57 protein-coding genes (2 of these 57 only partly in view) are annotated in these 55,971 nt (G+C 66.7%); 12 read left to right on the top strand and 45 right to left on the bottom strand.

Annotated elements, in window-relative coordinates; all coding sequences use genetic code 11:
- Positions 1-85, bottom strand: the 5' end (the start) of a protein-coding gene (locus tag QM618_RS10665) for a DUF3040 domain-containing protein (RefSeq protein ID WP_428098530.1). 296 nt of this gene lie to the left of the window's left edge; the window shows 85 of its 381 coding nt (coding positions 1-85); the start codon lies at positions 83-85; the stop codon falls past the left edge of the window.
- A gap of 82 nt (positions 86-167) precedes the next feature.
- Here QM618_RS10665 and QM618_RS10670 point away from each other — a divergent pair, with 82 nt between their 5' ends.
- On the top strand, positions 168-959 hold the full coding sequence (locus QM618_RS10670; protein WP_428098533.1) for a spermidine synthase: 792 nt from the start codon (positions 168-170) through the stop codon (positions 957-959).
- A 187-nt stretch (positions 960-1,146) separates the two neighbouring features.
- Here the strand turns inward: QM618_RS10670 and QM618_RS10675 are convergent, their stop codons facing one another.
- Together QM618_RS10675 and QM618_RS10680 are read right to left on the bottom strand one after the other, a co-directional pair.
- Positions 1,147-1,350, bottom strand: a complete 204-nt coding sequence (locus tag QM618_RS10675) for a cold-shock protein (RefSeq protein WP_428098537.1) — start codon at positions 1,348-1,350, stop codon at positions 1,147-1,149.
- A 137-nt stretch (positions 1,351-1,487) separates the two neighbouring features.
- Positions 1,488-2,405, bottom strand: coding sequence for a proteasome assembly chaperone family protein (locus QM618_RS10680; RefSeq protein WP_428098540.1), 918 nt, complete (start codon positions 2,403-2,405; stop codon positions 1,488-1,490).
- A gap of 163 nt (positions 2,406-2,568) precedes the next feature.
- Here QM618_RS10680 and QM618_RS10685 point away from each other — a divergent pair, with 163 nt between their 5' ends.
- The 3 genes from QM618_RS10685 to QM618_RS10695 all read left to right on the top strand — a co-directional run bounded on the left by QM618_RS10685 (position 2,569) and on the right by QM618_RS10695 (position 7,531).
- Positions 2,569-4,758 (top strand): HelD family protein, encoded by a 2,190-nt coding sequence (locus tag QM618_RS10685; protein WP_428098545.1) that lies wholly within the window; start codon positions 2,569-2,571, stop codon positions 4,756-4,758.
- Positions 4,759-4,829: 71 nt separating this feature from the next.
- Entirely contained in the window at positions 4,830-6,026 is a 1,197-nt protein-coding gene (serA, locus tag QM618_RS10690; RefSeq protein WP_428098548.1) for a phosphoglycerate dehydrogenase, read from the top strand.
- An 89-nt stretch (positions 6,027-6,115) separates the two neighbouring features.
- Positions 6,116-7,531 carry a DEAD/DEAH box helicase gene (locus tag QM618_RS10695; protein ID WP_428098744.1) on the top strand — a complete coding sequence of 472 codons (1,416 nt, stop codon included), beginning with the start codon at positions 6,116-6,118 and terminating at the stop codon, positions 7,529-7,531.
- Here QM618_RS10695 and nrdR read toward each other — a convergent pair.
- From nrdR to QM618_RS10725, 6 genes are all read right to left on the bottom strand, one after another.
- Positions 7,497-7,988 (bottom strand): transcriptional regulator NrdR, encoded by a 492-nt coding sequence (nrdR, locus tag QM618_RS10700; protein WP_428098552.1) that lies wholly within the window; start codon positions 7,986-7,988, stop codon positions 7,497-7,499. The two genes, QM618_RS10695 and nrdR, sit on opposite strands and share 35 nt — an antisense overlap.
- 53 nt (positions 7,989-8,041) lie before the next feature.
- Complete coding sequence (locus tag QM618_RS10705) at positions 8,042-9,145, bottom strand: ABC transporter permease (protein WP_428098556.1); 1,104 nt, start codon at positions 9,143-9,145, stop codon at positions 8,042-8,044.
- Positions 9,142-9,822, bottom strand: a complete 681-nt coding sequence (locus tag QM618_RS10710) for an ABC transporter ATP-binding protein (protein WP_428098559.1) — start codon at positions 9,820-9,822, stop codon at positions 9,142-9,144. The genes QM618_RS10705 and QM618_RS10710 overlap by 4 nt, the downstream gene beginning before the upstream one ends.
- Complete coding sequence (locus QM618_RS10715; protein WP_428098562.1) at positions 9,788-10,873, bottom strand: peptidoglycan-binding protein; 1,086 nt, start codon at positions 10,871-10,873, stop codon at positions 9,788-9,790. The genes QM618_RS10710 and QM618_RS10715 overlap by 35 nt, the downstream gene beginning before the upstream one ends.
- A 79-nt stretch (positions 10,874-10,952) precedes the next feature.
- The gene (locus QM618_RS10720; protein WP_428098564.1) at positions 10,953-11,504 is read right to left on the bottom strand and encodes a hypothetical protein; all 552 of its coding nucleotides are present in this window, start codon (positions 11,502-11,504) and stop codon (positions 10,953-10,955) included.
- Positions 11,505-11,992: 488 nt separating this feature from the next.
- Positions 11,993-12,307, bottom strand: coding sequence for a LysM peptidoglycan-binding domain-containing protein (locus tag QM618_RS10725; protein WP_428098567.1), 315 nt, complete (start codon positions 12,305-12,307; stop codon positions 11,993-11,995).
- Positions 12,308-12,506: 199 nt separating this feature from the next.
- Between QM618_RS10725 and lexA the strand changes: the two genes are divergently transcribed.
- Positions 12,507-13,205 (top strand): transcriptional repressor LexA, encoded by a 699-nt coding sequence (gene lexA / locus QM618_RS10730; protein WP_428098572.1) that lies wholly within the window; start codon positions 12,507-12,509, stop codon positions 13,203-13,205.
- A gap of 224 nt (positions 13,206-13,429) precedes the next feature.
- On the opposite strand, the gene QM618_RS10735 is transcribed toward lexA, so the two are convergent.
- From QM618_RS10735 to hflX, 3 genes are read right to left on the bottom strand one after another with little or no spacing between them, the layout of a single operon-like run.
- Positions 13,430-13,648 carry a hypothetical protein gene (locus QM618_RS10735; protein WP_428098575.1) on the bottom strand — a complete coding sequence of 73 codons (219 nt, stop codon included), beginning with the start codon at positions 13,646-13,648 and terminating at the stop codon, positions 13,430-13,432.
- A gap of 36 nt (positions 13,649-13,684) precedes the next feature.
- Positions 13,685-15,634 carry an ATP-dependent DNA helicase gene (locus tag QM618_RS10740; RefSeq protein WP_428098581.1) on the bottom strand — a complete coding sequence of 650 codons (1,950 nt, stop codon included), beginning with the start codon at positions 15,632-15,634 and terminating at the stop codon, positions 13,685-13,687.
- Entirely contained in the window at positions 15,627-17,144 is a 1,518-nt protein-coding gene (hflX, locus tag QM618_RS10745; RefSeq protein ID WP_428098585.1) for a GTPase HflX, read from the bottom strand. Before hflX ends, QM618_RS10740 begins: the two co-directional genes overlap by 8 nt.
- Before the next feature lie 63 nt (positions 17,145-17,207).
- On the opposite strand from hflX, the gene QM618_RS10750 reads away from it, so the two are divergent.
- Positions 17,208-17,810 carry a class I SAM-dependent methyltransferase gene (locus QM618_RS10750; RefSeq protein WP_428098588.1) on the top strand — a complete coding sequence of 201 codons (603 nt, stop codon included), beginning with the start codon at positions 17,208-17,210 and terminating at the stop codon, positions 17,808-17,810.
- 140 nt (positions 17,811-17,950) lie between these two features.
- On the opposite strand, the gene dapF is transcribed toward QM618_RS10750, so the two are convergent.
- From dapF to pgsA, 10 genes are all read right to left on the bottom strand, one after another.
- Positions 17,951-18,820 (bottom strand): diaminopimelate epimerase, encoded by an 870-nt coding sequence (gene dapF, locus QM618_RS10755; protein ID WP_428098592.1) that lies wholly within the window; start codon positions 18,818-18,820, stop codon positions 17,951-17,953.
- Positions 18,821-18,824: 4 nt separating this feature from the next.
- On the bottom strand, positions 18,825-19,760 hold the full coding sequence (gene miaA / locus QM618_RS10760) for a tRNA (adenosine(37)-N6)-dimethylallyltransferase MiaA (protein WP_428098596.1): 936 nt from the start codon (positions 19,758-19,760) through the stop codon (positions 18,825-18,827).
- Positions 19,757-21,286, bottom strand: a complete 1,530-nt coding sequence (miaB, locus tag QM618_RS10765) for a tRNA (N6-isopentenyl adenosine(37)-C2)-methylthiotransferase MiaB (protein WP_428098602.1) — start codon at positions 21,284-21,286, stop codon at positions 19,757-19,759. The genes miaA and miaB overlap by 4 nt, the downstream gene beginning before the upstream one ends.
- Positions 21,287-21,290: 4 nt before the next feature.
- A complete protein-coding gene (gene rny, locus QM618_RS10770; RefSeq protein WP_428098607.1) occupies positions 21,291-22,751 on the bottom strand; it encodes a ribonuclease Y in 1,461 nt (486 codons plus the stop codon).
- 17 nt (positions 22,752-22,768) lie between these two features.
- On the bottom strand, positions 22,769-23,284 hold the full coding sequence (locus QM618_RS10775) for a regulatory protein RecX (RefSeq protein WP_428098749.1): 516 nt from the start codon (positions 23,282-23,284) through the stop codon (positions 22,769-22,771).
- A gap of 14 nt (positions 23,285-23,298) precedes the next feature.
- Positions 23,299-24,396, bottom strand: coding sequence for a recombinase RecA (gene recA, locus QM618_RS10780; protein WP_428098613.1), 1,098 nt, complete (start codon positions 24,394-24,396; stop codon positions 23,299-23,301).
- A gap of 221 nt (positions 24,397-24,617) precedes the next feature.
- Positions 24,618-24,851 (bottom strand): DUF3046 domain-containing protein, encoded by a 234-nt coding sequence (locus tag QM618_RS10785; RefSeq protein WP_428098619.1) that lies wholly within the window; start codon positions 24,849-24,851, stop codon positions 24,618-24,620.
- Entirely contained in the window at positions 24,851-25,162 is a 312-nt protein-coding gene (locus tag QM618_RS10790; protein WP_428098623.1) for a helix-turn-helix domain-containing protein, read from the bottom strand. The genes QM618_RS10785 and QM618_RS10790 overlap by 1 nt, the downstream gene beginning before the upstream one ends.
- 82 nt (positions 25,163-25,244) lie before the next feature.
- The gene (locus QM618_RS10795; RefSeq protein ID WP_428098626.1) at positions 25,245-25,718 is read right to left on the bottom strand and encodes a CinA family protein; all 474 of its coding nucleotides are present in this window, start codon (positions 25,716-25,718) and stop codon (positions 25,245-25,247) included.
- Positions 25,708-26,262, bottom strand: coding sequence for a CDP-diacylglycerol--glycerol-3-phosphate 3-phosphatidyltransferase (pgsA, locus tag QM618_RS10800; protein WP_428098629.1), 555 nt, complete (start codon positions 26,260-26,262; stop codon positions 25,708-25,710). Before pgsA ends, QM618_RS10795 begins: the two co-directional genes overlap by 11 nt.
- A 55-nt stretch (positions 26,263-26,317) precedes the next feature.
- Here pgsA and QM618_RS10805 point away from each other — a divergent pair, with 55 nt between their 5' ends.
- Positions 26,318-27,649 carry a CapA family protein gene (locus QM618_RS10805; protein WP_428098633.1) on the top strand — a complete coding sequence of 444 codons (1,332 nt, stop codon included), beginning with the start codon at positions 26,318-26,320 and terminating at the stop codon, positions 27,647-27,649.
- Between the two features lie 47 nt (positions 27,650-27,696).
- Here QM618_RS10805 and QM618_RS10810 read toward each other — a convergent pair whose 3' ends face one another.
- The 8 genes from QM618_RS10810 to thyX form a co-directional block, all read right to left on the bottom strand.
- Complete coding sequence (locus QM618_RS10810) at positions 27,697-29,970, bottom strand: putative bifunctional diguanylate cyclase/phosphodiesterase (protein ID WP_428098636.1); 2,274 nt, start codon at positions 29,968-29,970, stop codon at positions 27,697-27,699.
- Entirely contained in the window at positions 29,955-32,594 is a 2,640-nt protein-coding gene (locus QM618_RS10815; protein ID WP_428098638.1) for a DNA translocase FtsK 4TM domain-containing protein, read from the bottom strand. Before QM618_RS10815 ends, QM618_RS10810 begins: the two co-directional genes overlap by 16 nt.
- Positions 32,595-32,677: 83 nt before the next feature.
- Positions 32,678-33,064, bottom strand: coding sequence for a hypothetical protein (locus tag QM618_RS10820; protein WP_428098641.1), 387 nt, complete (start codon positions 33,062-33,064; stop codon positions 32,678-32,680).
- A gap of 197 nt (positions 33,065-33,261) precedes the next feature.
- Positions 33,262-33,681 carry a hypothetical protein gene (locus QM618_RS10825; RefSeq protein WP_428098644.1) on the bottom strand — a complete coding sequence of 140 codons (420 nt, stop codon included), beginning with the start codon at positions 33,679-33,681 and terminating at the stop codon, positions 33,262-33,264.
- A 155-nt stretch (positions 33,682-33,836) separates the two neighbouring features.
- Positions 33,837-35,519, bottom strand: coding sequence for a ribonuclease J (locus QM618_RS10830; RefSeq protein ID WP_428098649.1), 1,683 nt, complete (start codon positions 35,517-35,519; stop codon positions 33,837-33,839).
- Between the two features lie 3 nt (positions 35,520-35,522).
- Complete coding sequence (dapA, locus tag QM618_RS10835; RefSeq protein ID WP_428098653.1) at positions 35,523-36,425, bottom strand: 4-hydroxy-tetrahydrodipicolinate synthase; 903 nt, start codon at positions 36,423-36,425, stop codon at positions 35,523-35,525.
- Positions 36,426-36,478: 53 nt separating this feature from the next.
- The gene (locus tag QM618_RS10840; RefSeq protein WP_428098656.1) at positions 36,479-36,967 is read right to left on the bottom strand and encodes a hypothetical protein; all 489 of its coding nucleotides are present in this window, start codon (positions 36,965-36,967) and stop codon (positions 36,479-36,481) included.
- Positions 36,964-37,653, bottom strand: coding sequence for an FAD-dependent thymidylate synthase (gene thyX / locus QM618_RS10845; protein ID WP_428098752.1), 690 nt, complete (start codon positions 37,651-37,653; stop codon positions 36,964-36,966). The genes QM618_RS10840 and thyX overlap by 4 nt, the downstream gene beginning before the upstream one ends.
- Before the next feature lie 267 nt (positions 37,654-37,920).
- Here thyX and QM618_RS10850 point away from each other — a divergent pair, with 267 nt between their 5' ends.
- The 4 genes from QM618_RS10850 (at position 37,921) to QM618_RS10865 (ending at position 40,193) form a co-directional block, all read left to right on the top strand.
- Positions 37,921-38,574: a GNAT family N-acetyltransferase gene (locus tag QM618_RS10850; protein ID WP_428098659.1), complete on the top strand. Its 654-nt coding sequence runs from the start codon at positions 37,921-37,923 to the stop codon at positions 38,572-38,574.
- On the top strand, positions 38,562-39,260 hold the full coding sequence (locus QM618_RS10855) for an AzlC family ABC transporter permease (protein ID WP_428098662.1): 699 nt from the start codon (positions 38,562-38,564) through the stop codon (positions 39,258-39,260). The genes QM618_RS10850 and QM618_RS10855 overlap by 13 nt, the downstream gene beginning before the upstream one ends.
- Positions 39,257-39,580: an AzlD domain-containing protein gene (locus QM618_RS10860; RefSeq protein WP_428098667.1), complete on the top strand. Its 324-nt coding sequence runs from the start codon at positions 39,257-39,259 to the stop codon at positions 39,578-39,580. Before QM618_RS10855 ends, QM618_RS10860 begins: the two co-directional genes overlap by 4 nt.
- Positions 39,581-39,710: 130 nt before the next feature.
- On the top strand, positions 39,711-40,193 hold the full coding sequence (locus QM618_RS10865) for an N-acetyltransferase family protein (protein ID WP_428098670.1): 483 nt from the start codon (positions 39,711-39,713) through the stop codon (positions 40,191-40,193).
- Between the two features lie 7 nt (positions 40,194-40,200).
- On the opposite strand, the gene QM618_RS10870 is transcribed toward QM618_RS10865, so the two are convergent.
- The 9 genes from QM618_RS10870 to QM618_RS10910 all read right to left on the bottom strand — a co-directional run bounded on the left by QM618_RS10870 (position 40,201) and on the right by QM618_RS10910 (position 51,101).
- On the bottom strand, positions 40,201-40,665 hold the full coding sequence (locus tag QM618_RS10870) for a hypothetical protein (protein ID WP_428098673.1): 465 nt from the start codon (positions 40,663-40,665) through the stop codon (positions 40,201-40,203).
- The gene (gene dapB, locus QM618_RS10875; RefSeq protein ID WP_428098677.1) at positions 40,662-41,396 is read right to left on the bottom strand and encodes a 4-hydroxy-tetrahydrodipicolinate reductase; all 735 of its coding nucleotides are present in this window, start codon (positions 41,394-41,396) and stop codon (positions 40,662-40,664) included. Before dapB ends, QM618_RS10870 begins: the two co-directional genes overlap by 4 nt.
- A gap of 48 nt (positions 41,397-41,444) precedes the next feature.
- A complete protein-coding gene (locus tag QM618_RS10880; RefSeq protein WP_428098682.1) occupies positions 41,445-43,220 on the bottom strand; it encodes an efflux RND transporter periplasmic adaptor subunit in 1,776 nt (591 codons plus the stop codon).
- Positions 43,220-44,122 carry a hypothetical protein gene (locus QM618_RS10885; RefSeq protein WP_428098690.1) on the bottom strand — a complete coding sequence of 301 codons (903 nt, stop codon included), beginning with the start codon at positions 44,120-44,122 and terminating at the stop codon, positions 43,220-43,222. Before QM618_RS10885 ends, QM618_RS10880 begins: the two co-directional genes overlap by 1 nt.
- Positions 44,123-44,159: 37 nt before the next feature.
- Positions 44,160-45,335, bottom strand: a complete 1,176-nt coding sequence (locus QM618_RS10890; RefSeq protein WP_428098755.1) for an ABC transporter permease — start codon at positions 45,333-45,335, stop codon at positions 44,160-44,162.
- 50 nt (positions 45,336-45,385) lie between these two features.
- Positions 45,386-46,111 (bottom strand): ABC transporter ATP-binding protein, encoded by a 726-nt coding sequence (locus QM618_RS10895; protein WP_428098694.1) that lies wholly within the window; start codon positions 46,109-46,111, stop codon positions 45,386-45,388.
- The gene (locus QM618_RS10900; RefSeq protein WP_428098697.1) at positions 46,108-47,343 is read right to left on the bottom strand and encodes an efflux RND transporter periplasmic adaptor subunit; all 1,236 of its coding nucleotides are present in this window, start codon (positions 47,341-47,343) and stop codon (positions 46,108-46,110) included. Before QM618_RS10900 ends, QM618_RS10895 begins: the two co-directional genes overlap by 4 nt.
- Positions 47,344-47,436: 93 nt before the next feature.
- Positions 47,437-48,744 carry a M16 family metallopeptidase gene (locus tag QM618_RS10905; RefSeq protein ID WP_428098699.1) on the bottom strand — a complete coding sequence of 436 codons (1,308 nt, stop codon included), beginning with the start codon at positions 48,742-48,744 and terminating at the stop codon, positions 47,437-47,439.
- Positions 48,745-48,893: 149 nt separating this feature from the next.
- Positions 48,894-51,101, bottom strand: a complete 2,208-nt coding sequence (locus QM618_RS10910) for a polyribonucleotide nucleotidyltransferase (protein WP_428098703.1) — start codon at positions 51,099-51,101, stop codon at positions 48,894-48,896.
- A gap of 221 nt (positions 51,102-51,322) precedes the next feature.
- On the opposite strand from QM618_RS10910, the gene QM618_RS10915 reads away from it, so the two are divergent.
- Complete coding sequence (locus QM618_RS10915; protein WP_428098706.1) at positions 51,323-51,631, top strand: hypothetical protein; 309 nt, start codon at positions 51,323-51,325, stop codon at positions 51,629-51,631.
- 301 nt (positions 51,632-51,932) lie between these two features.
- Here the strand turns inward: QM618_RS10915 and rpsO are convergent, their stop codons facing one another.
- From rpsO to infB, 6 genes are all read right to left on the bottom strand, one after another.
- Complete coding sequence (gene rpsO, locus QM618_RS10920; protein ID WP_428098710.1) at positions 51,933-52,202, bottom strand: 30S ribosomal protein S15; 270 nt, start codon at positions 52,200-52,202, stop codon at positions 51,933-51,935.
- Positions 52,203-52,312: 110 nt separating this feature from the next.
- Positions 52,313-53,281: a bifunctional riboflavin kinase/FAD synthetase gene (locus QM618_RS10925; RefSeq protein ID WP_428098714.1), complete on the bottom strand. Its 969-nt coding sequence runs from the start codon at positions 53,279-53,281 to the stop codon at positions 52,313-52,315.
- A gap of 5 nt (positions 53,282-53,286) precedes the next feature.
- Positions 53,287-54,363, bottom strand: coding sequence for an acyltransferase family protein (locus QM618_RS10930; RefSeq protein ID WP_428098717.1), 1,077 nt, complete (start codon positions 54,361-54,363; stop codon positions 53,287-53,289).
- Between the two features lie 8 nt (positions 54,364-54,371).
- Complete coding sequence (gene truB / locus QM618_RS10935) at positions 54,372-55,268, bottom strand: tRNA pseudouridine(55) synthase TruB (protein ID WP_428098721.1); 897 nt, start codon at positions 55,266-55,268, stop codon at positions 54,372-54,374.
- On the bottom strand, positions 55,261-55,689 hold the full coding sequence (gene rbfA / locus QM618_RS10940; RefSeq protein ID WP_428098726.1) for a 30S ribosome-binding factor RbfA: 429 nt from the start codon (positions 55,687-55,689) through the stop codon (positions 55,261-55,263). The genes truB and rbfA overlap by 8 nt, the downstream gene beginning before the upstream one ends.
- On the bottom strand, positions 55,689-55,971 hold part of the coding region annotated (gene infB / locus QM618_RS10945) for a translation initiation factor IF-2 (protein WP_428098730.1) (this coding region is incomplete at its 5' end). 1,797 nt of the annotated region lie beyond the right edge of the window; 283 of 2,080 annotated nt are visible. The genes rbfA and infB, both read right to left, overlap by 1 nt.

Here is a 55,971-nt window from a genome sequence, read left to right on the forward strand (position 1 = left end):
CCATGGCGGAATTGAGCTTGGTGTCAGCGCCGAGGTCGCGCTCCATTTGCTCAAGCACTCGCTGCTCGTACTCGGACAGCGGCATAGCGACCTCCCTTCGCTTCAGGTGGGTCAAGTCTAGTTCGAATGGCGGGTCTCCTGCCACCCCTCGCCGGTATGGTCAACGGGTGGCAGCCCGCAGCCGTTCCCCTCGCGCCAGCGCGCTCGCAGCCGACGTCCCCCGCGGCGTCCAGATCCCCATCTCCACGGGCTTCGCAGAACTGCGCGACGAGGCCGACGGCTCGGTCACCGTCTACGTCAATGGCGTCCCCTCGTCCACCCTGCGCGCGGACCTTCATTTGGACTTTGAGTACATGCGGCACGAGGCCGCCGCCATTGCCGCGTGGGATGCCGATCGCCCGGATCACGCCTGGTTGGCCCTGCATATTGGCGCCGCGGCGTGCACGCTCCCCCGGCACCTCGCCGCCGCTCACCCAGCGTCGCGGCACATCGCCGTTGACATTGACACGACGCTCGCTGAGCTTGCCCGGATCTGGTGGGATCTTCCGCGAGCGCCTCGCCTCCGGGTGCGGGCACAGGATGGCTTGGAGGCGGTCACCGAGCGCCAGGACGCGAGCCTCGATCTGGTGGTTCGAGACGCCTTCTCAGGGGACTCGGTCCCTGCCCACCTGGCCAGCGCGGAGTGGTGGTCGCACGCCGCCCGAGTGGTGCGGGCCGGAGGGCTCGTGGTGGCCAATGTTGCGGTTGCTCCCGGCTCCGGTATCTCGGAGGCGCGCGACGCACGCGACGCATTCGCGCAGGTCGCCGCGATCGGCGAGCACGCGGTGCTCAAGCGCAAGCGGCGCGGGAACGTCGTGCTCGTCGCAAGAACTGAACGAGACGAGAACCTGTCCCAAGCGCTGTCGCGGTACGCAGCGTCGGCCCCGTTGCCCACGGGAGTGGACCCAAACTGGGCCTAGCCGCAGCACTCCTCCACACAATCCGCATGGTCAAGCAAAGGCAAAACCCATCTACCAGGCACGATGTGAAACGCACAGCGGCGCTGGACCCAAATTGTGTGGACGAGCGCCGAAGAGTGCTGCGGCCCAGACACAACAACGGCCGCCCCTCCCGAAGGAGGAACGGCCGTTGCGAAGTCTGTGAGACCTAGAGAACGCGAACCGACTCGGCCTGGGGACCCTTGGGACCCTGCGTCACCTCGAACTCGACGCGCTGCGCCTCTTCGAGGGACTTGTAACCGTCGGACTGAATCGCCGAGTAGTGGACGAAGACGTCGGCGCCGCCGCCGTCCTGAGCAATGAAGCCGTAGCCCTTCTCAGCGTTGAACCACTTCACAGAACCCTGTGCCATGAACTTTCCTTAATCTGTACTGCCCGCGACGGGAAGCGCCCACACTGCGTGAGTGCCCGTTTCAGCAATGCCGCGTCCCAGGTCGCACAGACCGGTTCTTGCACACTACGTTCAACCAGGTACAAGTGTGGCACAAGTTAGGCGTTTGGTGGCTGATCCCACCGTTGCTGTGCAAGGAACTTCTCGAACTCGGCGCCAAGTTCGTCTGCGGAGGGCAGGCCACCCTCCACCGGGATGCCCTCGCCGCGTGACTGCACAAACGCGTCGTATTGCTCCTCGAGCACGCCAACGAGTGCCTGAATCTCCTCGGATTCGCTCATCTGGCGGTCGATCTCTTCTTGAGCGCGCGCGGCTGCTTCATCCAGCTCCGCCGGCTTGAGCTCCAGGCCGGAGATGTCCTCGAGCCCCTTGATGGCGCGCTGCGCGGCCTGCGGGTACGCGGACTGCGCAAGGTAATGCGGAACGTGCACCGCCACGTTGATGGCGGCGAGGCCCCACTGCCCAAAGCGGTACTCCATGAGGTTCTGCGCGGACGCGGGCACGGTAACGGTGCCAAACAGGCTGGGAGCATCGGGCATGAGATCCTGCCGCGTGCCGTGCACGGTGGTGGAAATGGGGCGCGTGTGCGGTGACGCCATGGGGATGCCGTGGGTGCCGAGCGTGAGGCCAACCCCAAGGCGGTCCACGATCTCGCGGACGGCGCGAATGTAGCGCTCCCACTTCACGTCGGGCTCAAAGCCGTGCAGCAGCAAGAACGGCGTGCCGGAGCCGTCGCGCACCATGTCGAGGTCCAAATACGGCTCGTCATAGCCCGTCCACTCGTTCACAGAGAACGTCATCTCCGGACGGCGGCTGCGGTAGTCCAGCAGCGCGTCGATGTCGAAGGTGGCGAGGTTGATCGTCTCGAACGTGCGCAGGTGCTCGGCGACGATCGCGCCGGCCTTCCCCGCGTCAAGAAAGCCGCGCAGCGAGTGCACCAAAACGGCGCCCTCGGTAGGTGCCTCAGCCGCCCACTGAGCCACGCCGTCGGGATTCCACGTCACAAGCTTGGCCATGCCGTCCAGTCTGTCACGCCGGCCCGACGCTGCCGTAAGTTCTCGCGCGCCGCGAACATGGGCGGTTGGCCAGGTGGTGTACGCGGGGCCTCGGGTACTGCGATAATGGATGACTGTCTTTTCGGCGCGGGGAGTGCCGGGGCAGCGCAGTAGGGATGGGTACATGCAGGACGATCGCGGCGCCACGGCGCAGCACACGGGGCTCGAGGCAGAGCAGGCCGTTGTCGACGTGCTCTACGCACGCCTCGACACGCTCCGGGATGAGGCGGGCGGCCGGCTCGCGGAGATCCGCCGCGAGGGCCCTTCCGGCTCACCCCAGAACCGCTCCGAGCGCGATGCGTTCGCCACGCTGTATGAGGACCGCATCGCCCAGCTCGACGCCGTGGAAGACCGGTTGTGCTTTGGCCGCCTCGACCTCGTGGCGGGCGACACCCTTTATGTAGGCCGAATCGGCCTGTCCGATGCCGACCACGCTCCCCTGCTCACGGACTGGCGCGCCCCCGCCGCGCGGGCGTTCTACTCGGCCACCGCCGCCAACCCCTCTGGCGTGATCAAGCGCCGCCACCTCACTACGCAGGGCCGCGTTGTAACGGCCGTTGAAGATGACGTGCTGGACGTTGAGGCGCTGGAAGCCTCTGGTCTTGGCGAGACGCTCGCGGGCGAAGGCGCGCTGCTCGCCGCGCTTGGCGCCCGCCGCACGGGCCGCATGGGTGACATCGTCGCCACCATTCAGGCCGAGCAGGATGCTGTCATTCGCGCACCCATGACGGGCGCCTTGGTGGTTCAGGGCGGCCCGGGGACGGGCAAGACCGCGGTGGCCCTCCACCGCGCGGCGTTCCTCCTCTACCACCACCGGGATCTGCTGGAGAGCCGCGGCGTGCTGCTGATTGGCCCCTCGCAGTCCTTCTTGAGGTACATCGACCACGTGCTGCCGTCGCTCGGCGAGACGGGCGCGGTGTCCACCACGCTTGGCGGGCTCGTCAAGGGCGTGGACACGTCCGCACTCGAGCGCGATGATGTTGCCGAGCTCAAGGGGCGCCTTGCGATGGCCGACGTTGTGCGCGCCGCCGTGCGCGAGCGCCAGCGGGTGCCGCGCGCGGATCAAGAATTCAGGATCGACGGCCGGGTTGTGGTGCTGCGTCGCCATGACGTTCGCGAGGCCCAGGCACGTGCCCGACGGGATGGTCGCCCTCACAACGAGGCTCGCCAGGTCTTCGCGAAGGAGATGATTTCTCGCCTCACCGCGCAGTTGGCGGAGCAGCTTGGCGAGAGCATCGACGCTGACGATCGCCGCGAGCTGGAGAGGGACATCCGCGAGGAGCGGAACATCCGCATCGCGATCAACCTGTGCTGGCTGCCCGTGACCGCAGAGACCCTGTTGCGGGATCTGTTCTCGAAGCCGCACCTGCTGGGGAACGCTACCAAGGCGCTGTCTGTTGAGGAGCGTCGGCTGCTGCTACGGCCCGCTGACGCGCCGTTCACCGATGCGGATGTGCCGCTGTTGGACGAGGCCGCAGAGCTGTTGGGCGACATGCCAGGCGGCGGCCCCGCCCGCCCGGCCAAGCCCACCAAGGAAGAGCTGGACTACGCCAAGCAGGTCATCGACAGCTTTGGCGCGCACACCATGATCAAGGTGGACGCCGAGACTCTTGCCCGGCGCATGCAGGGAGGCGTGTCCCGACTGTCCGTGGCCGAGCGCGCATGGGCGGACCGCACGTGGACCTACGGTCACGTGGTGGTAGACGAGGCCCAAGAGCTCTCCCCCATGGCGTGGCGCATGCTGCTGCGTAGGTGCCCTACCAGGTCATTCACCATCGTTGGTGATGTGGCTCAGGTGGCCGCCCCCGCAGGCACGCGCTGGTGGCCGGAGACGATGGACCCGCTGTTTGGGCAGTCGTGGAACCTGCGCGAGCTCACGATCTCTTACCGCATCCCCGCCGCAGTGGCGCGAGCGGCGCAGTCGTTCGCGGCCGCGCACGGGCTACCGGTCTCGGATCTGAGCGCGGCGCGCGAGGTGGACGACGCCGTTGTGGTGGTGCGCGATGCCAACCCTGCCGCTCGCGCGGGCGAGATGGCGCGGGCAGAGGCATCCAAGCTCGCCTCGACGGGCGGCGGCCTCGTGGCCGTCATCGCGGATGCGGCGTTGCACCCCGCTATTGCCGAGGCCCTGGGCGGCGCGGATGTGACCGTGATCGATGCCCGCGAGTCCAAGGGACTCGAGTTTGACCGCGTGTTCGTGGTGGAGCCGGCGCAGATCGCTACGCGCCCCGGGGATCTGTACGTCGCGATGACGCGGCCCACGTATCGGTTGGTATTGGTGCACTCGCAAGAACTGCCTGCGGGCATCGCCTAGCTGGGCCACCCAACCCAGCCCCAGCGTCGGGCCATTTGGGAAACCGCTACGGGTGCGGAACAATAACGCCCGTGCGAGCACTCCTTCTTGAGAACCTGTCCCCACGCGCCACCGAGATCCTCGAGGACGCCGGCATCGAGGTTGAAAACCACGTTGGCGCCATGGACGAGGACGAGCTCATTGCCGCCCTCGAGGGCGTTGAGCTGCTGGGCATCCGCTCCAAGACGCAGGTCACCGAGCATGTCCTGACCAACTCCCCCTCCCTCATCGCCGTTGGCGCGTTCTCGATCGGCACCAACCAGATTGACCTGGCCGCCGCCGCGCGCCTTGGCGTGGCCGCGTTCAACGCGCCGTTCTCCAACACGCGCTCGGTCGTGGAGATGGCGGTCTCCGAGATGATCTCCCTGACCCGCCGCCTGCCGGACGCGAACAAGTCGATGCACCAGGGAATCTGGAACAAGTCGGCGGAGGGCGCGCACGAGATTCGCGGCCGCACGCTCGGCATCGTGGGCTACGGCAACATCGGCTCGCAGCTGTCCGTTATCGCCGAGGCGCTGGGCATGAACGTCATCTTCTATGACGCCGCAGAGAAGCTCGCGCTGGGCAACGCCACCAAGAAGAACACGCTCGACGAGCTGCTCGCCGAAGCCGACATCGTGACCCTTCACGTGGATGGACGCCCTGGTAACTCGGGCTTCTTTGGCGAGCACCAGTTCAAGTCGATGAAGCCTGGCGCGCTGTTCCTCAACCTTTCGCGCGGGTTCATCGTGGACGTGGACTCGCTACGCGAGGGGCTGCTCTCCGGCGCGATCGGCGGCTGCGCCATCGACGTCTTCCCCGAGGAGCCAAAGAAGAAGGGTGACCCCTTCGTCTCGGCGCTGCAGAACCTGCCCAACACGATCCTCACGCCCCACATCGGCGGCTCCACCGAAGAGGCGCAGCGCGACATCGGCATCTTCGTGGCCACGCGTCTTCGCGACTACGTCAACAACGGCTCCACGGGCCTGTCCGTGAACCTGCCGAACCTCGCGGCCGACGCTGCCTCCGGATCGCACCGCGTGGCGCACCTGCACACCAACGTGCCCGGCGTGCTCGCGACCGTGAACCGCGTCTTCGCCGAGCACGGCGTCAACATCGATGGCCAGCAGCTCGCCACTCGCGGCGAGTTGGGCTACGTGGTCTCCGACATTGCGTCTGGGCTGACGCGCGACGCCGTCGAGGCGCTGCGCGACATGCCGGAGACCGTGCGCTTGCGAGTGCTGTCATAGGCGATTCGCCCGCCCGCTTCGACGAGCTGGGGTTACCCACGCCGCTCGTCGCGGCGCTCACCCGCTTTGGGCTCGTTGACGCCTTCCCCATTCAGGCCGCGACCATCGCCGACGCCCTGGCTGGGCTTGATGTCTTGGGCAAGGCCCGCACGGGCTCGGGAAAGACGCTCGCCTTTGGGCTTCCTACTCTTGCGCGCCTGGCCGACGCTGGGGAGGCTTCCCCCCGGCGTCCCCTTGCCATAGCCCTAGTTCCCACGCGGGAGCTCGCGATGCAGGTCAACGACGCGCTGGAACCGTACGCGCACGCGCTTGGCGTGTCGCTGCGGCTGGTTGCGGGTGGGCTGTCGATGTCCAAGCAGATTCAGGCGCTTGAGCGTGGTGTGCACCTGGTGGTGGCGACCCCCGGGCGCTTGGCCGATCTAGCGCGGCGAGGGCACGCCAACCTGGGCTCCGTGAAGATCACGGTGCTGGACGAGGCAGACCACATGGCCCAAATGGGCTTCATGGATGAGATCACCGAGCTGTTGCGCGCCACCCCGCGCGATGGGCAGCGGCTGCTGTTCTCCGCGACGCTTGATGGTGACGTGGAGACGCTCATCTCTGCTTGGATGCGCTCGCCTGTGTTGCACGATGTGACCGCTGGCGAGGCGCCGGCGCATATGGAGCACGTGGGACTGAACGTGCCGCCACACCTGAAGTATCAGCTGGCTACGCGCATCGCGAACCGGCCGGGGCGGACGATCGCCTTTGTGCGGACCAAGCTTGCATGCGAGCGCATCGCCGAGCAGATGCGCGCTGCCGGGGTGCTCGCCGTGGCGCTCCATGGCGACAAGCCGCAGGCAGAGCGCACCGCCGCGATCACGGGCTTCCGGGCCGGACAGATTCCCGTGCTCGTCGCCACCGACGTGGCCGCTCGCGGCATCCACGTGGATCACGTGGACCTGGTGCTGCAGATCGATCCGCCCGTAGACCCCAAGGACTACACGCACCGCGCGGGCCGCACGGCCCGCGCTGGCGAGTCGGGGCTAATCGTGACGATGGTGCTTCCGCATCAGCGCAAGCAGACGGACCGGATGTTTGAAGGAGCCGGCATCGAACCGAAGTTCCGCAAGATCCACGGTGATGATGCTGAGTCGTTGGCGCTGGTAGATCGCCTGACCGGCGCCTCGGAGCCGTCCGGCGTGCCCGTTTCCGCGCCCCGGCCACCGAGGTCTGCTCGCGAGGACCGGTGGGAACCGCGCGGGCGACGGCAGCAAGGCGGGCGGAAGCAGGCTGGGCGACCACAGCGTCGGGCCGACGACGATGCCGACGACCTCATGCATCAACTCTCCAAGCGAGAGCGCGAGATCGTGGCCCGCGAGCAGGCGTTGGCCGAGCGCGAGCGTCAACTAGAGCAGCGCGAGTCCAAGGGTTCCGAGCAGAGGGCCAGGAGCGGGCAGGGACAGCCGCGCGGCAAGAAACCTGCGCGCCCTAACTCGAGGAAGCCGAAGCCTCGCCAGCGCTGACGCCGTTCGCGGCGTCCTCTTCGCGCAGTCGCGTGATCTCGGACTCGAAGTCCTCGAGAGAATCGAACGCCCGGTAGACGGACGCGAACCGCAAGTAGGCGATCTCATCGAGCTCGCGCAGAGGCGCGAGGATCGCGAGGCCGATGTCGAGCGCATTGATCTCCGCTTGACCGTTGGCGCGAACGGTCTCCTCGACCTTCTGCGCAAGGACCGCGAGATCATCATCAGAGACGGGCCGTCCCTGGCAGGCCTTCTTCACGCCGGATACGACCTTCTCGCGGCTGAATGGCTCGGACACGCCTGAACGCTTGAGCACCGTGAGGCTCGCCGTCTCCACGGTGGTGAAGCGGCGGCCGCACTCCGGGCACTCGCGGCGACGACGGATCGATGAACCGTCGTCCGCGGTGCGCGAATCCACTACGCGCGTGTCAGCGTGCCTGCAGAAAGGACAATGCATGCCCCTACTCTGGCACGCCCAGGACCAGGCGTGTTAGTTGGAGGATTCCAACATCAGGGCACCCTGAGAACCTTCACTGGATCGAGCCTCGCTGCGCGAATCGCCGGAGGCACTGCGCCTGCCAACGCGGCGATGAACATCAACGTCACAACCGCGAGAGCGAACTCCCAACTTGGGAGGGCGCCAGCCGCAACGGCGGTCACGACCACGCCTGCGGCCAGCCCGATGACAACCCCCGCGACCGCGCTGAGCCCCGCAGCCGATATGACCTGAAGCACGATCACGCTCCGGGTGGCTCCGAGCGCGCGCCGCCTGCCGATGTCACGCGTCGAACCGCTTACGCGCGCGTACTCCACCGCCCCCACGAGCACAAACACCGTCGCGAGCAACGCGGAGACGGTCAACACGGCACTGCGGGCAAGGCCGGCCGAAATGTCCGAGGAGAGCTCCGCAAGTTCGCTGTTGGTCTTTACGCTGAGCGCTCCTGGGTTGTGCGCAATGACGGCCGCACGGACGGCGTCGGTCACCGCGGGAAGTTGCGCGACGTCGTCCACTTCGACCCAAAGAGTGAGGACCCTTCCGGCTTTGATCGGTTCTATCAGCACGTTGTAGTTGAGGTCGCCCAGCGGCGCGCTAGCCTCGTACTGCCCCACAACGGTCCCTGAGCGGCCTGCGGTGGAGACAGTCCCGACCCCGTCGGTCAGTCCCAGCTTTGTCGCGACGCCAGGACCGGCCAGCGCCATGCCAGGAGCCAGCGACTCTGTCGCAGTTGTGTCCATCAACACGGGCGGCAAGGAGCCATACGCATAGCGAGCCGCTGCGGTTGCCCCCCCGGGAATGGCTGCGGCCCTCACGTCGAGCGCGGGCCCCACAGCAAATGTCCACTCGACGCCGCTGATGCTGGCAATGACCGGGATGGATTCTGAAGAGAGGCCCGCCTTTCCCTCAACGTCGGACACGGTGATGAGGCGCCCTTCGGGCGAGTTGATACGTTCGATCGTCGCCTGCTGGCTTGCCAGCGCGATACCCGTGGTGGCGAACACCGCGATGGTCGCCCCAGCGAGGATGAGGATGGACACCAGCGTGGGCGTGAGCGGAGACCGGAGCCGATGCGCGGCGTCGATGAGGAGAAACCGGGCAGGCAGTCGCTTGGTCATGGTTCGAGCCTCAGGCGCGCACCGGCGGTGGCGGCTCGCGCATCGTCGTGGGTCGCGACTATGACCGTGGCGCCCGACGCGGCGGCCTCCGCGAGCGCATCCCACACGACGTCTGCAGACACGGCGTCGAGGTTTCCACTTGGCTCATCGGCGAAGACGATTGATGGCGCCTTGACGAGTGCTCGGCACAGTGCGATGCGCTGAGCTTGTCCTCCCGACACCTCGCCCGGCCGGTGATCGGCGCGGTCACCCACGCCGAACCTCTCCATGAGCTCACGCGCGCTGGAGCGCGCTTCGTCGGGATCGATCCCCGCAAACCACGCCGCCTCGAGCACATTGTCCTCAGCAGTCCGCGACAGATCCAGTACCGCGTCTTGGAACACGAAGCCCACGTGTCCCGCACGCAGGCGTGCTCTGTCTGCGTCGGCAAGGGCATGAACATCGACACCATCCCACCTCACCGAGCCGGCTGAGGGAGCGAGCATGAGTGCCAGCACGTAGAGAAGAGTTGACTTGCCGCAACCAGACGGACCGGTAACGGCGGTCAGCGTGCCTGGCTCGAACGACTGCTCGAGACCCGCGAACACCGGCTCTGGGGCGCCCTTGTAGCGGTGCTCGAGGTCGGTGACCGTGAGCAGCATGTCAGTTCCCGGACGCGGCCACGGTGACCAGGACACGGTCGCCCACCTCGACACCCGTAACAATGCTCGCGCCGTCTGAGGAGGCTTCAATTGCCACGGGCTGACGCATGCCGCTTTCGAGAATAACGAAGGTCGCTCCTGCAGAGTCCGCACCGATCGCGGTGGTCGGCACCTGAGACCCAGACGTCTCCGGCGTAATGATGAGCGTGCCTGGCAGAACTGTCTTTCCACCCACAGCAACGGCCGTGGCACAGTCATCTCCGCAGATCGATTCGGCTCCGTTCGCCGGCCGCAGGAGCGCGATCGTGGTGCCGGTGTCGGGGTCCGCGGCAAGGCTTGAGACCTCTGCCTCCCACGTGCTCGAACCTGCAGTGACGGTGACCCGCATGCCCTCGGTGGTCCGGGCCACGTCCTCTGGCAGGACGCGGAAGCTGAACTGCGGCTCACCGCTTGGACCCACGAGGAGCTCGGCCCCTGGCTCCACTCGGAGGCCCACCCGGACGTCGGTTGCGGGCGCCAACTGCGAGGGTAAGGACGGCACAAAAACCAAGCGACCAAGGGGGACGGTACCGTTCTTAGGTTCACCCAGCGTCGCCGACCACCTATTGACTGCGTCGGCGGTCGCCTTCCCGAAAGAACTGTTAACGCTGCCGGGATCAAAACCCTCGTCCTTGAGGAACTGTTGGAGCTGCTTGACGTCTGCGCCCTTGTCGCCCGTGCTCATTGAGCGAAATGCGGGAGTGGATCCGACGGCGACGACCGCCGGGTGAAGGTCGACCGAGTAGGCGACGTCCCCGGCGGCGAGCGTGGAACCACCGGCGTCGACGCCCAACTCCGTGAGTGTGCCCGAGTAGCCGTTGACACCGAGTGGCGCGGCTGGCCACGAAACGTCAATGCCGTATTCCTGGACCACCTCAACCGTTCCTGACACCACCTCCACCGTTGTCGTGGTTGTCTCTGGAGTAGTTACTGCAGGTGGCCGTGTGGCGACGGTTGCGGCCCACCAGCCCGCTCCCGCAGCGACAATGACGGCGAGGGACCAGGCTGCAACGGGAATCCACTTCCGACGCGGTTGCTCTAGTTCCATCGGAACCTCACCTCCCTGGACCTAACTTATCGGTGATCTAGCCCTCTACGTGGTGCTTCACTCCCACAGCAGAGCTTCGCTAGGGCTGCGAGTATCCGATTCGCCACGCCAACGCTCGATCTGGCTGCGGGCACTTGGCGTCGGCAGCGCTCACGTCTAGCCCAGCGTGGTCAACGTCTACTAAGGGGTCCCATGAAGCCGCCCCGTAGTTCTCAACCCAGTCCTCCTGCGACGGAGCTTCAGAGATCGTGTACCCATGCTCGCGCAAACACTTTGCTTCTTCTACGAACAACACATACAAGCCGCTGAGAAACTCCGGGGTTAGGCCAGGCGCCTCGGGGGGTGAACCAACCTCAGCGATGCAGTCAGCGTCAAGCAATTCCTTGGTGGGCCTACCTTCCGCCACAGCATCAGTGATCGTCCCGTCTGGATGAAGGATCGCTGCCGCACCGAACTCTCGAGCGCACACCACATACTTCGCGGCCCAATCCGCGTAACTCTCCTGATAGTTGTCGTAACTGTCAGGGCCCCAGTTCTGGGACGGGGACGCGCTCCCGCTCACCCCGCTTTGACATCCGGCAATCATGGTGACGGTCGCCAAGACGGCGACGAACCAGCGCCGCGCGAGCACTAGCCGTAATTCACGCAGGTTGCAGTCGCGCTGGTGTAATTGTCACCGGCGTTTGAAACAACTCGCCATTGGCCGCCACCACTGTAGGTAGCGTTGTCATACACCATGTGGTAGCCCGCTATATCGGGGTTGTACTGCCGATAAGAAGAATAGTCACCCGGCGCGAAAGTAGCGCTTGCCCCAGTTTGACGCACCGTCAACTTTCCCCAGTAGCCAGATGCGCAACTCTTTGTCTGTACGCCGCTATCTGTCGCCGCGTAAGCAGCAACTGCTGTGCCGAACGCAAGCGCGAGAGTAGTAACTCCCACCAGAATAGTGCGAAACCCACCTCGAGAATCCTTCAATCGAACCACCCCTATCTCCGAGTTACGTACAGTTCGGACATTAACACCACTTACACCGCGTCGCAATAAACCGTCGACGATCAGCCAGAGCCCCCGCGCCCCGCCCGCACAGGCTCTGACGCGGTAGTTGACAATCCGCGACGCCTACGACTGCGGGATCAGGATCTGCTCGCCCGCCTGCAACTGGCCACCGGACATCGCGTTGACGGCCTTGATGTCCGCCATGGTGTCGCGTACGTCCCTGCCCTCTGGTGTCAGGTCCGCGGCGATCGACCACAGCGTTTCTCCGGAGCCAACCGTGTAGGTGTCGAGTTGCACGGGGGCGGCACTCGCGTCGGTGGCGAAGGCCTTGGGCCCAAACACCGCCGCGGCGGTGATGAACATGATGAAGAGCACAACCTTGCGGGTACGAGCGCGACGGGCCACAAAGACCGGGGCGCTAGGTGCGTAGATCGCCATGATTCACCACTCCGTTCTGTTCGAACACTTGTTCGTTCGAACATCTGTTCTATTTCTAGCATGTGGGTGCGACACGCGCAAGGAAAAATCGAACACATGTTTGATTTGGCCTCGCGTTTGCCCTACCGTCATGTCGTAAGGACACCAGAGGGGTCTGACATGGCCCCCGTCGGTGAGAACGAAAGTTGAGGAGTCCGAGATGAGCGACACCGGTGGCACGATCCACGAGTTCCCCGACGTCGATAGCGGCGAAGCGCTCACCGAGCGCCAGCGCCTCATCCTGGAGACCATCCGCGCCTCGGTGACCGATCGCGGCTACCCGCCGTCGATGCGCGAAATCGGCGAGAAGGTGGGTCTCACCTCCACCTCCTCCGTCACTCACCAGCTCTCTGCGCTCGAGTCGAAGGGCTACCTGCGCCGCGACCCCCACCGCCCACGCGCCATCGAGGTGGTGCTGCCGGGCGAGACACCCGCCCAGCCGGCCGTGCAGGAGATCCCAGCCGCAGCGTCGGGCCGTTCAGAGGCAAGTGTGGATGTGCCGCTCGTTGGGCGCATCGCCGCCGGTGGCCCCATCCTGGCCGAGCAGTCCGTGGAGGACGTGGTCACGCTCCCCCGCCAGCTCACGGGCCAGGGCGAACTATTCATGCTCACCGTTTCCGGCGACTCGATGATCGACGCCGCCATCTGCGACGGCGACTTTGTGGTGGTGCGGCGCCAGAACACCGCCGAGAGCGGCGACATCGTGGCCGCGCTGCTCGACGATGAGGCGACCGTCAAGACCTTCCGCAACAAGGACGGTCAGGTGTGGCTCATGCCGCACAACCCTGCGTACACCCCCATCGACGGTACGCACGCCCGCATCATGGGCAAGGTCGTGTCCGTGCTGCGGAAGATCTAGGCGCTCAGGCGCCAGCTCGCTGTGTGACTGGGCGCCCTATAGGGCGCTGAGGTTCGCTCGCCGACGTTAAGGTAGTTCCAGACGTGAGGCACCCGCAGGGATCACGAACCTCTAGCAGCCGGACCTCATGCACCCATAGGACGCTCGGTGCTGCGATCCGCTTCGCGGCGGCAGGATGACGACCCATGTGGCCGCAGGATGACGGGCCCACACGCAGGCAGGCCCTACTTGCGCCAGCCGTCCTGCCAGTGGAAGCCGCCCGTGATCGCCTGGCGCATCGCCTGCATCGCATTGGCAATCGTGGTCTGGTAGACCCGCGACTCGTCCGAGTCCGCCTTCTCGGCGAGATCTCGCGAGCCCTTCTCAAAGTGCTCGAGGTACTCGGCGAAGCGCTCACGCTCCGCCTGCTGGCCGCGCGCAAACTCGTCGGACACCTCGGTCATCTTGGGCCTCCTCAGGCGAAACATAGTGGGCCTAGCCTATGCGGCGGACGACGCTTCGGCGTCCAGGCGGCGCAGCGCCGCAAGCACGACCTCGCGGTCGGTAGTGGGCCACAGCGGCGGCATCGATCGCGCCAGGAAGCCACCATACCGGGCGGTCGCGAGCCGCGGGTCAAGAACCGCGACCACCCCGCGGTCGTTCACCGAACGAATCAGTCGCCCAGCACCCTGTGCCAGCAGCAACGCCGCATGCGTGGCACTGATCGCCATGAAGCCATTGCCGCCGTGCTCCTCGATCGCCTCGGTGCGGGCCTGCGTGATGGGATCGTCTGGCCGGGGGAACGGGATGCGATCAATGACCACGAGCGAGCTCGTTGCCCCTGGTACATCGATGCCTTGCCACAACGCGGTGGAGCCAAAGAGGCATGCGCGCGGATCCGCCGCGAACTCCTTCATGAGCGTGGGCAGTTGGTCATCCAGTTGGTACAGCACCGGCACATCTAGCCGTTCGCGGATCGCCTCGGCCGCGGTGACCGCGGCCTTGTGAGAGGAGAACAATCCCAGCGTTCGCCCGCCGGCCGCCTCGATGAGCGCCGCCAGTTCATCCAGCGCCTCGTCACCAATCCCGCCCGTTCCGGGGCGCGGCAGGTGCGAGGCCACGTAGAGCATCCCCTGGCGTTCGTACGCGAAGGGGCTTCCGGCATCGAGGGTGACGGGATCCTCGACTCCCAAGTGGCGCGCGATCGCGTCAAACGTTCCGCCAAGGGCCAGCGTCGCGGACGTCATCACCGACGCCCTGTCCGCGAGCAGCTTGTCGTGAATGGTCGCGGCCACGTTCAGCGGCGCAGCGACGATGCGCTCGGCCACGTTGGAGCCGTAGTCGCCGTCGCGCGGCGCAAACCAGATCACGTAACGACCGGACGTACCCAGCAGCTCCTCGCACACGTCGAACACCTCGGTGAGCGAGGCCGTCGCGAGCTTCTGCGGACCCTGCATGTCCTTGTCGGCGCCGATCTTGCCCACGCCCGTCAAAATCTCGCGCGTCGCAGAACGGACCGTTTCCAGCGCATCTGCCACAGCGTCGGGCAGTTCACCACGCACGCGCCCAACCCGAGCCTCCCCCAGCGCCGAATCAAGCGAGCGAGCCGCCCTGTCCAACTTGTCCGTGGCGATGCCAACCCGGCGGGCGTTGCGCGCGGCCCTATCCACACCCAGCACGGTGAGCTCGTGCGTCGCGGAGGACGTGATGCGCTGCACCAGCTCATGCGCCTCATCCACGATCAGCACCTGGTGCTCGCCGATCATGTCGTGGCTGGTGGCTTGCACGCCGAGCACCGCGTGGTTGGTGACCACGATGTTGGCGACTGCGGCCTCGTCGCGCGCGCGCTGGGCGAAGCACCGCTCGAGCGCCGGGCAGCGGCTCTCGAGGCACTCGCGGCCGCTCACCGAGACCTGCGCCCACGCGCGGCCCGGCACGCCCGGAATGAGGTCATCGCGGTCGCCGCTCTCGGTTTCTGCCGCCCATTCGTGCAGCCGCGCCACCTGCTTGCCCAGTTCGCTCGTCGGGCCCAGGTTGAGAGGCAGGGTGTCGTCCTCTGGCGGGTAGCCGCCGTCCATCTTGTGCACGCACAGGTAGTTGGAACGGCCCTTGAACAGCCCGACGGCGGGGCGGGCTCCAATCTCGGCCTGAAGAGCGTCAAGCACCAAAGGCAGATCCTTGGTGTAGATCTGGCGCTGAAGGGCGAGGGTGGCCGTGGAGATGACGATGCGCTCGTCGGTGGCGGCCGCGTGGGCCACGGCGGGGACCAGGTAGCCCAGGGACTTTCCCGTGCCCGTGCCTGCCTGGATCAGCGCGTGCTCTCCGTCGTTGAGGGCGTTGGCCACCGCGGCGGCCATGTGCTGCTGGCCCTCGCGGGTCTCGCCGCCAAGGCTCTCTACGGCTGTGCGCAGGAGCTCCTCGACGCGCTGCGGCGTGAGGTCGTCAGTCACGGCGGGGTGAGTGCTCGTCTTTGAGAGAGCGCTGGGCGGCCTCGTTCATGCGCGCGGCGAGTGCCTCGCTGACCAGGGCCGCGAGTTCGTAGCCCTCTGGCCCGTGCTTTTCTGAGAGCACTTCGCCCTTGGAGTGGGCCTCCGCCACGAGGTCGCCCCGCGTGTACGGAAGGGTGAGGTCAACGCGCACCTCTGGTCGCGGCAGCTTCTGCGCCACGAGGTCCATGAGCTCGCTCATGCCCTCGCCCGTGAGCGCGGAGACCTCGATGGTGGGCTCCGGGCGGCCGCGCAGGCGCAGCAAGACGTCGTGTTCAGCGATGTCTGCCTTGTTGAGCACGAGCACCTCGGGAACTTGCGACGCCCCTGGTACATCGGCCAGAACCTCGCGCACGGCGCGGATCTGGCCCTCCGGATCGGGGTGGCTAGCGTCGACCACGTGGAGCACGAGGTCGGCGTTGGCCACTTCCTCGAGCGTGGACGCGAAGGCCGCAACTAACTGATGCGGGAGGTCCTTGACGAACCCCACGGTGTCGCTAACGGTGAACTCGCGACCGTCTGGCGTTTGCGAGCGCCGCACGGTGGGATCCAGGGTGGCGAACAGCGCGTTCTCTACCAGCACGCCCGCGCCAGTAATGCGGTTCAGCAGCGAGGACTTGCCGGCGTTGGTGTAGCCGACGATCGCGACATTGGGCATGCCAAGACGCTTGTCGCGGCGCACCGCACGGGCGGGCGCCATGCCTCTGATCTCGCGGCGCAGCTGCGCCATGCGGTTGCGGATGCGACGGCGGTCAAGCTCGATCTTGGTCTCGCCGGGGCCGCGCGATCCCATACCTGCGGCGGCGCCACCCACCTGGCCACCGGCCTGGCGGGACATCGACTCACCCCAACCGCGAAGACGCGGGAGCAGGTACTCGAGTTGGGCCAGTTCCACTTGCGCCTTGCCCTCTTTGGACTTGGCGTGCTGGGCGAAGATATCCAGGATGAGCGCCGTGCGGTCGATGACCTTGACCTTGACCACGTCCTCGAGCGCGCGGCGCTGGCTTGGTGCGAGGTCGTCATTGACGATGACCGTGTCCGCGCCAACCGCGGCGACGATCTCTTTGACCTCTCCAGCTTTGCCCTTGCCGATGTAGGTGGCGGGGTCCGGGTGCGGGCGGCGCTGCAACACGCCGTCAAGAACCTCGGAGCCGGCCGTCTCCGCGAGGGCGGCAAGCTCGCGCAGAGAAATCTCCGCGTCCTCCGCTTTGCCGTGCGAGTACTGACCAACCAGCACCACCTTTTCGAGGCGCAGCTGGCGGTACTCGACCTCTGAGACGTCCTCGAGCTCGGTGGAGAGCCCGCGGACGCGTCGCAGAGCGGCGCGTTCCTCGCGCTCCAACTGGTCGCCGTCATACTCGGTGCGCTGGGTTGCCCCCTCAGCCACCGCCGTACCGGCGCGCGAAAGCACCCGCTCAAGCACAGCGTCGGCCCTGCTTGGCGAGTTCTCGTCGTCGAGTAGTGGTTCTGACATGACCCTCCATTGTCTCACCCGGGTGAGACAGGCATCCCCACTGTCCACAGCTACGCTCGTGGCGTGAGCGACGATCACTACTTCAGCGCCAAGCCCGCCTCCGCGGATGAGGGGCGGCGCATCGCGGTGCGCCTGGCGGGCCACGACCTCTCGCTCGAGGTGGCCCCAGGCATCTTCTCCCCCGACCACGTGGACCTCGGTACACAGGTGCTGCTTCGCACCGTGCCGGAGCCGCGCGGCGCCGTGTTGGACATCGGGTGCGGGTGGGGGCCCATCTCGATCGCTGCCGCGCTGGCCTCGCCGTCCGTGACAGTCACCGCCATCGACGTGAATGAGCGCGCCCTTGACCTGGCCCGCCGCAATGCGGCGACCGCAGGCGTTGGTGACAGAGTGAACGTAAGCCTGCCCAGCGTCGTCCCTGCTAACGCAACGTTTGACACCATCTGGTCCAATCCCCCCATCCGTATCGGCAAGGCGGCACTGCACTCGCTCTTGGGAGAGTGGCTTCCCCGGCTGAACCCCGGCGGCGAGGCGTGGCTCGTGGTGCAGCGCAACCTAGGCGCCGACTCGCTTGCCGCATGGATCGCGCAGCAGGGCTGGGGCCAGATTGAGAAGGTTGCAAGCGCTAAGGGCTTCAGGGTGCTGCGGCTCACGGCCCCGTCCTGATCACCTGTCTACACATCGCGAATGCCTCTCCACACAAGACGCGCGCCTGAATGGGATTAGTAGGACAAATCACCCCCGAATCACGCTCCAACACCTCCACGTGTGTGGAGAGGCATTCGCGCTGTGTGGAGAGGCGTTTGCTACGGCAGCGTGACCGTGCCCTTTGCGACCAGTTCCGCCGGGCCTTCGAGCGTCACGTGGGTGCCGCGGACGCGCACCGTCACGAGGCCGCCGGGAACCTCGACATCCCACACATCCGGCGCGTCGGGTCCGGCCCAGAAGCGCACCGCGAGCGCCGCCGCGCACGCGCCCGTGCCACACGACATCGTTTCGCCGGAGCCGCGCTCGTGCACGCGCATGCGGATGCGCCCGCGCTCCACACCGTCGCGCACCTCGCCGCCAAGCGTCACCACGAACTCCACGTTGGATCCCTGCGGTGGCGTGGGATGGACGGCTGGTGCCACGGATAGGTCCAGCGCCGCGAGCTCGCGCGGATCGGCGAGCGCCACCACGTGGTGAGGGTTCCCCACATCCACGGACAGCGCGGGCCGGATCGCATCGAGGCCGTGTGCGGCAACCTCGGAATCGAATCCCTCCGGCGCGCGCCCCAACCGGAACTCCCCCATCCCCACGGCGTAGTGCCCGCCACCGAGTGACGTCACTGTCCTGGCGCCGCCACGCGTGCCAAACGTGAGCCCGCCCCGCAGGTCCAGCCCCGCTTCACGCTCAAGGAACGCGCCAAACACGCGCGCGCCATTTCCGCACATCTCTGACGTGGAACCATCCGAGTTGAAGTAGTCCATGAACCACGTGTCCGCGCCAAACCCGCGCGCGTCCGTCACGAAGCCTGCTCGCACCGCGCGGATCACGCCATCGCCGCCGATTCCCCCGCGCCTGTCGCACAAGAACCGCACCACGTCCGGCGTGAGCGGTACCTCGCCGCGCTCGTCGAACAGCAGCACAAAGTCGTTCTTGGTGCCGTGCCCCTTGGTGAAGGCGAGTTGGGTCATGCACCTAGATTACGTGGGCATTTGCGAGCTCAGCCACCACGGCGTCGGTCGCCTGTGGGATGCCCGACGCTGTGGCTGGCGCCTCCACCCACGACACCCTGGGATCGGGCCGGAACCATTGGGCTTGCTTTCGCGCGAGGCGGCGGGTGTGCTGCTTGATGAGATCGCGCGTTTCTGTCGCGGTGAGTTCGCCGTCGAGATGGCGCAGGGTCTCGGCGTAGCCAACGGCGCGGCGAGCCGTGACGCCTTCGCGCAGCCCCGCCGACTCGAGGGTTCGCACCTCGTCCACGAGTCCCTGCTCCCACATGTGGTCCACGCGCGCCTCGATGCGCGGGTCGAGGTCCTCGTACGCGATCTGCAGTCCCACCTGCACCGCGGGGATCGCGTAGGTGTGCCGGGGGAGCGAACTCTCGTGGGTGCCCGTGAGCTCGATCACCTCGAGCGCCCGCACCAGCCTCTTCACGTTCTGCACGGGGATCTTCGCCGCGGCCTCCGGGGCGATCGCCGCGAGCTCGCGGTGCAAGATGCCGGGGCCTTCGGCGGCCGCGCGCGCCTCCAAGCGCTCGCGCACGGCGGGATCCGTGCCCGGAAACTCGAAGACGTCGAGGAGCGCCCTTATATACAGCCCTGATCCCCCAACCACGATCGCCCGCCGCCCGCGAGCGTGAATGGCGTCGATGTCCGCGCGCGCACCCTCCTGATAGCGCGCCACGGTGGCGTCCTCATGCACGTCGAGGGTGTCGAGCTGGTGGTGCGGGACGCCGCGCCGCTCCCCCACGGAAAGCTTGGCCGTACCAATGTCCATGCCGCGGTAGAACTGCATCGAGTCCGCGTTGATGATCTCGGCGTCGAGACGCTCGGCGAGGTCGAGCGCCACCGCGGACTTGCCAGCAGCCGTGGCGCCGACGATCGCGATGACGGCGGGAGCGCTAGCCGTCACGACACGCGCAGCGTAGGGATGCCAAGGCCCACGGGACCGCCGGCAGAGGTGCTGCCGCCCGTGCCACACGAGTCGCCGCACCCGCCACTTCCGTGACTGTGATCCCCTGCCCGCACCTGATCCCACACATCGCCCGCGCGCGTGCGGCGCAGCGAGTAGGTGCCCCCCGCAAGCGCGCCGTCGGCCACCAGGTGGTGCGGAGCTGCGTACGTGACGTCCACTGTGACAAGGTCGCCGGGGCGCGGAGTCGGCGCAGCGTCAGGCACACTGAAGTGAACGAGACGGTTGTCGGGCGCGCGGCCGCTCAAGCGAGAGTGCGCCGCATCTTTGCGCCCACCAACATCCTTGCCCTGCGAATCCAGCACCAGCAGCTCCACGGTGCTGCCCACGAGCCGCTGGTTTTCCGCGAGCCCAATGCGCTCTTGCAAAGCGTGCAGGCGCTGGTACCGCTCGGCCATCACGTCCTTGGGGATCTCCGGGAGATCGAACGCCGGCGTTCCCGGCCGCGGGCTGTACTGGAAGGTAAATGCGCTGCTAAACCGTGATTCCTCGACCACGCGCAGCGTCTGCTCAAAGTCCTCGTCGGTCTCCCCAGGGAAGCCAACGATGATGTCCGTGGTGATGGCCGCGTGGGGCATCGCGGCGCGCACCCGCTCCAAGATCCCAAGGAACTTGTCCGAGCGGTACGAGCGGCGCATCGCGCGGAGCACCGCATCCGAGCCGCTCTGCAGCGGCATGTGCAGGCTCGGCATGACGTTGGGGGTCTCCGCCATCGCCGCGATGACGTCATCGGTGAACGCGGCCGGGTGCGGGGACGTGAAGCGCACTCGCTCGAGCCCCTCGATCTCGCCGCACGCGCGCAGCAGCTTGGCGAACGCGCCACGGTCACCAAAGCCCACGCCATACGAGTTGACGTTCTGGCCAAGCAGGGTGATCTCCACGGCGCCTTGCGCAACAAGGGCCGACGCTTCGGCGAGGATCTCTCCCGGCCTCCTATCGCGCTCCTTACCCCTGAGCGAGGGAACGATGCAGAACGTGCACGTGTTGTTGCAGCCCACGGAAATGGACACCCACCCGGAGGCGATGGCGTCCCTGCGGCTGGGTAGCGTTGACGGGAAGGTCTTGAGGGACTCCTCGATCTCCACCTGCGCCTCTGCGTTGTGGCGGGCGCGCTCCAACAGCACGGGCAACACGTCGATGTTGTGCGTTCCGAACACCACGTCTACCCAGGGAGCGCGCTCGACGATCTCGCCGCGATCCTTCTGCGCGAGGCAGCCGCCAACGGCGATCTGCATTCCGGGGCGCTCGGACTTGGCGTGGGCCAACTGGCCCAGGTTTCCGTAGAGCTTGTTGGCGGCGTTCTCGCGCACGGCACACGTGTTGATGACAACCACGTCCGCGATCTCGGTTCCCGCGGGCGCGGCCGTGAATCCGGCGCCTTCGAGAAGGCCTGCCATGCGCTCGGAGTCGTGGACGTTCATTTGACAGCCGAGCGTCTTCACGACGTAGGTGGGGGTTGTTGTCATTGAACTAGTGAGCGACGGCCTCCGCGCGAAGCTCGCGGATGACGGTCACCTTGATCTCTCCGGGGACGTTGAATTCCTTGCTGATGTGCTCGGCAATTGTACGCGCCAGGTCCTGGGCACCCGCGTCGTCCACCTCGCCGGGCTCCACGACCACGCGCACCTCGCGGCCCGCTGACATCGCGAGGGCCTTGGTGACGCCCGTGTGCTCCGCCACGAACTTTTCGAGAGACTCCATGCGCTCGAGGTAGCCGTCGAGGTCTTCGCGGCGCGCGCCGGGGCGCGCCGCGGACACCGCATCCGCGAGCTGCACGATCACGGCTTCGACGGTGGCGGGCGCGACCTCGTCGTGGTGAGCCGCGATCGCGTGCACCACCGCTGGCTCTTCGCCGTGTGCCTGAGCCAGCTCGGCACCGATCGCCGCGTGGGTGCCTTCCCGCTCCCCTGTGAACGCCTTGCCGATGTCGTGGAAGAACGCCGCGCGGGTGGCGACCTCCACGTCTGCTCCCACGAGCTCCGCAAGCGCGCCCGCCACCGAAGCGGCCTCGACCAAGTGCGCGAGCACGTTCTGGCCATACGAACTTCGCAAACGCAGCCGACCAAGGGTCTCGATGACCTCTTGGTCAACTCCGCGAATGCCAACCGCCTCCAGCGCGTCCAAGCCTGCGTCCATGTGGCGCTGGTGTGCCCCAGCAACCGCCTTCGCGTACTCGAGTTCCACGCGGTGCGGCTGAATGCGCCCGTCCTCCACGAGGGCACGCAGCGTCACCTCGGCAACCTCGCGGCGCTCCACGTCGAATGACGAGAGCTGTACGGCGTCCACTCCCTCCTCGACGATCACGTTGACACCGGTGAGCGCCTCGAAGGCACGGATATTACGCCCTTCACGCCCGATGATCCGGCCCTTCATCTCTTCAGACGGAAGGTCGATCCACGTGACGGAGGACTGCGCCGTGGTGACTCCCACTTGACGTTGCATCGCCTCGACAAGCAGCTCGCGAGCCCTCGCGTCCACTTCGCGCCGCACGGAGCGCTCAAGGCGCCTGCGCTCGATGGCCGCGTCCGCCTCCGCCTCCGCGCGCAAGCGCGCGGTCAGCTCCGCTCGCGCCTCGTCCGCGGACAGCCCTGCAACCTCAGCCACTCGGCGGGTGAGTTCCTTCTCGAGCGACGCCTTCTCATCCGCGAGCCGGCGCTCGTCGCGGGACACCACGGCCACCCGCTCGTCTAGTTGCCGCGCGTACTGCTGGTGGGCCCGCTGATCCGCGGCGGTTTCCTTCTCGCGCAGCGCCACACGCTCCTCGCGCCGTTGCGCCTCGGCCATCATGGCGCGCGCGTCTTCGCGTTGACCCTCGACCTCGTCGCGAGCCGCTTGACGCACAGCTTGGGCCTCGCGCCGGGCAAAGAAGACGAGGAGCAGAGCCACCAAGGACGCGCCAAGGAGCAGCAGGATCACTGCAACGGGTTCCACTGCGCTCCTTCGCCTAGTTAGTCGACACCTGCCTTATCGGCACGTTGCCAGTCTTTCACGACTGCGAAAGCGCTCGAAGGCGAGTATCCCTTGCGCGCCAACAGGCCCACCACGCGGCGGGTTCGCTTCTCTTCGTCCAGGCCTGCCAGCGACACCCAGCGCTTGAAGGCGATCTCGTGCGCGCGATCGTCGATGGAATCCGGGATCGGCTCAAGGGCCGCCGCGATGTCGTCCTGCGTGAAGCCCTTGCGCTGCAACTCAAGCCGAATCGCTCGCGGTGCCAGCCCGCGCTCCGCATGGCGGGTGCGCGCTATCTGCGCGGCCAGCGCGGCGTCGTCAAGGAGCCCCACCTCCACGTACCGCGCGATGAGAGAGTCGGCGAGTTCCGGCGCCACGTCGCGCGCGATGAGCTTCTCGCGAAGCTGCGCGCACGAGCGAGCGGAGTGCGTGAGCAACCGAAGCGCGATCTCACGCGCGCGCTCGGCGGGGTCCGCCGGTGTCGTGGGGGCGTCCTCCCGCCGAGCGCGAGTCATGTCAGACACGGCTCCTAGAAGGGCGCGTCTTCCTTGGCGATGGCCGCTCGCATTTTGGACGACGCAGCAACGTCGTCCACCTCGGGAACCTCTTGCGACTCTTCGCCCGCTGCGACAGCGCCGATGCCAAGCTTGGCCTTGATCTTTGCCTCGATCTCTTGCGCGAGCTGCGGGTTGTCCTTGAGGAACTGGCGCGCGTTCTCCTTGCCCTGGCCCAGCTGATCGCCCTCGTACGTGTACCAAGAGCCGGACTTCTTGACGAAGCCGGTCTCGACACCTAGGTCGATGATTCCGCCCTCGCTCGAGATGCCCTGGCCGTAGAGGATGTCGAACTCAGCCTGCTTGAAGGGTGGCGCCATCTTGTTCTTGACCACCTTGACGCGGGTGCGGTTACCCACGGGCTCGGTGCCCTCCTTGAGGGTCTCGATGCGGCGCACGTCGAGGCGAACGGAGGCGTAGAACTTGAGCGCCTTGCCACCCGTGGTGGTCTCTGGCGAGCCAAAGAACACGCCGATCTTCTCGCGCAACTGGTTGATGAAGATGGCCGTGGTGCCCGTGGTGTTGAGCGCGCCAGTGATCTTGCGCAGCGCCTGCGACATGAGGCGCGCCTGCAGGCCCACGTGGCTGTCGCCCATCTCACCCTCGATTTCCGCCTTGGGCACCAGGGCCGCAACGGAGTCGATGACGAGGATGTCCACACCGCCGGAGCGGATGAGGATGTCGGCAATCTCGAGCGCCTGCTCGCCGGTGTCTGGCTGCGACACGATGAGGTTGTCGGTGTCCACGCCAAGCTTCTTCGCGTATTCGGGATCCAGCGCGTGCTCGGCGTCGATAAAGGCCGCGGTGCCGCCGGCCTTCTGCGCGTTCGCGACGGCGTGCAGCGCAACGGTGGTCTTTCCCGAGGACTCGGGGCCGTAGATCTCGATGATGCGGCCGCGAGGCAGTCCACCGATCCCGAGCGCGATGTCCAGCGCAACGGAGCCCGTGGGGATCGCCTCAACCGCGACCCTCTCGTGCTCGCCAAGGCGCATCACCGAGCCTTTGCCGAACTGCCTGTCAATCTGACCGAGTGCCGCCTCAAGCGCCTTAGAGCGGTCCGCCGCGTTCGCCATGTCCTATCCCATCGTTCGTGGCATCACTGCCGCCTGTAGTTAAGGCCACTCTGTGCCTATGGCCACGACGCTAGTCGCGACCACTGACATAGGAACCAGCGCCTGCTGCCGACTGTGGAAAACGGCCCTCGAACACTGTCCTGTGCACATCACAGTAATCGAACGTCTGTTCGAATGAAAGCGACACGCCGAACCCAGCCACAGCGTCGGGCAGAAACGTCTTAGCGCCTCCGTGGCACCGTGCGGTGGGGATTGCTGCCGTCGCGCACTCCCGCAGGAATCTGCATCTCGTCGCACCACGCGTGCCACACGTCGCGAGCGGGAACGCCAGCGTCCAGCGCGGCGGCAGGCGTGAGGGACCCCAACGCAGTCAAGGACAATTCACGCCCAAGTGTGGGCGCATAGGTGTCGCCGAAAACCTCGGCGGCGAGTTCCCAGAACTCGCTGACCCGCATTAGCGGCCGCGGAACGTGCTCAGCAGCTCCGGAACGGTGTCAGGAATGGTGGGCATGACCGGCACGTCGCGCAGGGACTCGGCCGCGGCGAAGCGGTCGGAGACCTCACGGAGAATCGCGGACATGGGCACGTCGAGGGCGTCGCAGATCGAAGCGAGCAGTTCCGAGGACGCTTCCTTCTGGCCGCGCTCTACCTCGCTGAGGTAACCGAGCGACACGCGAGCGTCCGAGGAAATGTCGCGGAGCGTCTTGCCTTGGAGCAGGCGCGCGTCACGGAGGACATCGCCGATCTCATTGCGCAGAACAGGCATTCGCCCTCCCCTCATCTGTGAACCATTGATCATGTTGTACGCAACGCACATTACCCCACGGATGTTCCAGCGCTGTTACACATCAATCCGCGGTTTCGCCAAGGGCGAGCAACAGCATCCCCAACGCGTCCCCAACCGCGGCCTCGCGAACGGCCGCACGGTCCCCCTCATGGGTGACAGTCACCGCGTGCTCTCCTGACGGCCCGACGCTGCCAACGCACACCGTCCCCGCTCGCCTTCCCCCGTGGCTGGCTGGGCCGGCCACCCCCGTCGTGGCCACGGCAACATCGGCCGCGAACAGCGCGAGCGCGCGCCGCGCCATCTCGAGCGCCACCTCCTCGCTCACGACGCCGTAGCGCTCCATGAGCTCCGCGGGCACCCCAAGCACCCGCTGTTTTGCCGCGATCGTGTACGTCACCGCGGAGCCAGCCACAGCGTCGGACGCCCCGGGCACGGCGATGAGCGCCGAAACGACGTCGCCACCGGTCACTGATTCCGCACACGCGATGGTGAGACCGCGTGAAACCGCGGCGGCGAGGATGCGCTCAGGCAGCATCGGCGGCAGCGCGCCTCGCGCGCGCGAGTCGCGCCTCGTAATCCACCCACGTCACCACGGCGAGCGCCACGGAGGCGACGATGAGCCACCACGCGACGGTGTCCACGGCCTGGGGCATCCCTGGCAGCAGGTAGAGCCCAATGGCTACGAGCTGCAGCAAGGTCTTCACCTTGCCCCCGCGGGAGGCCGGAATCACCGCGGTGTGCACCACGCGCAAGCGCCCAACGGTGACCGCAACCTCGCGCACAAACAGAATCACGAGCGGCCACCACGGCACGCCGTCGATGATGCACAGCATCAGCAGCGTGCCGAGCACAAGCGCCTTGTCCGCGAGCGGATCCGCGAGCTTCCCAAACGACGTGATGACGTGCCAGCGGCGAGCCAAGTAGCCGTCGAGGAAGTCAGTGAGGCCCGCGACCACGTAGACAGCAACGGCCCACCAGCGTGCGGCACCGTCGCGTCCGTCGTCGTAGGCGAGCAGCACCATGACCACGGGTACGCACACGAGCCTGGCCCACGTCAGCCAGTTCGGCAGGCGATCCATGCCAACACCATAGCGGCGTCCACCCACCCTCCTTGGCGCCCTGGATAATGTCCGCATGACCCCTGAGCGCCCGTCCCACGCTTCGAGCGCGCGCGGCATCGCTGGAGCGGTGCTTGGCCTGGTTGTTGCCGCAGCGCTTGGCGTGGGCGGCGCGGTGGCCCTTGCCGGAAGCCAGCCCGACGCTGTGGCAAGCGGGCCTACCACCTCGCCTCAAGCGTCGGGCAGCGAGGGGCCGACGGAAGCCGCCACGCCGTCGGCATCCCCCTCCCCCACGCCGTCGGTGACGCCAGATCCCACCGTGACCTTCTCGCTCGTCGCGGGTGGCGACATCCTGACTCACGAGCCGGTGTTGCGATCCGCGCGTAGCGGGGACGGCTACGACTTTTCCGAGCAGTTCGCGCCCACCTCAAACATCCTCTCCGGCGCCGATATTGCGCTGTGTCACCTCGAGGTGCCCGTTGTGCCCAAGGGCAAGAAGCCCTCGGGATATCCCATGTTTGGAGCCCCCAAGTCGCTGGTAGGCGACTTGGCTGATGCGGGCTGGGACGGGTGCTCCACGGCGTCAAACCACAGCGTGGACCGCGGCTTCGCTGGGATTGAGGCAACTCTGGACGCGATGCAAGCGGCAGGCGTGGGCCACGCGGGCACCGCGAGGTCCAAAGACGAGTCCACGCAAGTGCAGTACTACGACGTATTCGAGGGCGACCGCGAGGTGCGCGTGGCGCACATCTCCTACACGTACGGCCTCAACGGACTGCCGAAGCCTGAGGGCAAGCCGTGGGCGGTGAACGTGTTCGACTCCGCGGATGCAGACGCCTCGAGCATCATCGACGCGGCCCAAGACGCGCGCGACGACGGCGCGGATGTGGTGGTGGCGTCCGTGCACTGCTGCGTCGAGTACACCACGCAGCCCAACAGCACGCAGAAGTCGATTGCCAAGCAGATTGCAGACTCTGGCCTGGTAGATCTCTATATTGGCCACCACGCTCACGTGCCGCAGCCCATCAAGAAGCTCAAGGGTGGGCCCGGCGGCGACGGCATGTGGGTGGCCTACGGGCTGGGGAACTTCATCTCCAATCAGGACGCGAGCACCGTGGGGCATCCGGAGACCGCGAACGGGCTGCTGCTAAGAGCCACCTTCACCGTGACGCCTGAAGACGACGTCTCCGTCGATGTGGGGTGGACCGCGGTCACGGTTGACCGCACGCACGGCCACGTGGTCTATCCAATCAGTGAGGACAGCGGGTCCGTTGGCGAACTGAGCGCGTCACAGGTGAAGTCGCGGTGGAAGCTCGTGGCCAAGGCGGCGGGCGACGCTGCGCCCGAGATTCCGGATGCCGGCGAGCCGCTTGCGGACCGCGTTGAAGTGAGCGTCCGCACGCCGTAAGGCAAGGTCTGGAGTTGGACTCCTGGTGCGCGCTGGGTTGGGTGCGCCTAGTTGCCGAACGCGGCGCCAGAGACGTCGAGCGGGTCATCGTGCTCTTGCGGGCGCGGGTCGATGAGGCTCGCCACGTAGTGCGGCTTCGCGTCCAGCACGGCCGCGGCGGGCTGCGCCACGCCAAACAGCCAGCCCTGGCCGTAGCGCCAGCCGCACGCGCTGAGGAACTGGGCCTGGGCCTCGGTCTCGATGCCCTCCGCGATGGTGGCTAGGCCCAACTCCCTCGCCAGAGCGCCAAGCGCGCGCGACACGCGCGCGCCAGCGGGGTCCTCGGGGATTCCGGCCACGAACGACATGTCCAGCTTCACGCCAGACACGGGAAGGTCGCGCAGATAGGACAGCGGCGAGACGCCCGTGCCAAAGTCGTCCAGCAGGATCGGCACTCCCGCATTGCGCAGTTCCGTGAGCTCGTGGCGGATGCGCGTGTTGGGCGCCACGAGAGACGCCTCGGTGAGCTCAACAACGATCCGCTGCGGACTGAGATGGTGTCCACCGATCGCACCAAGCACCCTGTCCGCAAACTCGGAGTCACCCAACTGATCCGCGGACACGTTGATCGACACCCACGTGGAGTCCGTGGGGTTCAGCGTGAGGAAGTTCGCCGCCTGCTCCACGAGCGCGGTGCCCAGCACCGTCGCGAGGTTGCGGTCGTCGATGAGCGGGAGGAAGGCACCGGGCAAGAGCAGTCCGCGGGTGGGGTGCTGCCAGCGAACAAGCGCCTCATAGCCCACCACGGAACGCGTGGCTAGCTCGAGGATGGGCTGATAGTGCAGCACCAGATCGCCGTGCTCGATAGCGCGCGCCAAGTCAGCGGCGAGCGCCGTCTGCGAGTCGCGGGACGTGCGCATCGTGGGATCGAACACCTCGGTGCGCGACTTGCCGGTTGCCTTGGCGCGGTACATGGCCGCATCCGCAGCCGAGAGCAAACCGGGCGCCCCACCGGCAATGATCTCCTCGTCCGCCATGGCGATACCGAGCGAGGCCCCAAGGTGGATCTGGTGACGCTTGACCTGCAGCGGTCGCTTGAGCCCGGCGTGGATGGCACCCGCGATGTCGAACAGCGCCTTGGAGCAGTCGGGATCCTGCACCACGATGACGAACTCGTCGCCACCGATGCGCGCCACAGTGCCGCGACCAGCGGTCGCAGACCGCAAAACCCCTGCTACATAGACAAGTGCGCTGTCGCCAGTGGCGTGGCCAAAGCGGTCGTTGAGGCCCTTGAACCCGTCGAGGTCCACGGCGATGACGCCCACGCGGCTCTCGGCGTCTGGCTGCTCGAGTACCTGCTGGAGCACGTCCTGCAAGAGCGTGCGGTTCGCCAAACCGGTCAAGGGATCGTGCATCGCGCGGTGCGCAAGCAGTTCAGAGTGCATGCGGTCATCCGTGGAGTCACGCACCTGCACGATGTAGTGGTCCGGCGCGCCGCCCGGGTAGCGAACCAGCCCTACATCGAGCACCGCCCACACCACGTTGCCGTCGGCGCGCACATAGCGCTTTTCCACCGAGAATCGACTCTGGTGACCCGCGTATAGACGCTGCAACTGGTCGCGCTCGGCGGCGAGGTCTTGCGGGTGGGACAGCGCAGAGAACGGCGTCCCACGCAGCGCCGCAACCGTGGATCCCATCATCTCCGCGAATGCCCTGTTGACCTCCATGAGCCGCCATTCCAGGTCAACCAAAGCCATGCCAGTCGGCGCGTTTTCCATCGCCTTACGGAACTGGGCGTCGGAGCGCGAAATGGCCTCGGCTGCCTCACGCAACCCCGTGGGGTCGGCGAGCGTAATGACCGTGATGGGCGCGCCGTCGGGCCTATCAGTGACCACCCCAGAGCGCACGTGAATCCAGCGAATGTCGTCCACCCCGCGCCTGCCGGGAACGCCAATGCTACGCGGCGTGTCCGTGGTGGGCGCGAACGCGTCCATGACGGCCACGGGCTGCAGGTTGCCGTCGACGATGCGAATCGGCAGGCGGTACAGCAGCTTGCCGATCGCCTCTTCTCGCGTGACCCCCACCATGCGCGCGGCGACGTCGGAAATCATCGCCACCTCGTGGTCGGAGGTGATCACGATGATGCCGTCGCGCGTGGAGGAAACCACCGCCTCGAACTGTCGCCTCAGCTCTCGCTCGCGGGCGGCCGTCTCCGTGTATGCCTTGCGGGCGCGGCCGGATCGCCAGAAGTAGAAGAACGCGCAGGCCGCCAAAATGACAAAGAGTGCCGTGGCAATGACGACGAAGGTGGACTGCGAGAAGAGGTCTACGAAATCCTCCATGCATCGTCCTCGCCGTCGTCGGTATAGGTGGGCTCACTAACGGTATCGGCCGAAAAGCCGCGAAGAATAGCCAAAGTGGACGCCAATTCGTCCGGAGTGACCAATACGTCACGAGCCTTGGAGCCCTGAGAAGGCCCGACGATGTCCCGGCTTTCGAGCAGATCCATCAGTCTCCCCGCCTTGGCAAAGCCCATTTTGAGCTTGCGTTGCAGCATGGACGTGGAGCCAAGTTGGGTGGTAATCACCAGTTCCGCGGCCTGAAGGAGGTCATCGAGGTCGTCGCCGATGTCTTCGCTCACGATTGCGCTCGAGCTGGCCTGGATGACGTCGTTGCGGTATTCCGGATCCGCCTGACGCTTGACGTGGTTCACGGCCGCGTGGATCTCGCTCTCGCTCACCCACGCACCCTGCACGCGCATCGGCTTGGACTCCCCCATGGGAAGGAACAGTGCGTCGCCCTGGCCGATGAGCTTCTCCGCACCCGGCATATCGAGCACGACGCGGCTATCTGCCAGCGACGACGTGGCGAAGGCGAGCCGAGACGGCACGTTCGCCTTGATGGTTCCCGTGATGATGTCCACGGACGGGCGCTGCGTGGCGAGCACAAGGTGAATACCGGCGGCGCGAGCGAGCTGGGTGATGCGCTGAATCGACTCGTCCACGTCTCGCGGCGCCACCATCATGAGGTCCGCGAGCTCGTCCACGATCACGAGCAGGTACGGGTACGTGTGGATCTTGCGCTCAGAACCGGGCAACGGCTTGACCTTGCCGGCACGCACGGCCTTGTTGAAGTCATCCACGTGCTTGAAGCCGAACAGCGCGAGGTCGTCGTACCTCATGTCCATCTCTTTCACCACCCATTCGAGGGCCTGTGCGGCCTTCTTTGGATCGGTGATGATGGGGGTGATGAGGTGCGGAATCCCCTCGTAAATCGACAGTTCCACGCGCTTGGGGTCCACGAGCACCATGCGCACCTCGTTAGGCGTTGCGCGCATCATGATGGACGTGATCATCGAGTTCACGAAGCTCGACTTACCGGCTCCCGTGGCTCCCGCGACCAGCAGGTGCGGCATCTTCGCGAGGTTCGCCATGACGTACCCGCCCTCGACGTCCTTGCCGATGCCGATCGCCATGGGGTGGTCGTTCTTGAGCGCCGTCGTGGAGCGCAGCACGTCGCCAAGCGCCACCGTCTCGCGGTCCACGTTGGGAATCTCGATGCCGATCGCGCTCTTGCCGGGAATGGGCGAGAGGATGCGCACGTCCGCACTCGCCACCGCGTAGGCGATATTGCGGGACAGCTGGGTGATCTTCTCCACCTTCACGCCCGCGCCCAGCTCCACCTCGTAGCGAGTGACGGTTGGGCCACGCGTGAATCCCGTGACCTCGGCGTCCACGCCGAACTGCTCGAGCACGCTCGTGAGCGCGGCAACCACACGGTCATTGGCCGCTGATCGCGCCTTGTGGGGCGTGCCCTTGACGAGCATGTCGGGGTCCGGGAGCACGTACGGGCTCGAGTTTTCGAGTTCGCCCTGCACCCCCGTTGGCACGATCGACGTTGGCGGAGCGGTTGGCGTGGGCAGCACGGTCGTCGGCTGGGTATCGACGTCCTCGCCAGCGGGCGCGTAGTCGTCGGCGGGCACGTAGGGGCTCAGAGTTGTCTGAACACCCGGTATGCCCGACGCTGGGGTTGCGTGTTGCGGCACGCCGTAGCCGGGCGTGTGGTCGTCTTCTGGTGGCGAGATGAGGTCATCGAACTCGGTGCGATGCACGGCCGTGGCGAACGCCTCGTCGGCCTCATACGAGTCCAGGGTGTCCGCCTTAGCGCGCTTGCCCCGGCGGCGCAGCGTGCCGTGCTCCGGCAAATCCAAGTCCTCGTCGTCGCCGTCCTCAGCCGTAGCGTCGGACCGTGTAATGAGGCCCTTGACGCGAGACACCACCTCACGAAGCGGCATGCCGATCGTCACCAGAATCGCAAGAATACCCAGCATTACCAGCACAAATATGGCGAGACCGGCGCCCAGCAGCGAAGCCAGAGGGGTGCCGACGAGGAAGCCGAGCAGGCCGCCTGCCGCCATGACCGCGTCCCAACTGGTGGTGGGCGTGGGCTGGTGGCGCGCGATGTGGATGATGCCGTCCACCGTGAGCGCCAGGAAGAGCAAGCCCACCATGATGCGGTGATTTGCGTGGCCCTCTTGCGGCTCGCGGAAGAGGCGGAGCGAGAGGAAGAGAAGGGCAATCGGGAGGAGCTTGGCGAGAACGCCAAACATCCCTGCGGCGGCGCCGTGAATCACGTTTCCCGCCCACGAGCCCACGCCAAACCACTCCGTAGCGGTCACCAGCACGGCGAGGATCAGCAGCAGGAACGCCCAGCCGTCACGGCGAACGTCAGGGCTCACGGCCTTGGCGCCCGTTCCGACGGAGCGCACGGCTCCCCCAACGGCGGCGCTGGTCCCGCGGCCAACAGCTTGGGCGCCGCGCAGGACTGCAGGCGGCTGGCTCTTCGCGGCAGGCTTGCGCGCCGAACTGCCGCCCTTAGGGGCGGAGCGAGCGCTCGACGAGCGCTGGGTGGACGCGCGCTGGTTCGATGAACGCTGCGGGGGGCGCGACTGACGGGTCTGAGCCATAACTCCGCACGCTACCCCGCGACGCGGCGGATGTTGCGGAGGCTCCCCGACGTGGATCAGCGGGGCGTTGTGGCCCGCAGCAACTAGAAGTCGACCTGAAAAGCTCCGTCGCCGAGATCGGTCACAAGGCGAGCATCGATGAGGCATTGATCGAAAGCTACGGTGTCATCGACGTTCCGATAGATCGTCATGAGCTCATCGCGTGTCGCGTTGGCGTCGACGGTGGCCCCCGCCGTGGCAAAGCACTCACGCACTGTTGGCAACATCTCGTCCCACCGTTTGTCGCGATTCGCCTCGTGGAGTGCGGACCTCCCGCCAGACGTCCAATACGCCTGGCGCGCGGCCGTCACCTCGCTCGACTCGCACTCATCGTCCCAAGCAACGATTTGAGCGAGTTGGGCGTCGTACTCCGGCGTACCAACCTCGGCGGTCAACTTGGGCCACGCGACCGAGTTTGCAAGATCGGGCACGCCGAAACTATCCACCTCAGTCACGGTCACAGTTGCGCCGTGCGACTCCGCACATCGGACATACTCCAAATTCGCCTGGCGATACTCCTCGAACGTGAAGGACGGGTCCGATGAACTCGGCGACGGGGCGCTGGGGCCAGGCGTGCAGGCGCAGAGTGACAGTGCTGCCAAGAGCGCTAGCGACCATCTGGCCGCGGCTAGTTGTGAGTCCACCAACTCGTACCCGAATATGGAGTGGAAAGGGTGCACGAAACAGGAGCGTTGACGGAACAACCTTGCACTGTCGTTGAGTCAGTAGCGGTAGGCATCGTCACACTCTTCAGCCCGTTGGAGGCCATCGAGCCACAGTTCGAAGTCTTGATCGTGACCACATCATCAAGGACAAAAACGCCTTTCACTGCTGCACTGTCGCAACTCGGTTGGCCACTCGGGAGGTAAATCTGGCCGTTCGCGTTGGCTGTCTTCTTGGCCTTGATCTGCGTCCCGCAGTGGTTGACCGCAAAGGCTGGCCCGGCGCCAAGAAAGAGGACCGCAGCGAGCAACAAGAACGCGGCAAGTGCGCCGGTTACCAGGCGGATGTAACGCCGCCGAACGGCGATTTGGTTCCATTCGAACATGAGTCCTCCTTGACTCGTTGCCGATGGCGCCGATGCCCACGTTACGCCCCGACTACCACGGCCGCAACGGGACGCGACGAGCGCGATGCCGCGACTGCGCGCGGCATGACAGACGTCGCGCGGCACGGCAACGACTGCGCGCTGCGCGACCGGCGCTACGCCTCGACGACCACCGGAATGATCATGGGGCGGCGACGCAGTTTGGTGCCCACGTACCTCCCGAGAACGCGGCGGGCGATCTGCTGGAGCTGATGACTGTCGGCGTTGCCCGCGCGGGCCGCCTCCTCGAGCGCCTTCTTGATCTCAGGAAGGATCGCGTCGAAGACCGAGTCGTCCTCCGCGATGCCGCGCGCGTGCACCTCCGGGCCACTCACAACGCGGCCGTTCGTCGAGTCGATCACCGCGAACACAGAAACGAAGCCCTCCTCGCTCAGGATGCGGCGGTCCTTGAGCTCGGAGTCCGTGATCTCGCCCACCGACGAGCCGTCCACGTACACGTTGTGCACCTCCACGGCGCCGGCGACGCGGGCCACGCCGTCCTTGAGATCGACCACCACGCCGTTCTCCGCGAAGATCACCCGCTCGGGATCAACACCCGTGCGCACGGCCAGGCGCCCGTTCGCGAGCAGGTGCCGCACCTCGCCGTGGATCGGCATCACGTTCTTGGGCTTGAGGATGTTGTAGCAATACAACAGCTCGCCCGCGCTCGCGTGACCGGAGACGTGCACGCGCGCGCTCCCCTGGTGCACCACGTTCGCGCCAAGCCGCATCAGGCCGTTGATGACGCGGAACACCGCGTTCTCGTTGCCAGGGATGAGGGACGACGCCAGGATCACCAGGTCGCCCTCGCTCACCCTGACCTTGTGGTCCAGGGAGGCGATGCGGCTCAGAGCCGCCATCGGCTCGCCTTGAGAGCCCGTGGACATGAAGACGATCTGATCGTGCGGGAGATCGTCAGCCTGGCGGGCGTCGACGAGGATGCCGTCGGGGACGCGCAAGAAACCTAGTTCTGCCGCGATGCCCATGTTGCGCACCATCGACCGGCCAACAAACGCCACGCGACGCCCGTGGTTCTCCGCAGCGTCGATCACCTGCTGCACGCGATGCACGTGCGACGAGAACGACGCAACCACAATGCGGCCCTTGGTCTGCGCAAAGAGCCGATCAATGACCGGCCCAATCTCCACCTCCGCCGTGGTGAAGCCCGGCACCTCAGCGTTAGTGGAGTCCACCTGGAACAGGTCAACGCCCTCCTCGCCCAAGCGGGCAAAGCTGCGCAGGTCCGTAACTCGGCCATCGAGCGGTAGCTGGTCCATCTTGAAGTCGCCCGTGTTGAGCACCGTCCCCGCCGGCGTGCGCACAAAGACGGCCAGAGCGTCGGGAATGCTGTGGTTCACCGCCACAAACTCGAGGTCGAACGCGCCCAACTTCTCGCGCTGACCCTCCTTCACCGCAAGGGTGATGGGCTGGATGCGGTGCTCGCGGAGCTTCGCCTCAACGAAGGCGAGCGTGAGCTGCGAGCCGAGCAACGGGATGTCCTGGCGCATGCGCAAAAGGAACGGCACGGCACCAATGTGGTCTTCGTGGCCGTGCGTGAGGACGATCGCCTCGACGTCCTGAAGGCGGTCTTCGATGTAGGAGAAGTCCGGGAGGATCAGATCCACTCCCGGCTGGTTGTCCTCGGGGAAGAGCACGCCGCAGTCGATGATGAGCAGGCGGCCCTCGTATTCGAGGACGTGCATGTTGCGGCCCACCTCGCCAAGCCCGCCAAGCGGGACAAGGCGGAGGGTTCCGGGTTCCAGCGCCTCTGGGAGCGGAAGTTCCGGGTGGAAGTGCATGAGTTACTCCTGAACTGGAAGGCCCGCATCCCTCAGGAACGTCGCGATCGCGACGTACTCCTCGTCGGTAGCGGGCACGTACGGAAGTCTGGTGGCGCGGCTGGGAATGACGCCTGCGGCCTGAAGGGCCGCCTTGGACATCACTCCGCCGGGGCCGCGGCCCATGATGGCGTCGACAACGGGAAGCAGCTTCTCGTGCCACTCGTCGGCGGCCGCGGTGTCGCCGGCGTCGTGGGCGGCGATCATCGCAGCAATCCACGGGGAGGCGACGTGGCTGATGACGGACACCACGCCAACGGCACCGGCCCGCAAGAACTCGAGCGTGAGCGGATCATCGCCCGAGTACCAGGCAAGGCCCGTGCGCTCGATGCGGTCCTTCGCGGCCGCAACCTGCCCCGTGGCGTCCTTGTTGGCGATGATGTTGCTGACATCAGCGAGCTCGTCGTAGCTGGCGTCGCTCAGAGCGATGCCCGTGCGCCCGGGAATGTCGTAGAGCATCACGGGAAGGTCGCTGGCTCCGGCGATAGCCTGGAGGTGCGCCACGATTCCCGCCTGTTGCGGCTTGGAGTAGTACGGCACCAGGCCGAGGATCCCGTCAGCACCCGCCTCCGCCGCCTGCTCGGCCATGCGCACGGCGTGGGCGGTGTCGTTGGATCCGGCGCCAGCAACAAGCTTGATACCAGGGCCGACGGCCTCGCGCACGGCCTCGATGAGCTCCACCTTCTCCGGGGCGTGCGTGGTGGGCGCCTCGCCGGTGGTGCCGCTCAGCACCAGGCCGTCGTTCCCCTGTGAAACGAGGAACTTCGCGAGCGCCTGCGTAGCGGCGAAATCGATCTCGCCGTCGCCGTGCATGGGAGTGACCATGGCGGTGAGCAGCGCGCCGAATGGGCGAGCGGTGGTGGTCATGCGCCTAACCTATCGCGGTGAGCGACACCTTCATCCTGCGCGCGGTCGCAGGATCAGTCCGCATCAATGATGAGCGTGACGTTGCTCAGGTCACGGGCGGTGTCTGCCCCAGAGACCACCGTGGCGTCGAACTCCACCACGTAGCCAATCTGGCTGAACTCCGCATTGGTGAGCTCGAGAACCAACTGGACGTCGCCGTCGGGCCCCGTGGCGGTGACCACCGCAGAGCGAGCGTCATCGCCAAACGTGTCGTTCCAAGCCTCGAAGAACTCGGCGGCATCGGTCGGCTCTGCAGCTCTGGTCTGCGTATCCACCTTGGCCACGGTGTTGCCCACGGCCGTGAGGGTAAGCAGGGTGCTGTCGCCGTCAGTGATCAGCGAGCCGCCGTCGGCGGTGGTGATGTAGACGGAGCCAGGGGTGTCGTTGCTGCCGCCGGTGAGGACGCCGATGAGCCAGCCGCCGCCGATACCCACGACGAGCGCGATGAGGACGATGATTGCCGTGAGGCGCATGCCCTTGTGGCGGGGTTCAAACTCGGTCATGGGGCAACTCGTCCGTTCTTGTTGAAGGCCTCGTAGGTGAGGGGCATGAGGTCCGCCCAGAAGTCTTCCATCTTTTCAGCGACCATCTCGATCTCTCGTTGCGGGAACGAGGGGAAATGAGTGCCCTCGCGCTTGGTGCGAAGGCTCAGGAAGTTCATGAGCGCGCGTGCGTTCATCGTGACGTACATCGACGAGTACGTGGTGACGGGGAGCACCGCGCGGGCGACCTCGCGGGCGATTCCGGCCTCGAGCATGCGCTGATAGCTCTGGTACGCCTGGGTGCATGACGCCTTGATCTCCCGCTCTACCAGGGCGGTCTGCTCTGGGGTGCCGGGCACGAACTCGTAGGCGCCGGGCTTTCCCTGCTGGATGAGGTTGCGGTCGGGGCCCGGGTAGTAGAAGACGGGGCGCAGTTCGCGGTAGCGGCCGGACTCCTCGTTGTAGCTCGCGATGCGGTGGCGCATGAACTCGCGAAACACGAAGATGGGCGCCTGCACGTAGAAGGTCATCGAATTGTGCTCGAAGGGGCTGCCGTGGCGGTCCCGCATCAGGTAGTTGATGAGGCCAGCGGACTTCGAGGCGTCCGCGTCGACGTCCTCAAGCGACTGCTCCCCCTTTGTGGAGACGCGCGCCGCGAACAGGACGTCTGCGTCCCCTGCGTTCGCTCGCACCAACTCCACCGTCATGTCTGTACGGAACTGGATTTCAGCGTCGGTCACGGTGGCCAGCCTAGTGCCTGCCGCCCTCCCGCCCCCCCGGCGCGCTGTCGGTACATACAGGTCGCGTCGGGCTGGCGCAGAGACCCAGGCGCGCGCGCTGCTTGATTGCTTGCGTGTTCGTTTTTTCACGCATCCGACACCCAGCTACTCAGGGAACGCGGCATCTGCCACGGCCCGACGCTGGGGCCAGGTGGGTGCCCCGCGGCACCGTGGGCGCGTGCCAGGATGGGCGGCATGGTTGAGCCCGACGTCCCGCAGCGCACGTGGCGAGTACCCGCACGCATCGAGACCGCGCGGCTCGTGCTACGTCCGTACACGCTCGAGGATGTGGCAGCAATGGACGACGTAATCCCCGCGAACCGCGAGCACTTGCTCACCTTCCTGCCGTGGGCGGTGGATGAGCCGGTCGGCACCGAGAAGCGCACCGAGCTTGTCGAGAAGTTCATCGCGGACTTCAAGGCGGGCACCGCCTTCACTCTTGGGATCTTTGACCGGGCCACCGGCGAGTTCATCGGCGGCACGGGACTGCACCTGCGCGATCACCCCGGCCACCTCGAGATCGGATACTGGCTCGCCGAGCACCGCCAGGGTGAGGGCCTCATGACCGAGGCCGCCGCGGCGCTGACGCGTGTCGCGCTCCAATGGTCGCACTCCCCGTTCGTCGAGATCCGCTGCTCGCCCGCGAACGCGCGCTCGCGGTTGGTGCCGCAGAGGCTCGGCTTTGCGCTCGTCGACACTCTCGAAACCACGTGCGGTTCCGACGCCCGCGAGGAGCTCACGGAGCTGTGGCAGCTCACGCCCGAGGCATTCCTCGACTCGCCCGCCTCGGCCGAAGCGCGGCCGGCCCTGGTCGATGGCATCGGGTCGCCCCTCGCATGGCCCGTGTGAGCCTCGGCTCGCCCGCGCGCGAGCAGGCGATCTCCGTCTCGATCGCTACGGGCGCGTATGGAGTGAGCTTTGGGGCGCTATCGGTAGCCGCAGGTCTCGACGTGTGGCAGACCATGGCGCTGTCTCTGCTGGTGTTCACGGGCGGCTCGCAGTTCGCGTTTGTCGGAGTTCTCGGCGCCGGCGGTTCCGCAGTGGCGGCGGTGCTCACCTCGACCTTCCTCGGGATCCGCAACGGCTTCTATGGGGTCGCTCTTGCGCCGGTGCTCCGTCCGATGCGCGGCCCACGCAAGGCCTGGGGCGCACAGGTGACGATCGACGAGTCGACCGCGGTCGCCCTCGCGCAGCCGCACGACGATCTGGCCGCGCGACGCGAGGGCTTCTGGTGGACCGGCGTGGGCGTCTTCGTGTTCTGGAACGCTTTCACTGCACTCGGCGCGTTGCTCGGCAGCGCGCTGGGAGATCCCGCGCGTTACGGGCTTGATGCGGCGGCAGCCGCGGCCTTCCTGGCACTGCTCTGGCCGCGCCTCGCCCCCCACCGCGCCAAGGTGGTCGCTGGCGTTGCCGCCGTGGTCGCGCTGGCCCTCACTCCCGTGCTGCCCGCGGGAATGCCGATCCTCGCGGCCGCAGTCGTCGCGATCGTCGCCGGATGGAACCCCCCGCCCTCCACCGAGGAGGTGCCGGAATGAGTGCCTACGCCTGGACCTGGGTCGCCATCGCGGCCGCCGCCCTTCTCGCGTGGGGCATCAAGTACGCGGGGCACTCCGTGCCCGAGAGTTGGCTGGAAAACCCGCGCGTCCACCGCATCGCCGGCTACATCACCGTTGCCATGCTCGCCGCGCTGTTCGCGGTGCAGGGATTCACCACCAAGGGCCACTTGGTGCTCGACTCTCGACTCGCCGCCGTCGCGGTTGCCGTGGTGCTGCTGTGGCGTAAGGCGCCGTTCTGGCTCGTCGTGCTCGCCGCCGCGGTCACGGCGGCCCTGCTGCGCACAATGGGCCTTCCGTAACGAGTAGATAATCAAGGGCCTGAGAGACGCGTGTGACGCACGTGACGCCATCTCGCTAAGCAGTACGTCACACGGTTCACTTCCGTCACTGAGACCCTTGGAAGTCAACGAGCACGTAGGCTTGGGCCGCGTGATTCACGCCGACGTCTCCGCCCGCCCCGCCGTTCCCGGCGATGAGGCCGCGATAGCTGCGATTCAGCTCGCATCGTGGCGCTCCTGGATGGGCGACGCGGTTGACCAACTCCCCGCCACGGACATCGAGCAGCAGTGGGCGCAAGCCATCTGTAGCCCGCCAAGCCGCCAACACCGCGTCTTCGTCGCAACGGACGGCCCGCGCGTGGTGGGCTTCGCGGCCCTCGCTCCCACCGAGATCATCGCGCTTGAGGTTGCCCCGGAGAGCCGCCGCCAGGGCCATGGCTCTCGACTTCTCGCCGCGTGCGTCGACACCCTGCGCACCGCCAACGCCACCGAGGTGCGCGCGTGGGCGCTCGAGGGTGACACGGTGCGCGAGACCTTCCTCAGCGGCGCTGGGCTAGGTGCCGGAGGCGTGAGAAGGGTCCTCGAAGGGCCCGACGGCGAACTCGCCGAGCGCTTGTGGGTTGCCTCGCTCTAGGGCTTGCTCAGGCTTGCGCAGCCTTGCGGAACAGCTCGGCCGCATAGCGAAGGCACTTCCGCGCCTGACGGCGGTCCCCCGCCGCGTCGTACGCCCAGGCAACGTGAAACCAGGAAGCCCAGTCCTCCGGCGCCATCTCCACTTCACGCGTAGCGAGCTGAACCGCTTCCTCAGCCGCAGCGTCGGGCAGGCGGCCAGACGGCAGCGCCTCCCCTTCAAACGCGGGCAAACGGCCCTCTTCTTCGAGGCGCGTGGCCATGCGCTGCACCGTGGTGCCGAGCCGCCACTCGTTTCCCAGGTACCACAGCCCCACGATGGGCAGCACGATGAGCGCAAAGCCCATGAGTTTGCCCACGAGGGAGTCTGACGTGACCAGCAGGATGGCGCGTTCGGCGAGCAGGCCGATGTAGATCGCGAGCAGCGCTGTCATCGCCGTCGCCGCGAGGAACGCGGGGTTGCGGAACAGCTTCACAGCGACAGGTAGCCGTCGAGGCCAACGGTGAGCCCGGGGTGGGCGGCGACCTCCCGAATGCCGAGCAGCACGCCTGGCATAAAGCTTTCGCGGTCAAAGGAATCGGTGCGGATCGTGAGCTGCTCGCCGGGGTTGCCGAGCAGCACCTCCTCGTGCGCCACGAGCCCGCGCAGCCGCACCGCGTGCACATTGATGCCATCGATCACGGCGCCGCGCGCACCGTCGGGATCGTGGGTGGTGGCGTCCGGTGACGGGCCGACGCCCTTGGCGGCTCGCGCTGCAGCCACGCCTTTGGCGGTGTGCACGGCAGTGCCAGACGGCGCATCCACCTTGCCTGGGTGGTGCAGTTCCACAATCTCGACAGACTCGAAATACGGCGCCGCGAGCGCCGCGAATCGCATGGACAGCACTGCGCTCAGCGCGAAGTTGGGGGCGATGAGAACGCCGATGCCCGGAGCTTCGGCGAGGTGCTCGCGAACCCTGGCCACAGCGTCGTCCGTCCATCCGGACGTTCCAACAACCACGTGAATACCAGCATCGATGAGCGCGTGGACGTTCGCTTCCGTGGCTGACGGGGCGGTGAAGTCCACCGCCACCGTGGCGCCGCGAAGCTCCAAGGGGTCACCGGCGTCGAGCTTCGCAACCACGCGCAGGTCAGGAGCGGCCTCGACGGCGCGAACAACGGTGGATCCCATGCGCCCGGGCGCGCCGAGCACAGCAACGTCAATCATGGGAATGAGCCTACCGGCGCCCCTCGGTGACGCCGGTAGACCCACGTGCTATCCGCTCGGCGGCCCGCCGAACCCGCCGCCGCCCTGGAAATCACCCGGCGGCTGGAAGTTGCCGCCGCCCGGTCCCTGCTGCTGCTCATCGCTCGAATCGTCGAGGCCAGAGAGCAGCCCGCCGGTGCTGGACGAGTCGTCATCGCTGCTGAGTTCGAACGCCAGATCTGCGAGCACCACCTGTTGGCCCTTCTCGAGGCCGTCCGTGATCTCGGTGTACGCGGCGCCCACGGCGCCGGTAGTGACGTTGACGACCTGCGGGGTGCCGTCCTCGCCGATCACCTGAACGGTCGCCTCGCCCGTGGCGTCGCTCACGGCCGAGGTGGGCACCACGAGCACTCCCGTGGCATCCGCGACCGTGATCGCCATGCGCGTTGCCGTGCCGATACGGATCTCAAACCCGGGGTCCGGTACGGCGATCTTCACCGCGTACGTCTGCGAGAACGAGTTGCCGCTGTTGACCGTGCTCACCGACGAGACCGTGCCCTCCACTTGCTGGTTGTCGCTCAGTAGCGTGAGGGTGGCCGGCTGGCCCACCTCAAGCATGCGCGCCTGCGTCAGCGACACCGCCAGGTTCACCACGTACGTGTTGTCCGCGACGATCGTGATCGCGGTGGTGGTGTCCGCGGCGCTCACGGAGTCGCCCTCGGCAAGGCCCACAGACACGACCGTCCCGGCCACCGGCGAGCTGATGGTGGCGAACTCGAGTTGAGCCTTCGCCACCTCCAGCGCGGCTTCTGCTGCCGTGACGTCTGCCTTGTCCGCGAGGATGTCGCCGGCACTCGGCACGGAGTTCGACGCACCGGAACTGCCCGACGCTCCCCCACCTCCCATATCGTCCGTCGCCGTGGCAACACGGCTGGTTTGGTAAGCGGCAAGGACGATCGTCGCTTCCCTCTTCGCGGACTGGTACGCGGCTGGTGCCGCGCTCGACGTGCCGTCGATCGCGGCAAGCAGGTCGCTCACGGCGTCGTTGAGGGCGGTGGCGGCGATCATGAGGTCCGCTTGCGCGTCCGCCGAGTCCTGTTGCGCGGTCAGCGCGTCATCCGTTGCCGTCTGGCACGCGGCCAGGGCGTCAGCGGCGGTGTCGTCTGCGGGGTCCAAAGCGGTGAACGCGGCACAGATGGTTTGGGCGTCGGTCTGCTTGGTCTTCGCGTTCTCGAGGGCCGCAGTGGCGACGTCGTACTGGGCAAGCAGCGCGTCCTGTGCGTCGCGGACGGCCTGCTCTGCGGCCTCGATCTCTGGAGAGGTGGTGTTTCCATTGTCGGAGCCGGCGCTGCCTGAGCCGCCGTTGTTGCCGGCGTTGCCGGATCCCTGCGAACCAGAGCCCTGCGAGCCCGAAGGTCCCGAGCCGCCCGACGACGAAGAGGTCGACGAGGTGGATCCGGAACTCTGTGCGTCGAGGTCGTCTGCGAGCGTCTGCTCCGCTTGCGACAGCGCGTCCTCGGCGGACTCGACCGCCTCCTCCAGGTCGCTCTGGTCGAGCGTGGCGAGAGTCTGTCCCGCCTCAACGGTGTCGCCTTCGGCAACGTCGACGGCGTCCACCGTCCCCGCCACCTGGAACGTCAGGTCGTAGCGGCTTGCGGACTCGATGGAACCGGAGGCCGCAAGAGTCTGGGTCACGTCTCCGGTGTCGACGAGCGCCGTGCGGTACGAGCCATCTTCGGCTGCGTTGCCACGCGTGGCGAACACCGCGACCACCGCGATGATCACCACCGCGACGATCGCGACGCGCCACTTCGAGCGGGTGAGCCGCTCCAAAGCCACAGCCATTAGCCGTTGTTCCCGTCTCGCATGCCGCCCATGCCACCGAATCCCCTGGCAGAGCAGCCGTCGTCACCCTTGGCGGACAACGTGATGGAGGTGGCATCGAAGCCGCCAGCATCGTCCGCCTGGCCCTGCGCCGTGAGGCACATGCCCACCGCAATCGCCGACGCGTCCGCATCCTCGGTGCCCGTAAGCGACGTCGTTGTACCGACAGCAACCTCGGTGGTGGCGGATGCGCTCGTGACGTCATCGCTTGCGACCGTGAATCCGGTGGCGCTCACCGCGCTCACCGACCCCGTCACGAAGGTGCCGCCAAAGCCCTCGCCGCCGCCAGGCATCTGCCCGTCACCGGGCATCTGCCCGTCACCAGGATCAAAGCTGGGCATGTCAGTGGGCCTGTCACCGCCGTCGGGCATGGCGGTTGGCGCGTCCGACGGCATCTCACCGTTGCTTGGTGCCTCGCCACCGCCCTGCCCACCACCCGGCCCGCCCATGCCGCCACCGAAGCCGGTGCTGCACTCTCCGTCAACCGGCTGCGTCACCGTCACGGATGTTGCCGTGCCGTCCTCGCCCACCATCGCGACGACGCACGAGCCAACGGTGACGTCACTGAGCGAGATCGTGACCTGCTGGGACACCGTGGTGTCCGCGGTGTAGCGCACGGCGGTCTGGGACTCGCTGTCTTGAACCTGCACAAGGCTGTCCGAGGCGAGCACGATCTCTCCGCTCACCCCGCCGAATCCTTGCCGGTCACCGCCCTGAACGTTGGGCTGGCCGCTGGGGGCCGCGCTTGGTTGCGTGGACGCGGCCGCGGCGGGCTCGTCGGTGCCCGAGGTCGTTGAGCACCCGACCAAGAGAAGGGCTGCGGCCGCGAATCCAACGGCGGGGGCAATGAGGGTCTTCTTCATGATGTCTCGTTTCTTGGGGTTACTGCGAACGCGGCGCTTACTGAGAACGCAGTGCATCGATTGGGGCAAGGCGCGCGGCGCGCGCTGCGGGGTAGACACCGAACACCGCGCCGATGCCCACGGCCACGAGCACCGCGAGGATCACCGCCTGTCCGGAAATGACGATCGTGGTGCCGAGAGCGGCCGGCAGGATGAGCGCGAGCGTGACGCCGATGAGCACTCCAAGCGCGCCACCACTGAGCCCAAGGATCATCGCTTCGGAGAGGAACTGGTTGCGGATGCTCGCGGGGTTGGCGCCGAGCGCCTTGCGCAGGCCAATCTCGCGCGTCCGCTCGGTGACCGACACGAGCATGATGTTCATGACGCCGATGCCACCAACCAGCAGCGCGAGCGCGGCGATGCCCGTCAGCAGCACGGTCAGCTTCTGATACACCGACGTGGCCGTGTCGATGAGGCCTTCTTGCGCCTCGATCGTGAAGTCCGCGTCGTCCGCCGTGGAAAGGCCGTGCAGGTTCAGCAGGAGCGTCTGCGACTCCTGAGCCGCCGCGCCAAGCACGTCGGGAGACGCCGCCTTGATGTAGATGGTCTGCACCGACTCGCTCGAGGTGGTGGAGATCACCTCCGCCATCGTCGACATCGGTACAAGCGCGACGTCATCGAGCGACTCCTCGCCAGACGAGCCCACCGCGGTGAGCACGCCGATGACCTCGTAGGTGTCGTCGTTGATGGTCACGTCCTGGCCCACCACGTTGGCGGAGCCGAAGAGCTCGTTGGCCGTGTCCGCGCCCAGCACGATGACATTGGCGCGGCTGTCCTGGTCCTCTTGAGTGAAGAACGTGCCGTACGCGAGGTCGCGCGACCGCACCTCTGGCCAGCTCACGCTCGTGCCGGTAACGGTGGTGGTCCAGTTTGAGTCGCCGTACTCAAGTGACTCCGAACTGGTCTTTTCCGCGGCAACCGCCACAGCGTCGGGCACCGAAACCGGGCTTGCGAGCGCCTCGGCGTCCGATTGCGTGAGGGTGGCGCCGGAGCCGAAGCCGCCGCGCATGCCGTTCTCGTCCGTGGACGAGCCCGGCGAGACGATGAGCAGGTCAGAGCCGAGCGCGGAGATCTGCTCGGAGACCTCTTGCTGGGTACCAAGGCCAAGGCCAACCGTGAGCACCACGGAGGCGATGCCCACGATGATGCCAAGAATGGTGAGCAGCGAGCGCATCACGTGCGATCGAATCGCGCGCCACGCGCTGCCCAGAACGTCTGAAGGCTTCACTCGGCGACCACCGCCATGTGCGTGAGGTGCGTGGTGCCATCCACGAAGTGGCCGTCTGTGACGTTGTAGATGGTGCCCGCGCGCTCAGCAACCTCGTGCTCGTGGGTGATGAGGACGATCGTGCGGCCTTCACGGTTGAGCTCGTCGAACACCGCGAGGATGTCCTCCGTTGAGGTGGAGTCGAGGTTTCCGGTGGGCTCATCGGCCAGCAAGATCGTGGGCTCAGTAACCAGGGCGCGGGCGATCGCCACGCGCTGCTGCTGGCCGCCGGAGAGCTCGCCTGGGCGGTTGGGCGCCTTGTCGGCAAGGCCCACCCTGGCAAGCGCCGCCAATGCCCGACGCTTCCTCTCGTTGGGTGCGACCCTCGCGTACACGAGGGGCAGCTCCACATTGGCGAGAGCGCTGAGGCTTGGGAGCAGATTGAACTGCTGGAAGACGAAGCCGATGCGCTTGTTGCGAACGGCTGCGAGAGCGTCCTCGTCGAGTTGCTCCACGTCCTCGCCCGCGAGCACGTAGCTGCCCGTGGTGAGCACGTCGAGGCAGCCGAGGATGTTCATGAGCGTGGACTTGCCAGAGCCGGACGGGCCCACGATGGCGACGTACTCGCCCTCGGAGATCTCACAGTCGATGCCTCTCAGGGCCTCGAACTCGATCTCCCCTGTGCGGTAGGTCTTGCGGGCGTCGGTTAGTTGGATGACTGGCTGATGCTGGGCCGTGCTCATCCGTTGCCGCCCTGGGGGCCGCCGCCCTGACCGCCTTGACCGCCACCGGGGAACTGCCCGCCCCCGGGGAACTGGCCGTCGGAGGGGAACTGGAACTCGCCGTCGGAGCTATCGCCAGAGCCGCCCTGCCCGAACACCGTCACCTTGACGTTCTCGCCTTCGCTAAGGCCATCCGTGATTTCCGTGAGGCTTCCGGAGGCCTCGCCAAGCGTGACCGTGCGCGTCTCCTCGGTGCCGTCCTCGGCCACGACGGTCACCGTGGAGGCGCCGTCGGCCGTGGTGATGGCGTTCGTGGGGACGGTCAGCACGTCCGTCTTGCGCAGGTAGATGATGTCCGCGGTGACGGAGACACCCTCGAACAGGCCCTCTGGCGTGCCGGTGACCTGGAGTGTCACGGGGTAGGTCGCGGCGCCAGAGGTGGTGCTCGGCAGCGCAGAGATGTCGGTGACGACGCCAAAGAACTCGTCCAAGTCGTCGGCGGTAAAGGTCACCTGGTTGCCCACGGCGATGAGGTCCACCTCGCTCGCGGTGAGGCTCACGTCCACGGACCAGGCGTCCTGGCCGATGATCGTGATGCCGCTGGTGGACGTGGTGGAACCCGTGGCGCCGCCGCCCGCACCGGCCCCGGCGCTTGAGCCGCCGCTTGAGCCTCCGCTGACCGAGTCGCCAACCGAATACGACTGCGAGGTGACGAGGCCATCGAAGGGAGCGACGAGTTCCGCGTTCGCGAGGTCGTCTTTGGCGTCCGCCACGGCCTCCTTCTTGAGCGTGACGTTCGCCTCTGCGGACGCGATCTGCGCGTCGGAGGAGTCTGAGCCGTCGGCCTCGTCTTCAAGGTTTGACAGCTGCGCCTTGGCGTCCGCGTAATCCGCCTTCGCGGACTCGTAGTCGGCAGTCAGCTGCAGGGTGTCGATCGTCGCGAGCACGTCGCCCTCGGCAACTGTGTCGCCCTCGGCAACATCCACCGAGAGCACCTTGCCGCTCGCGTCAAAAGAGACGGTCTCATTGTTCGCCGCAGCGAGCGTGCCCGTGGCGGAGACGGACTTCTCGATTGTCTCGAAGCTCGCCGTGGACGTCTGCGTGCTGGACGCGTCCGTGGGCAGCGCCTGCGCGCTCGACGAGTCGCCCCGCCACGCCATGAAACCAATGCCCAGTGCCACTCCACCGATCACGCAGACCGGCGGCAGCACCCATGTGCGGAAGAACTTCCACGAAAAAGCGCGCCTCGCCATCACCATTCCTGTTGTCGTACGACTGTCGTCGTTTCGACGGTAGGCGGCGAATCTGAGAGGTTGCTGTGAATCCCCTGGGAGATGGGTGAAGAGTTAGGTAGCGGGCCCCACGCGCACCACGGAGCGGGGCTCGCTCGCAAGGCCCGACGCTATGGCTTGGACGTCCTCGGCCGTCACCTTGCGTACGTCCTCGAGGGACTCGCCGATGCTCCACAGCTCGCCGAAGACGAGTTCCGCCTTGCCAAGGCGAGACATTCGCGAGTAGGAGTCCTCGAGGCGCAGCACCGTTGCACCTGCTATCTGGCCCTTTGCGCGCTCGAGCTCGTTCTCCGTGACGCCTTCCGCGATGCGCTCGAACTCCGCGATCATGAGGCGCTCCACCTCTTTGGCTTTGGAGGGGGCGCACGCGGCGTAGAGCGCGTACATGCCGGTCTCGGTGCTGGGGGCGGCATAGGAGCCCACGGCGTAGGTGAGGCCGCGCTTCTCCCGGATCTCTTGGAAGAGCCGCGAGCTCATCCCGCCGCCGAGGATGGCGCTGTACACGCCGAGCGCCGCGCGGCGATTGTCGGTGGCCTTGAGGCTACGCACGCCCACCATGAGTTGAGTCTGCTCGAGGTCGTTTCGCGGGATCACCACCTCCTCGCGGAAGCCGGCCTCGAAGCGAGCGCACGCGTCCCGGCGAGCAAGGGGGGTTGCGCCGTCGGCGAGGTGCCAGCCGCCCCCGGCCAAAGCGTCGGCCACGAGGGCGCAGACCACGTCATGATCCACGCCGCCCGCGGCCGTGATGATGAGACCCGCCGGGATGTAGTGCTGGCCATAGTGCTCCCAGACGGCGCCACGGCTCACCGCCTCGATAAGTTGGGGGGTGCCTCCGATGGGGCGGCCGAGCGGGTGGTCAAGGTAGAGGGACTCGGTGAGGCGCTCTTGCGCGACGTCGCCGGGGTCGTCCTCGTTCATCGCGATCTCTTCGAGGATGACCCCGCGCTCGAGTTCGAAGTCGCCCTCGTCGAGCTTGGCGGACGTGACCATGTCGAGGATCACGTCGATGGCCATCGGCACATCGGTGTCGAGGACTCGGGCGTAATAGCAGGTGTGTTCCTTACCGGTGAGGGCGTTGGCCTCTCCCCCTACCCTGTCGAACGTCTCCGCGATGTCGAGAGCGGAGCGTCGGGCCGTGCCTTTGAAGAGAAGGTGCTCGAGGAAGTGTGTGGAGCCGCCGTGCTGGGGCGCCTCGTCGCGGGAGCCAACGCCAACCCACGCGCCGATCGTCGCCGAGCGCATGCCGGGGATGGTCTCCGTGAAGACGCGAACGCCGCCGGGGAGGATGGTGCGGCGGATGACGGCGCCGTGGTCCTGCTCAAAGGTGAGCGTGCCGGGGGTCAGCGGGAGGGGGTGAGGCATGAGAGCGAGCCTAATGCGCGCAGTCGCTGTCATCCTGCGCACAGTCGCTATCATCCTGCGCGCAGTCGCTGTCATCCTGCGCGCAGCGCGACGGGGACGCAAAGAGGGCGGCCCCTTTCGGGACCGCCCTCTGTCGCTTGTGCGCGAAGTTACGCCTCGACGGACTCCGCCTCGTCGCCGCCCTCTTCGACAACGCCGAGCGAGAGCTTGCCGCGGGGGTCGACCTCGGTGATCTCCACCTGGATCTTCTGACCAACGGACAGGACGTCCTCGACGTTCTCCACGCGCGCACCGCCAACAAGCTTGCGGATCTGCGAGATGTGCAGGAGGCCGTCCTTGCCAGGGGTGAGCGAGATGAACGCGCCGAACGCGACGGTCTTGACGACCGTACCAACGAAGCGCTCGCCGATCTCAGGAACGTGCGGGTTGGCGATCGCGTTTACCGCCGCGCGAGCCGCTTCGGCAGACGGGCCGTCGGTGGCGCCGATGTACACAGTGCCGTCGTCCTCGATCGAGATGTCGGCGCCCGTGTCGTCCTGGATCTGGTTGATCATCTTGCCCTTGGGGCCAATGACCTCGCCGATCTTGTCAACGGGAATCTTCACCGCGATGACGCGAGGAGCGAAGGGGCTCATCTCGTCGGGCGTGCTGATCGCCTGCTCCATCACCCCAAGGATGTGGATGCGGGCGTCGTGGGCCTGCTGCAGCGCGCCGGCAAGCACCGAGGCGGGGATGCCGTCGAGCTTGGTGTCGAGCTGGATAGCCGTCACGAACTCGCGGGTACCGGCGACCTTGAAGTCCATGTCGCCGAACGCGTCTTCGGCACCGAGGATGTCGGTGAGCGCCGCGTAGCGGGTCTCACCGTCAACGGTGTCGGACACGAGGCCCATGGCGATACCGGCAACCGGAGCCTTGAGCGGCACACCGGCGTTGAGCAGCGCGAGCGTCGAGGCGCACACGGAGCCCATCGAGGTGGAGCCGTTGGAGCCAAGGGCCTCGGACACCTGGCGGATCGCGTAGGGGAAGTCCTCGCGCGACGGGAGCACCGGAACCAGCGCACGCTCCGCGAGCGCGCCGTGGCCGATCTCGCGACGCTTGGGACTGCCAACACGACCCGTCTCACCCGTAGAGAACGGCGGGAAGTTGTAGTGGTGCATGTAGCGCTTGTGCGTCTCGGGGCTGAACGAGTCGATCTGCTGCTCCATCTTGAGCATGTTCAGCGTGGTGACGCCAAGGATCTGCGTCTCGCCACGCTCGAACAGCGCAGAACCGTGAACGCGAGGAAGCACGGCGACCTCGGCGCTCAGCGGACGAATGTCCTTGAGGCCGCGGCCGTCGATGCGCACGCCGTCCTTGAGGATGCGCTGGCGAACCTGCTTCTTGGTGAGCGAGCGAACAGCGGCGCTGATCTCGCCCTCGCGGCCCGCGAACTGGGCGTCGAGCTGCTCGTGGGCAACGGCCTTGAGCTCGTCGAGGCGGTTCTCGCGCTCCTGCTTGTCGGCAATCGTGAGCGCCTGGGCGAGGTCGGCCTCGATGGCGCCGGACACGGCACCAAGGACGTCGTCCTGGTAGTCGAGGAAGCGCGGGAACTCGCGGGTCTCCTTCGCGGACTGCTCTGCTAGGCGGATCTGCGCCTCGCACAGCGCGCGGATGAAGGGCTTGGCGGCCTCGAGGCCCTCGGCGACAACGGTCTCGGTGGGGGCCGTGGCGCCCTCGGCGATGAGCTGGAACGCGTCGTCAGTGGCCTCGGCCTCGACCATCATGATCGCGACGTCGTCACCCGCGATGCGACCGGCAACGACCATGTCGAAGACCGCGCGCTCCTTCTGCGAGTACTTGGGGAACGCAACCCACTGGTTTTCGATGAGCGCGATGCGCACGCCGCCAACGGGACCCGTGAAGGGAAGCCCGGCAATCTGCGTGGACGCAGAAGCGGCGTTGATCGCGAGGGTGTCGTACGCGTCGTCAGGGTCGATCGCGAGCACCGTCACGACAACCTGAACCTCGTTGCGAAGTCCGGAAACGAACGTGGGGCGCAGCGGGCGGTCGATGAGGCGGCACGTGAGAATCGCGTCCGTGGTGGGACGGCCCTCGCGGCGGAAGAACGAGCCGGGGATCTTGCCTGCGGCGTACGAGCGCTCCTCGACGTCAACAGTCAGCGGGAAGAAGTCGAAGCCGTCACGCGGGCTCTTGCCTGCGGTGGTGGCGGACAGCAGCATCGTCTCGCCATCGAGGTACGCGGCAACCGTGCCTGCGGCCTGCTTGGCAAGGCGGCCCGTCTCAAAACGGACCGTGCGGGTGCCGAAGGAACCGTTGTCGATAACGGCCTCGGCGAACTGGATTTCGGGACCTTCCATGTGAAAGGTTGCTCCTTTTCGTAAAGGAGCAGGCAGGCAGAACTTCGGCAAAGCCTCAAGTACTGATCGTCAGTCGAAATGCGCGGGAGCGATTGGCCCGCTCATCACCACCGAGGATCAGCGTTCAGCCGGCCTGCTGGTGTGTTTGTTGTGGCGCCATCCCACAGGGAGGCAACCGGCAAATAGTCTACCAGGAACGGCGTTCCGCGTACCCTTTTGCCATGCCAAAGCGGGAAGTTCCACCACCAGAGCCTCAGTCTCAGTACGAGGGCTATCGCTGGCTCCGCTCCGACTGGGGACGCTCCGGAAAACCAAAGCCGTCCCGCATCGGCGGCTACGTGATGGCCGTTGCCGCGCTCATCGTCTTTGGCGTCGCGATCACCGCGACCACGTGGGACCGGCCCCTCTTCGTGCTCGTGAGCGTGATCGTCGGCGCGCTCTGCGCGGCAGCGTCCTGGTTCCTCTTTGTCGAGGCGCACTTCGCGGACCGCGCCTCCCGCGAACAGCGCCCCTTCACGCCCAGCACCTGAACACCTCTCCACACAGCGCGAGTGCCCCTCCACACAGGCGCGAGCGAATCTACGAGGGCCGAATGCAACGTGCCTGGTAGTTCGCACGTGTGCGTGGGCGGAGGCACGGACTGTGTGGAGACGCGATCGTGCTGTGTGGAGGGGCGATCGTGCTGTGTGGAGGGGCGATCGCGGCGGCACCGGTTGGGGGACGCGCTGAGGGCTCTCCGGTGGGAATGACAACGGCCCGGTCGCTCAGCTCCCTTGAAACCAAGGGGCGAGCGGACCGGGCCGCGGAGCGCGAGGTACGCGCTAGCGAGAGCTAGCGGCGGAGCCCCAGGCGCTCAATAAGCGAGCGGTAACGCTCAATGTCCACGCGCTGAAGGTAGTTCAGCAGGTTGCGACGACGACCAACGAGCAGCAGCAGGCCGCGGCGGCTGTGGTGGTCGTGCTTGTGCTCCTTGAGGTGCTCGGTGAGGTCGGCGATGCGCTTGGTCAGCATTGCGACCTGAACCTCGGGAGAACCGGTGTCGCCCTCGTGGGTGGCGTACTCGGTCATGATGGACTGCTTCGTAGCTGCGTCGAGCGGCACGTTATCTCCTTCTTCAAGGTTGTTGCGCGGCGCACCCGGGCCTATTCACCGGGGCACTGGAAACCGCGGCCGTTACACGGCGAAGATCAATGATACCAGCCGACGCTGCGTCACGCGAGCACGGAACGGCACCACTCCACGTCTTCAGTAAGCGCGGCGACAAGCGCGTCGAGGCCGCCGAAGTCGAGCATGGGCCGGCGCCACTTCACCAGGTCGAGAGTGACCTCCGTGTCATACAGCGGCAAGCCGGTGCGATCGATGATGAACGCCTCCACACGTAGGTCCGTGCCACCAACCGTGTAGTTGAGGCCAAGGGACACCGCGGCCGGCAAGCGCTCGCCCACGAGCGCCTCCGCGCCCGCGCTGCCGCGCGCATCCACCACCGTGAGCCAGCCCGCGTAGACGCCGTGACGAGGAATCATCCCGGCGCTGACGTCGATGTTGGCCGTAGGGAACCCAATCTCGCGTCCCAACTTGTCGCCGTGCACCACGCGCCCGCGCAAGCGATGCGGGCGCCCCAACACTTCGGCAGCAGACGGAAGGTCGCCCTTTTCGAGGAGCTCTCGCACCCATGTCGAAGACCAGCGACGCCCAGACTCGGACACCGCGCACGCGTCGTCGATGACCTCCACGGCGAACCCGTATTGCTCGCCAAGCGTTCGCATCGTGTCCACGTCGCCCGCGTTGCCGCGCCCAAACCGGGTGTCGTGCCCCACCACCACGCACGCCGCGCGCAGCCCCTCAACGAGGTAGGCGCGCACAAACTCTTCTGCGGTCTGCGACGCAAACTCAAGGGTGTAGTCGATGACGAGCACGCCATCCAGTCCGGTCTGCGCAAGCCGCTCGAGGCGGTCAACAACCCCGGTGACCAACTCCGGCTGGTGGGCGGGGTCGTGCACCGCCTTAGGGTGCGGGTCAAACGTCACTGCGATGGCAACCTGGCCACGCGCGCGCGCGTCGGCCACCATGCGCTCAAGAACCGCCTGATGCCCACGGTGCACACCGTCGAAGTTGCCGATGGTCACAACGGAAGGGCCAAGATCGCGCGGAAGTTCCGCGAGCGAGTGCCACACCTGCATGGATGTCATTGTGCCCGAGCGGGCGCGTCCTTCACTCCATCCGCCGTTCGCCGCTCGCTGATATCCCACCACGGGTGCAAGAAGGGCGAGGGCGCCCAACGCTCGAGCGCGCGGGTCAGCGCGAAGCTCAGGCCAAGACCCACTGCCGTCACACCAACGGGCACCGCCACGCCAAGACCCGTCACTCCCCTGTCAGCCAGTACAGGCGCGGCCACGAGCACAACAGCGGCGATGACCCAGAAGTGCACGGCGTAGATGCCAAGGGAGTTCCTGCCGATCGCACGGGCCCACGCGAGCGCTCGCGCCTGCCCCGCCACAGGGAAGACGGTGAGCGCAACCACGGTTCCAAGCACGGCGACCACCAACGCAGGGATCGCGGAGCGGTCAGACCCAATACTCTCGAGCAGCCCAAGCCTCCAGAAGCCAACTCCCACCGCTGCGAAGACCACAGACGTGCACACGGCGATGAGCGGCGTGCTGCGCGCCGCAAGCGCCCGGTAGGCGCGTGCCCCGCGCTCGGCGCAGACGAAGAACACCCAGTGCTGGCCAAGGTAAAGCCACCACTGGGCGTTGTCGGCCCACGCCGGGTGCGGCCAGATGGCGTAGGAGGCGACGTTGATCAGCACCGCCGCCGCGATCACCACCACGCTCGGCACCGAGCGCAGCGCCCGCGCCAGCACCATGAACACCGCGAGCGCGAGGAAATACCAGACCCGCACGTGCGGCCTCACGAACAGCAGGCCGAGCTCGCGCAGCAGGTCCCATTCGGGATTGATCCTGAGCACCACCGCGAGCATCACGAGCGCCACCGCGCCCCACAACACATAAAACAGCAGCAGTGGAGCCGCGCGCCTTCGCCACACGTCCCGCCACGGCCACTCGCGAATGCTCGCTGCGAGGATTCCGGAGATCATCAACAGGGTGGGCATGCGAAACCCGTCGAGCACCGAGTTTGCGGCCACGAGCGCGCCAGACACGGGGAAATCGCGCATGGTCAGCAGCAGGCAACAGTGGAACAGCGCAACGAGCGCCAAAGCGAAGCCGCGAGCCGCATCAATCCATTGCAGCCGCTCGCGCGCCATGAGACCCCTCAACCGTTGGTACGAAACACCACCGCAGGCTTCGCGAGGCCCGCATTGCGCTCAACGATAGCGATCGCCTCGCCTTCACACATAGCAACAGCCGGCCCGACGCCGTGGGCAGGGATGCGCTGCCCATACCCCAGGGCGGTGGCCGCGCTGGTTTCGATAGTGAGCACGGGAAGGGTTCTGCTGGCGGCCTCTGCGAGGCTAACGAGGTGATTCAACGCACCGTCCTCCTCTAGGCGTTCGAGCGTGAGGGCCTCGGCGAGCGTGACGTCGCCGACGCGCGTGCGGCGAAGGGCCGTGAGGTGACCCCCCACACCAAGGCCAGCCCCCAGGTCGCGCGCGAGCGCGCGAATGTACGTGCCTGAACTCACGTCCACGGCGACGTCAATGTCGATAAGGTCACCGTGCCGTCGGGCAGAAAGAACCTCAAAGTGGGAAACGGTCACCGGCCGGGCGGCGAGCTGAACCTCCTCGCCCGCTCGCACGCGCGCGTACGAGCGCTCCCCCGCCACCTTGATTGCGCTCACCGAACTCGGACGCTGCTGAATGTCGCCCGTAAGGGCGGCGATACCAGCGGCGATGTCCTCATCGGTGACCTGCGCGGCGCTCACCGAGGCGATGACCTCGCCCTCGGCATCGTCGGTGACGGTGGACTGCCCAAGGCGAATCGTCGCCGCGTACGCCTTGTCGTGGGCGGAGATGTACTGCAGTAACCGCGTGGCCTTGCCGCACGCGATGACGAGCACCCCGGTAGCCATGGGGTCGAGAGTGCCGCCGTGGCCCACCTTGCGCGTACCCAGCAGGCGGCGCATGCGGCCTACGACGTCATGGGACGTCCAGCCAGCGGGCTTGTCGACGACGATCAGCCCCGACGGGCCGTCCGCCTGGCTCTTAGGCATCCTCTTCCGGGTGCTTGTAAGGGTCGGCGTCGCCCGCGTACTGCGCGTTCTCGCGCAGTTTTGCGAGCTCGGCGTCACGCAGGGCGGCCTCGTGGAGGGCCTTGTCGAGCGTCGCGGCAGTCTCGGGCACCGCGTCCAAGTGGAACTCGAGGCTTGGCGTCAACCGAATGCCAAGCTGCGAGCCCACAAGAGAGCGCAACCGGCCCTTGGCGGAGGCGAGCGCCGCGGCGGTGCCCGTGCGCTCCTCCTCTCCGCCAAGCACCGTGTAGAAGACGGACGCCTGCTGCAGATCGCCGGTGACGCGCACGTCGGTCACCGTCACGAAGCCCAGACGAGGGTCCTTGATCTCGGTCTCAAGCGCGCCGGCCACGATCTTCTTGATCGTGCCGGCGAGCTTGAGAGCGCGGGGATTGTCGCTCATCAGTCCCTCGGAATCTCCACCATCTCGAACGTCTCGATGAGGTCGCCAACCTGGATGTCGTTGAACTTGCCAAGGCCGATACCGCACTCGAAGCCATCGCGGACCTCGGTGACGTCGTCCTTGAAGCGACGCAGGGTGTCGATCGTCGGTTCGCCGACGATGATGCCGTTGCGGGACACGCGGGCCGTGGCGTTGCGCTTGATGACGCCATCGCGAACGAGGCAGCCGGCGATGTTTCCGAACTTGGACGAACGGAAGATCTCCATGATTTCTGCCGCACCG

This window comes from Demequina sp. (assembly GCF_049841215.1).
In the GTDB taxonomy this organism is placed as follows: domain Bacteria; phylum Actinomycetota; class Actinomycetes; order Actinomycetales; family Demequinaceae; genus Demequina.

What these genes read in the sequence shown, in the direction of transcription:
- QM618_RS10675 (WP_428098537.1), bottom strand. Translation starts at nt 1,350, where the DNA reads ATGGCACAGGGTTCTGTGAAGTGGTTCAACGCTGAGAAGGGCTACGGC.
- QM618_RS10680 (WP_428098540.1), bottom strand. Translation starts at nt 2,405, where the DNA reads ATGGCCAAGCTTGTGACGTGGAATCCCGACGGCGTGGCTCAGTGGGCG.
- QM618_RS10685 (WP_428098545.1), top strand. Translation starts at nt 2,569, where the DNA reads ATGCAGGACGATCGCGGCGCCACGGCGCAGCACACGGGGCTCGAGGCA.
- nrdR (WP_428098552.1), bottom strand. Translation starts at nt 7,988, where the DNA reads ATGCATTGTCCTTTCTGCAGGCACGCTGACACGCGCGTAGTGGATTCG.
- QM618_RS10705 (WP_428098556.1), bottom strand. Translation starts at nt 9,145, where the DNA reads ATGACCAAGCGACTGCCTGCCCGGTTTCTCCTCATCGACGCCGCGCAT.
- QM618_RS10715 (WP_428098562.1), bottom strand. Translation starts at nt 10,873, where the DNA reads ATGGAACTAGAGCAACCGCGTCGGAAGTGGATTCCCGTTGCAGCCTGG.
- QM618_RS10725 (WP_428098567.1), bottom strand. Translation starts at nt 12,307, where the DNA reads ATGGCGATCTACGCACCTAGCGCCCCGGTCTTTGTGGCCCGTCGCGCT.
- lexA (WP_428098572.1), top strand. Translation starts at nt 12,507, where the DNA reads ATGAGCGACACCGGTGGCACGATCCACGAGTTCCCCGACGTCGATAGC.
- QM618_RS10735 (WP_428098575.1), bottom strand. Translation starts at nt 13,648, where the DNA reads ATGACCGAGGTGTCCGACGAGTTTGCGCGCGGCCAGCAGGCGGAGCGT.
- hflX (WP_428098585.1), bottom strand. Translation starts at nt 17,144, where the DNA reads ATGTCAGAACCACTACTCGACGACGAGAACTCGCCAAGCAGGGCCGAC.
- dapF (WP_428098592.1), bottom strand. Translation starts at nt 18,820, where the DNA reads ATGACCCAACTCGCCTTCACCAAGGGGCACGGCACCAAGAACGACTTT.
- miaB (WP_428098602.1), bottom strand. Translation starts at nt 21,286, where the DNA reads ATGACAACAACCCCCACCTACGTCGTGAAGACGCTCGGCTGTCAAATG.
- QM618_RS10775 (WP_428098749.1), bottom strand. Translation starts at nt 23,284, where the DNA reads ATGACTCGCGCTCGGCGGGAGGACGCCCCCACGACACCGGCGGACCCC.
- recA (WP_428098613.1), bottom strand. Translation starts at nt 24,396, where the DNA reads ATGGCGAACGCGGCGGACCGCTCTAAGGCGCTTGAGGCGGCACTCGGT.
- QM618_RS10785 (WP_428098619.1), bottom strand. Translation starts at nt 24,851, where the DNA reads ATGCGGGTCAGCGAGTTCTGGGAACTCGCCGCCGAGGTTTTCGGCGAC.
- QM618_RS10790 (WP_428098623.1), bottom strand. Translation starts at nt 25,162, where the DNA reads ATGCCTGTTCTGCGCAATGAGATCGGCGATGTCCTCCGTGACGCGCGC.
- QM618_RS10795 (WP_428098626.1), bottom strand. Translation starts at nt 25,718, where the DNA reads ATGCTGCCTGAGCGCATCCTCGCCGCCGCGGTTTCACGCGGTCTCACC.
- pgsA (WP_428098629.1), bottom strand. Translation starts at nt 26,262, where the DNA reads ATGGATCGCCTGCCGAACTGGCTGACGTGGGCCAGGCTCGTGTGCGTA.
- QM618_RS10805 (WP_428098633.1), top strand. Translation starts at nt 26,318, where the DNA reads ATGACCCCTGAGCGCCCGTCCCACGCTTCGAGCGCGCGCGGCATCGCT.
- QM618_RS10810 (WP_428098636.1), bottom strand. Translation starts at nt 29,970, where the DNA reads ATGGAGGATTTCGTAGACCTCTTCTCGCAGTCCACCTTCGTCGTCATT.
- QM618_RS10815 (WP_428098638.1), bottom strand. Translation starts at nt 32,594, where the DNA reads ATGGCTCAGACCCGTCAGTCGCGCCCCCCGCAGCGTTCATCGAACCAG.
- QM618_RS10825 (WP_428098644.1), bottom strand. Translation starts at nt 33,681, where the DNA reads ATGTTCGAATGGAACCAAATCGCCGTTCGGCGGCGTTACATCCGCCTG.
- QM618_RS10830 (WP_428098649.1), bottom strand. Translation starts at nt 35,519, where the DNA reads ATGCACTTCCACCCGGAACTTCCGCTCCCAGAGGCGCTGGAACCCGGA.
- dapA (WP_428098653.1), bottom strand. Translation starts at nt 36,425, where the DNA reads ATGACCACCACCGCTCGCCCATTCGGCGCGCTGCTCACCGCCATGGTC.
- QM618_RS10840 (WP_428098656.1), bottom strand. Translation starts at nt 36,967, where the DNA reads ATGACCGAGTTTGAACCCCGCCACAAGGGCATGCGCCTCACGGCAATC.
- thyX (WP_428098752.1), bottom strand. Translation starts at nt 37,653, where the DNA reads ATGACGGTGGAGTTGGTGCGAGCGAACGCAGGGGACGCAGACGTCCTG.
- QM618_RS10850 (WP_428098659.1), top strand. Translation starts at nt 37,921, where the DNA reads ATGGTTGAGCCCGACGTCCCGCAGCGCACGTGGCGAGTACCCGCACGC.
- QM618_RS10855 (WP_428098662.1), top strand. Translation starts at nt 38,562, where the DNA reads ATGGCCCGTGTGAGCCTCGGCTCGCCCGCGCGCGAGCAGGCGATCTCC.
- QM618_RS10860 (WP_428098667.1), top strand. Translation starts at nt 39,257, where the DNA reads ATGAGTGCCTACGCCTGGACCTGGGTCGCCATCGCGGCCGCCGCCCTT.
- dapB (WP_428098677.1), bottom strand. Translation starts at nt 41,396, where the DNA reads ATGATTGACGTTGCTGTGCTCGGCGCGCCCGGGCGCATGGGATCCACC.
- QM618_RS10880 (WP_428098682.1), bottom strand. Translation starts at nt 43,220, where the DNA reads ATGGCTGTGGCTTTGGAGCGGCTCACCCGCTCGAAGTGGCGCGTCGCG.
- QM618_RS10885 (WP_428098690.1), bottom strand. Translation starts at nt 44,122, where the DNA reads ATGAAGAAGACCCTCATTGCCCCCGCCGTTGGATTCGCGGCCGCAGCC.
- QM618_RS10890 (WP_428098755.1), bottom strand. Translation starts at nt 45,335, where the DNA reads ATGCGCTCGCTGCTCACCATTCTTGGCATCATCGTGGGCATCGCCTCC.
- QM618_RS10895 (WP_428098694.1), bottom strand. Translation starts at nt 46,111, where the DNA reads ATGAGCACGGCCCAGCATCAGCCAGTCATCCAACTAACCGACGCCCGC.
- QM618_RS10900 (WP_428098697.1), bottom strand. Translation starts at nt 47,343, where the DNA reads ATGGCGAGGCGCGCTTTTTCGTGGAAGTTCTTCCGCACATGGGTGCTG.
- QM618_RS10905 (WP_428098699.1), bottom strand. Translation starts at nt 48,744, where the DNA reads ATGCCTCACCCCCTCCCGCTGACCCCCGGCACGCTCACCTTTGAGCAG.
- QM618_RS10910 (WP_428098703.1), bottom strand. Translation starts at nt 51,101, where the DNA reads ATGGAAGGTCCCGAAATCCAGTTCGCCGAGGCCGTTATCGACAACGGT.
- QM618_RS10915 (WP_428098706.1), top strand. Translation starts at nt 51,323, where the DNA reads ATGCCAAAGCGGGAAGTTCCACCACCAGAGCCTCAGTCTCAGTACGAG.
- QM618_RS10925 (WP_428098714.1), bottom strand. Translation starts at nt 53,281, where the DNA reads ATGCAGGTGTGGCACTCGCTCGCGGAACTTCCGCGCGATCTTGGCCCT.
- QM618_RS10930 (WP_428098717.1), bottom strand. Translation starts at nt 54,363, where the DNA reads ATGGCGCGCGAGCGGCTGCAATGGATTGATGCGGCTCGCGGCTTCGCT.
- truB (WP_428098721.1), bottom strand. Translation starts at nt 55,268, where the DNA reads ATGCCTAAGAGCCAGGCGGACGGCCCGTCGGGGCTGATCGTCGTCGAC.
- rbfA (WP_428098726.1), bottom strand. Translation starts at nt 55,689, where the DNA reads ATGAGCGACAATCCCCGCGCTCTCAAGCTCGCCGGCACGATCAAGAAG.